We start from the raw sequence: 57,671 nt of genomic DNA, 5'->3' as shown, positions 1-57,671 counted from the left end.
GAAATACCCAGGATCATGAGCGCGGTTCTCAACGACATCCAGGCACAGACTTTCGCGCTTGCCCGTCAGCTCACGGGCTGCAAGAGCGTTTTGTATATCGGTCGCGGCACGAGCTACCCGTTGGCCATGGAAGGGGCGCTGAAACTCAAGGAAATTTCCTATATCCATGCCGAAGGTTATGCCGCCGGCGAACTGAAGCACGGGCCGATCGCCCTGATCGACGAACATATGCCGGTCATCGTGATTGCGCCCCACGACCAGTTCTTCGATAAGACGGTTTCGAACATGCAGGAAGCTGCCGCCCGCGGTGGCCGTATAATTCTCATCACGGACGAGGCCGGCGCTAAAGCATCCCCGATCATACCCGCCGCGCAGATCGTGCTTCCGAATGTCGATGAAATCATCGCGCCGATGATCTTTGCGCTGCCTGTTCAGATGCTGGCCTATCACACCGCCGTCATCATGGGAATGGACGTGGACCAGCCGCGCAATCTCGCAAAGTCCGTTACTGTCGAATGAGAGCTGGAAGGGAGAGTGGCGGCGGATTAGCGCATACGCCGTGTCGGCAGCGTCAGGCGACGTGCGAAGAATGTGGCGATCCTGCGAAGCGTATCCGGCCTGTTGGCCAGATACGCTACGGGTGGTATCAGCGCGCTGAGCGGTGAAAGCCTGAAGGCGAGCTTGAACAGATCGATGGCTTCGCGGTTGCGGCGCAGGAGATGCGAAATGCCAGACCAATAGGCGCGATTGGCTATGCCCCGGCGCGCAAGGCGTCGCAAGGCGCCGCTTCCTTTCATCTCCCCGCCTTCATGATCAAAGAAGCTCTGGACTGCAGCCGCCGTGTGCAGGATATGCTGTATCTGGTGCGCCCAGAGTTCGGTTGAGCGGTTGGCGTCGTGCGAGCGGATGCCGGCCTGGATGCAGTCGAGTTCGCCGATCGGTCCGTGCATTGCCAGCCGAAGCCATACCTCGTAATCGTCGCTGTGAGGCAATGCGGTGCGGTAGTGGCCGACCCGTTTCTGCACGCTCGTCCTGACTACGATGGATGGCCCAGGGATCTGGAATACTCCGAGCCGGCAGAACCGTTTGATGAAGTCCCGGCTCCGATGGAGGCGAAGCGGTGGCGGATCCGGTTGCTGCGCAACGGTTGGGATCGGCGCATTGCCCTTTACCGGTACGTCACGGCCATAGGTAAAGGCGATGGATCTGTCTGCCTCCATGGCATCGGTCGCTCGTTTCAGGGCACCGGGAACGAGGAAGTCGTCTGAAAACATCAGGAGAAAATAGTCGGCTTTGGCCCAATCGATACCCTCGTTAAAAGAGGCATGTGTGCCCAGGTTCTCGCTGCGTAGGACAAGTTCCACCCTGGGGTCACGGCTAAGCGATCGGGCGATTTCGGCGCTGTCGTCGCTTGAGGCATTGTCGATGATCAGGACTCGTATGGTGACCGCTTCCTGCTCCAGTATGCTTTCGACGCATGCCCTGAGGTATCGGCCATAATTGTAGTTCGGCACCACGACATCGACACTTGCCATTGCTTCAGGCTCCAGCCGCCATGAAATGTCGGCGCAGCCTGCCGGACGCACCCTTCATGAATTGCACGATAAGGTGGATCTCCGTCAGGAAGGGATGCTTCGTGACGACGAGGCCAATCAGCCACCCCCAGCCCGCACATAGGAGCGCAAGGCCGAACTCAAGCGGGCTCATGTTCATATCCTCCACGTCCGAGATCAGCAGCACCGTGGGACCGGCCAGCGCAAACAGCGTCACGACAAGGCTGGGGTAAACGGCAGATAGGAATTCGGCGATGGTGAAATTCAGATGTTTCCTGGCAAAATATATGGCGATCAGCATCTGCAGCGGCAGGGAGATGAACTGGCTGAGTGCCATTGCCAAAACGCCATATGTGCTTGCCGTGCAAAGTGCCACGCCTGCGACGCTACGAGACAGAAGGCTCGACAGGAAGGCGTCGCGATTTTGCTGCAATGCGAGCAGAAGCGGATTGGTGACGATCACAGCAAACCAGAAGACTGCCGCCAGTGCCATCAGCCGCACCAGAAGAATTGCCTCTTCCCATTGAGATCCCAGGACCAGATGGACGATGCGGTCGGCGGTCACCGCGATCATCAGTACGCCCGGCATATAGAGCACCGACAGGTAGCTCACCGTGTTTAGATATGCCCGCTTGATATCCTTTCCTTCCCGAACGCTGGCCGCAAGCGCCGGGAAAGCCATCGCATAAAATGCCGACATGATGATCCGGTCGGGAATACCGCAGACCGTATTGGCCCGGTTGTAAAGCCCAACGGACGTCATCGATATGACCTTGCCGAGAATGAGCTGCGGAACGTTTTCGTAGATCCGGTCGATTGCCTGGGATGCGCCCTTGAAACGTCCGAATTCGTATACTGCCCTCCATGAAACAAGGCTCGGCTTGCACATCGATGAGAAGGAGAAAGGCGTGAAGAGAATAGTCAGGATCGTGACCGTCACGGCGCTTGTGAGCATGCCCCATCCATAGCTGACATAACCGAAGCCGAGCATTCCAAGGCTGATCGTAACCAGCGCCGAGATCAGTAAGGCGGCAGTCCGGATATTGGCAAGCACGCCAAACGCCATATTGCGCCTGAGGATCGCGACGATCGGCAGCGAAATGACTTCGGCGAAGGCCGACAGCATGACGAGAAACAGAAACAGTGGAAGTTCGGGTGAACCATAGAATGTCGCAATTCTTGGCGAAAGCGCGGCAAGTCCCGCAGCGATCAGAGCGGTTATCAGAAATAGAAGCGTGAAGGATGTTCGCAGATCACAGCGATCGATCTCTCTTTTCGATATCAGGAATTCGGGGGTTACGAACTCCCTGAGCGAGAGCGCGATCGCCCCCAGTCCAATACCAGTCACCGCATGCCCTATCGCATCCGGGGTCAGCAGCCTTGCCATTGTCGCGACCACTGTGACATTGATGATCAAGGCCAGATACTGCTCAATCGATGACATGACGAAGGCGCGGCGAGGAGTGGTCATGCGGTGCTCCAAAGTCCGGTTGCCAAGAGGCTACCCACTATCGTTCGGTTGGGTATTTGCGAGGCTTTGGAGCTGGTAGGGAGTGGATACGCCAAACCCCGATCGCGCCGCGGCACGCATATTTTAGAGATATTTCCTGGTAAGCAGGCGTTCACGCAGAAGCAGCTGCTGTTCGAGGAGCTGATTTTTCCAGTCTTCGTTTACCTGTCTGATCTGCGGCTGGATCGCGATGCGGTTGTCGAGCAATTCATCAAACGTTGTCTTGAGCGCATCGACCGAGAATGTTTCGATGTGGAAACAGTATCGCTCCTGGTTGAAATCCCGCATGAGATCGTCGTTTTTCCGGGCATAGCCAAGCGATATGGTCGGCCGGTCCAGTTTCAGCGAGCAGACCAGATTGTGATACCGCGAAACGATGGCGATATCGACGGTGCTCATCAGGGTCATGATGTCGTGCAACGACCCCGCCAAGCCAATTTCGACGCGTGACAAATCTTCGGCACCGAGTGTTTTCGCAAGCCGCAGGCTGACGTCGTCCATCGCGCTGCGATCGGTCGTGTCTCCCATGGCAAGCCTGACCCGAAATCCTTTTCTCACGAGCCAGCAGACGAAGGTGGAGATTTTTCCGAGGTATTCCTGATAAATCGCTTCCGATTGCGGATCGTTCGCACGCCACCCCCGATAATTCATGATGCCTACGGCGACGGACAATCCGTTGGCCACGTGCTGGTCTTTTTCGGGGTAGGGCGTTGGAAGAGAAAACGCGATGTCCGGATACCGACGATCTTTCGAAACGTCTATGCCGAGCTTTCGCATGAAATCCAGCGAGTAGTCGTCCCGGTAGGACCGGTACGAAGCCATTTTCGCCGCGGAGCGCAGAAACCAGCGGCTCAGCCGGCCTTTAATGGGGCCGGCACCAATGCTGACGAAGGCGATCCTCGTCCCGCATAATCGCGCCACAAGGCACCAGCAGAAGATGACGAAAGGCCAGCCGAATGCCCGTTCCTGAAAGTCGTCGAGAATGCCGGTCCCAGGAATGATCATCACGTCGAAACTGTTGAGCTGCATGGCGGCAATGAAGAACAATGCGAGACGGCGTGGCAGCTTGAGAAGAATCCTGTCCACCGTTCTGGCCCAGCGCGACGAAAGCGGTGGGCCTCCAACGCTCATGGTTCGTATCTTGTAGCGCGTCGCGATCAGTGCGGGATTGGAGCAGATACACACGAGTTCCGCATCGGGCTGCAATCTTCGCAGATATATCAGCATGGCTTCAAGCGAGCCGTCATTGCCGGAATTGCCGGAACCGAATTGTCCAAGCAGACTGATTTTCATCTGATTACCGTGGCCCGAGGCTGTGCCGACCGCACCGCGTAACTGATATCAAACGGGCCGGAACCGGCCACAGCGCCATTCGACGGAAGCTCTAACCCAAATGGCTAGTCGGCCTCAGGTGTCATCCCCCCGAAGGATGCAGGTGGCTCACCCAGCGCTCGACTATCGCCCGATGGCCCGGCCCTTAATATCCAGAACATGAATCCGAACAAGCGCGTTCGCGCCGGGAGAGGTTTTGAACAATGAAGCTCGCCTATTTTGTCCTTCCCCATGTCGGCGGCACCTACTCGGTTTTCAAAAGCCTGCATACCGGCCTTGCGGAATATGGGATCGATGTCCGGTGGTTCGGCATTTGCAGGGACGGTTACGAGCTTCCCGCTGCCATGCAGCAGGAAATCTCGTTTGGGCATCTGCTGAAGATACCGGGCTCGCTGACGGAACGCGGCTGCGCCCAGAGAATGGCAGATGCAATCGGATACGGCGGTTTTGATGGCGTCTTCATCAATGTCCTGGGTGACCGGATGCAGACGAACATAGCGCGCTATCTGCCCGAACATATCCTGCGCATTGTCGTCGTTCACAATATCACCCCGGGAACCTACGCTGCAGCAAGATCGATCCGTGACTATGCCCACGCCACTATCGGCGTGTCTGAGCGCTGCCGTGTCGACCTGGTCGAAGGATATGGCTTCTCGCCGGATCATACCCACGTCATCGAGAATTCGGTGAACACGAACGCATTTTCGGTGAACGATCGTGGCCGTAAACGAGACGAGCCGAAGCTGCGAGCCCTTTTCGTGGGCCGGGTGGAAGACGCGTCGAAGGGCGTGCTGTGGCTTAGGGAAATTCTTGATGCTCTCCCTGAAACGGTGACGCTGACGGTTGCCGGAAGCGGTCCCGACATAGAAAAGCTGAAACGACGGCTCACTGCCCATTGGAATCGGGTGACATATCTCGGTTCCGTATCGCCGGAACGAATTCCGGCGATCATGGCCGAGCATGACGCACTGATCATGCCGTCGCGTTACGAAGGGTTGCCCATGACCTTGATCGAGGCAATGGCCGCAGGGTGCGTTCCGGTTGTTTCCCATATCAGAGCCGTTACCGATACGGTCGTCGACCACGAAATCACCGGGTTCCTGTTTCCCGTCGGCAATTACACCGCCGCGGCAAGCGCGCTTGCTCGCCTTCATGACGACCGGGACCTCCTGGCGCGTATGTCGATTGAGGCTCGAGGCGTCGTTCCCAAACGCTACGGCGTCGAGCGAATGGCCGGTCGCTACAATGATGTGATCCGTTCGATCGCAATGACGCGGCCGAAGCTATCGCCAATGCTCGATATGGATGCATGGGCGATACCGTCCGGACTTCGCCCTGGCCTGCGGACATATCTGCCACTTCCGCTCAAGAACTGGCTGCGGGTCATGCGTGAGCGGCTGTAGTTTCATGCAACTCCTTCCCCCCGATGACAGCCGTCGCCTTCGCGATATCTTGAAGGCATGCCGGGTGACGCGTATCTGCTTGAGCCTACTTTTCTGGCTTCTCGCAGGTTGCGCATCGCTGGCGCAGGACACAGTTTTTCCCTTGAGGGCTGAAGCCCAGCGCCACTATCTGCAGGATGGTCGAGGACGGCCGTTCCTGATGACGGGTGACAGCGCATGGTCGATGATCACCGACCTGTCGCTGGCCGATGCCGATCTCTATCTCGACACGCGCAAGCGGCAGGGTTTCAATACGATCCTGGTATCGTTGATAGAGCACAAGTTCGCACGCAATGCCCCGGCAAATTTCTACCAAGAGGCCCCGTTCCTCGGTGCCGCTTTCGAACAGCCGAACGACGATTATTTCAAACGGGTGGAAATCTTCATCGAAGCGGCCGCACGCCGCAACATGCTGGTTCTTCTTTGTCCGGCCTATCTCGGCGCCGCAGCTGGAGCGGAAGGTTGGTACGGGGAAATGTCGGCTGCCGGGGATGAGAGGCTTAAAGCCTATGGGCGTTATGTTGGCCGCCGCTTTGCGCGGTTCACGAACATCATCTGGGTACAAGGCGGCGACTATGATCCTCCCGACAGGGCGCTGGTGAATGCGGTAGCCGAGGGGATAGCGGAGGAGGCTCCGGATGCGCTGCAAACCGTTCACGCCAACCGGGACACCGTCACCAACGTTTTCTGGGATAAGGCGGGATGGCTGCGCGTGGATACGGTCTACACCTATGGCGACGTGCCTGCCGCCATTTTGGCGCGGCATCGATCGGGGCCGCCCCGGCCATTCTTCCTGATAGAAAGTAAATACGAGGGTGAACACGGCGTCGGCGAAAGCGACATACGCCTTATGGCGTATGGGGCGGTTTTGTCAGGCGCAGGTGGGCAGCTGTTCGGCAATAATCCCATATGGCATTTTTCGGCCGCCGGACTGTTTGATACGTCAGCGACCTGGCAACAGGCGCTTTCCAGCCCCGGCGCGCGCAGCATGAGTGCACTTGTAAACCTGTTTTCACAGCTTGAATGGTGGAAGCTCCTACCGGATCAAGGCGTATTGCTGAAGACCGCGAAGGCTGGCAATGGTCAGGCGTTTGCGGCGCGTGATGCGGATAGAATGTTCGCGGTCGTTTATGTCCGCGACATGCCCGGTATCGCTCTCGATTTCGATTTCCTCGCCGGCGGCGACATGGAGCTTCGATGGTATGACCCATCCAACGGTTCCTTCCAGGAAGATACAGTCCGCTTCAAGGAAGCAGGCGTCCAGGCCGTCGCGGTGCCCCTCCAAGCAAACGGCTCGGGCTCCCACGACTGGGTCGGGGTTCTCACCGAGAGGCAATGATGTGGTTTGGGGGCACGATTTGCAGGACCTGCCGCGCGGTATCTTGCCCGCTTGCCTACGCTTTCCGGTTTCGGATGCGCCATAGGAATGAGGTGGGTAGATCTGCCTACCCCTTCCTTCTCACGATGGTGGAGAACGCTGCTCCATTTGCGTGCATACCCGTGACCACCGAGGTTTCCTAGGATCTTTCCGGGGCTTGAAATCGCGTCGTTGCGATCGCCGATATTTCATTCATTTGTTCAGGGGAGCGGCCATGTCCGGATTGTTCATCAATGCCATCGCGACATTCGTGTTGAGCGTTGCCTTGGTTGTCGTTCTACGACGTCTGACGATTGCCTTTCAGCTTGTCGACCGCCCCGATTCCATCCGGAAACGGCACAAGGGCGCCGTTCCTCTTTGCGGCGGTATCGCCATTTTTGCCGCGTTCATCACTGTCTCCTTCGCGACACTAAAGCCGGAGATTCTTGGGCTTAATTTCTGGCTGGCATTGCTGGTCATTCTTCTCATGGGCGTGGTCGACGATCGCCGGCCTCTTCCGGCAGCCGGGCGCCTTGTCATGCAGCTCGTGATGGCCATTGCTCTCGTCGGTGGTGCCGATATCGGATCCCTGTCCATCGGCGCATTGTTCTCCCAGAATTCCGGGCTGTTTCTTCCCCTGTTCTTCGTCATCGGCGTGCTGTTCGTGACGGGGCTCGTCAATTCGTGGAACATGCTGGACGGTGTGGATGGGCTTGCCGGCGGCACGGCCCTTGTGACGCTGGTCTGGCTGATGTTCGTCGCGAGTTTTGCGGACATGACGCGGCTTGTCGCACCGCTCGAGGCATTGGCGACATGCCTTTGCGCATTCCTGGTTTTCAATATGCGGAGCCCCTGGCGCACGCGCGCAAGCATCTTTCTGGGCGATGCAGGAAGCACCGCTCTGGGTGCGACGATCGCCTATATCATCCTTCTTCTGGCAACAGGGAGCATGGCGGTCACGTTCCCCACATTGTTGTGGGTGGTAATCCTGCCGGTCACCGATACTTTGAGCCTGATCGTTCGGCGCCTTCTGGCATCTCGAAGCCCGATGTCTGCCGATCGCTGGCATCTCCACCATCTCCTTCAGGATCATGGTTTCAGCGCTTCCGCGACAACCAATACGCTGATTGTCGTCTCCGCTATCTGCGGTGGCATCGGCTACGCCGGAATCCGGGCGAATGTTCCGGGTGAGGTTATGGCGCTTGGGTTGATGGTGCCGATCTGCCTGCATACGATCTTCGTCCTGGCGGCAACCGGCAATCTGTCGAAATCGTGGTCACGCCGGGCGCGTTTCGAACTGTTCGCAAAAGGCACGAACGTGGTGAGCCCCAGCCCGGAAACAGCCTTCACATTACCTCTGCCATCTACACTCTTAAAAGATGAGTGAAGGACCGAATGGGCAAGCGTCAAGCCGTATCCCATCCATCTGTGGAGCCAGTCATGGCGAGAAGGCGGTCCCGATTTTCGAAATGGTACAGCGTCGCCTATGTTGCGAAACGTTCATTGACGTATGCGGCTGCGGTCATCCTGACGTTTGTCGGTCTCTACGGCCTGGTACTGGTCTCGGCCGAAGCCTTTCTCGTGGAGAGGGATCTGCCGGTCAATGCGGATATCATCGTCGTGCTCGGCGGTGATGCGCGGCCTCGAGCCGGGCAGGCGGCGGCATTGTGGCGTGAAGGCAAGGCCCCAGCCGTGCTTGCCACGGGATATGGTGATTGCGATTTCGCGCGGCAGACATTGATCGCTGCGGGAGTTGACCCACAGGCCGTCATCACGGAATGCCGTTCCCAAACCACATGGGACAATGCAGCCTTTTCGCAGCCGATCCTGGCGGACAGAGGGGTCAGTCGCGCGATATTGGTGACGAGCTGGTTTCATTCCAAACGCGCCGTAAAGCGGTTTCGCTCTTTCATGCCAGGCATTCAATGGATCTCCGTGCCTGCCGAACGAAGCAAGTCATTTTGGGAGATTGCCGGGGATGCGGATGGTCCGCAGGTCGTCAAGGAATATGCCAAGTCGATTTTCTATGATCTGCGCACAAGTGTCTCCGGCCCCGGGCCAACGCTGCCCCGCGGTATTGCGATGAAAACGAGCAGGCTGCCATGAGCACGCTGCTGGTTTCCTGCCTCACGGCGTGCACGCTCTTCTTGCTGGGATGGGGGATGCTGCGGCCGGAAAGGATCTACGAGTTTCCATTTTTGACGGGCGTCATCACCTTCAGTTTCATCCTGCCTCAGGTCCCCGGTCTGGCCACAGAGAGTTTTCTGCCCGCCGGCGCCTTTGCCAGGACAGCCGTTTTTATGATGCTTTGCCTGTTCATGTGCTGGTGGGGATGGAGCGGCAAGGCGAAGCCATTTTCCTTCTTCCGCATCGACTTCGACGAGGGGCGGCTGCTGATCGTTGCGGCCGTTCTTTCGGTTGCTGGCGCCTATTTCTATTTCAAGCTGAGCCGGCTTCCGGGAGAACTCACCATCGCGGTACAGATGACCGGGGTTCCGGTCATCTACATCTTCTTCTCCCGCCTGCTGAGTTATGGGATGGCGATTGCCGCGCTGTGCATCGTACGCCGATTTTCCTGGTGGACCCTGATTATCCTCGCCTTCGATCTCGTTTTTTATCTCGACCGTATCGTCGTCACCGGCAAGCGCGCGGAGGCGATCGAGCTCATCATGATCTTCGCGCTGGCCTGGTGGTTCTACAGGCGCCGCGCGATCCCGCGCACGCTGATCATCACGGCGATCTTTCTTGGCACGTTGTCGATGAACAGCATGGGTGATTACCGTGCCATCACCAAGGCCAATTCCGCGCCGGTATGGGACGACATCAGCCGCATCGATGTTGTCGGCAATCTTTCCAAGGTGTTGAGAGATGGCGGTGACGAGATGCGCAATGCCATTCTTCGCATCAACAACACGGCGACGACGCTGCAATTCGACTACGGCAAGTTTCACTGGAATCGCCTCGTCTTCAATTTCGTCCCGGCACAGCTTGTCGGCGCCAATGTAAAACAGTCCTTCATGCTTCCCGTTCCCACGATGGCGCGGGACTACGATCCGATCGTCGGGACGACAGAGACCGGCATGGCGGACGCCTTTCAATCCTTCTGGTATCTGGGCGCCTTCAAGTTCTTCATCCTTGCCTATCTCGTTCGCCGGATCTGGGTCACCGCCAACCAGGGAGAGTTCTCGGCGCAGTTTACCTATGTGCTGTCCATCATTCCCTCGATGCACGCCATTTCCCACCAGACCGACTGGGTCCTGATGATCTGGGTGCATATGCTGATGTTTGCAGCACCGGCTCTGTTCTTTGCAGCCATTCCGGCCCGAAGCGGTGTCCGGCACCGATCAGGTCCCATCTCTCTTGCGGCAGGCGGTTAGCAATGTATTCAAGATACGACGATCCGACGTTCAGGCATTCCACGACACCGCTTCCCCGGTTCGGCGGCCCGACATTCGCCGCACGGTTTCGCATCAAGCGGTTGCTCTGGATGATTGTGTGGCGTCTTCTCGCGGCCTGGACGCCGCCGCCCTTCAGGCGCTGGCGCAATTTGCTTCTGCGGCTGTTCGGGGCAGACATCCACCTAAGCGCGACAGTACATGCCAAGGCCTTGATCTGGTGGCCGGGTCATCTTGCGATGGGGCGTTATGCGTCAATCGGGCCGGGGGTGATCTGCTACAGCGTCGACAGGATCACGATCGGTGACTTCGCCTCCGTGTCGCAACGGGCGCATCTCTGCACCGGTTCGCACGACATCCAGGACAGCGCATTTCCGCTGGTAACGAAACCGATCGTCATCGAGGCGAATGCCTGGATCGCGGCAGAAGCGTTTATCGGGCCAGGTGTCGTCGTCGGGGAGGGCGCGGTGCTGGGCGCGCGCGGCGTGACCGCGAAATCCTTGAAACCCTGGACGATCTATGTCGGCAATCCAGCCAGGGCGATAGGACCGCGCCGGCAGGAGGCTGCCGCCTCTTACGCGCTGAGGCGATAGCCGCGCAGGGTGGCATCCGCGATTGCCGGCCAGGTAAATTGCTCAAGGACCATCCTGCGTCCATTCAGGCCCATGGATCGGGCCCGCACCGCGTCGCTCAGAATGACCGCCAATGCCTTGGCGACCTCGACCGGATCGACAGGGACGATAAGGCCGGCATTCGCTTCGCCGACCTCGGGAAAGTGGCACTGGTCGGTAATGACCACGGGCGTGCCGCAGGCAAGGGCTTCCGTGATGGCCATGCTGAACCCTTCCTGCCGGCTCGGCAGGCAGAAACAGTCGGCATCGACCATCGCCTCTATCTTCAACTCACCGTAGACGGGGCCAACCAGATGAACCCTGTGGTCGATATCGAATTTCTCGACGAGAGACATGAAGTCGTCTTGAGCCCCGCCATCCGGCCCGGCCACGACCAGATCGACGTCCGGATACATCTCGCTGATCGCCGCAAAAGCCATGGCGAGAATATCCGTTCCCTTCTTGATATGCAGGCGGGAGAGAAAAAGGATGTAGCGCCTGTTCAGCGGAAGGGACATCTTCTGCTTGAAGAGCCCGCTGTCTGGAAGCGGATCGAATTCTTCGGTGAAGACGCCGTTGGGAATGACAAGCTTGGCGGATCGGAAGCGAAGTGGCTCGATCGCGGCGACCTCATCGGTATTCAGCACATGCAGGAATGCCGCATCGTCGAGCATCCGCCTGTAGCAGAGCCGCAGGGCCAGCTTCTTTTTCCAGGATTTCTGCTGCAGGCTCCAGTGGTCGAGCATTCCCGCGGGGCAGACGCAGTAGGGAATTCCGACCGATTTCGCCAGTTTCGACGCATGTACCAGAAACGGTTCCCACACGCCGTGGATATGGAGGAAGGAAGCCTGTTTCAGGACCTTGCGCAGAAGGCGGCGGCCTTTGAAGCATAAGAGCTTCTCGACCCCATCCGGCTCCGGCAGCAGATGCCACCGTATGCTGGCGAAATTGGGTATGATCGCGCCGATTTCCCGGACCTGCGCCTGTACGGCAGGGCTTCCATAACTGACAACGTGAACTTCAAGCCCCAGGCCGCATTGAGCCGCGGCAATACGCATGGCGACGGCTTGAAGGCCGCCGTTCTTGGGATCAATCGAAGCGATGACGTGAACGATTTTCATCAGCAGGCCTGCCTGTCCTGCAGAGGGGCCAGGTCTTCACGACTGTCGGATCGGTGCGGACCGGAAACCGGCAATGCTGCCAGAAGCCGCTTTCCGTAGGCGTCGACCGTAAAATCCTGGGCGCGGCGCAGGGCATTGGCCGACATCAAGGTGCGCAGGCCATCATTGGCGCCGAGTTGTTCGATGGCCAGCGCGATTGCCGGCGCATCGCAAACCGGCACGACGAAGCCCTCTATACCGTCGCGGACGACACTTCCGGTATTCTCGGTGGTGATGACCGGCAGGCCGGCGGCGAGTGCCTCGTAAACCGCGGTTGCCGATCCTTCGCAGATCGAAGGCAAAAGGAAAACGTCCGCCCAGCGGAACTCGTCGGCGACCTGCGATCTGGGTACGCTTCCCCTCAATTCCACCCATTGCGAAATCCGTTGAGCAATCTCGCCGGGTATCGCCGGCCGCCCGACCATCCGGAACCTCGCAGCGCCGCCGACAAGCCGCGCAGCCTCGGCAACATAAGGGGATCCCTTTCGAAGCCCGACCTCACCCACGGTCAGAACTCTCAATGGGCCCGGCATTCGCGGAGTCCGGTCGATCTTGAAGCTCGGATTGACGCCATAAGGCACCAGGACGCAGCGATCGGCAGCGCCACCTTCTGCAATGACGTTCTTCCGGACGAATTCCGAGGGGCAGACGATGACGTCGGCCAGTGCCCATTCGGCCTTTTCCCGGTCTGCAAATATTTCTGCGTGATGGTTATGTGGCGATGTGGCCGCCCAGTCGGGAAACCGCTCTTTCTCCCGCGCCACCAGTGTTTCGACCACATTGCGCGGCGCGATCATCTGTTCGAGGGCCGTCCACATGCCCCGCTGTTTGGCGGCCTGCATCTGTTCCAGGGCATCGCCGCTGAAGGCGTAGAGACCCGCCGCGCCATGAAATCCATTGCGGGCAACCATCTGCGAGAAAAGCGAGCCGGCCCAGATCGCGTGCGAGGTCTCCTCGATCACATTTTTCGCCTGCATGTGCCGCACCACGGAGCGCAATCCGAAGCTGGAAAAGACGGTCGTAAGATTGGTTGGAACGCCGTTGGGCCGGCGGCCGGCCAGGCGCTTGACGGGGGCCGGAAACATGGCGGTCGGGAACGACGTGACGAGCCGCGGCCATCCCTTTGTCGCGCAGATGTCGGTATAGAAATGGGCCAGTCTTCCTTCCGATGCGAAAATCCTCGGGACTGCATAGTGCATTCGGGCACCCAGCTGACTGACGACGACCTTGCCGTTCATGGTGAAATCTCCTGCGCGATGGAAGTTTTGAGCTGGTGTGCATTCTGAAGCCGCCATATCAGCGCGCACCAGGCGTCTGCCGCCTGATCGCGAGAGTATTCGGCGACCATGAGCCGCCTGGCCGCTTCACCCATTCTCGTGCAGGTGTGGGGATTGTCCCGCAACTCTTCGATGAGTGTGGCGAGGGCGCCGTCGGCGCCGATCATGATGCTTTGGCCACAGGCATGGGCGGCAAGGGCACGGGGGACTTCGCCGTCCGGATCGCCGATAAAAATGCTTGGGCGCCCGGCTGCGAGAATGCCGTAGAATTTGCTCGGGATGATGCAATGTTCGAGCTCCGGCCGGAGCGAGATGAGATGCACATCCGCCACGCACAGACTTTCTGCAAGATCCGAAACCGGCTGTAGCGGTTTAAAGATGACATTATCGAGATCTCGGCTGCGGGCGCTTTCCATGACGGCAGCATGTTGATGGCCGCCGCCGATCAGCAGAAAACGGATGTCGCTGCGATGTTTCAGTCGTTCCGCCGCGCCGATGATCGTCGAAAATTCATGAGCCCGTCCGAAGTTGCCGGAATATCCGATGACGAACGTGTCTCTCAGGCCCCATCTGGCACGTAGGCTATTGATGTCGGCTGAGACTGGGTAAATTTCCTCCGCATCCGAACAATGGTGCATGACCGCAAGCCGGTTTCGCGGCACGCCCTGATGGCGGAGATATTCCGCCATTCTGCCCGTCGGGCAGACCGTGATACCCGGAGAGCCGAGCGACCGGTCACGAAGCCTTGCCACCCATTGCCCCATCCATGGCCAACGCTTGAAGAAACCGAGCTCGATCGCCGTTTCGGGAAACAGATCCATGATCCAGTTCACCATGACGGCTTTCCTGAGCCTGATGGCGATGCTGCTGGTGACGGACAGAAGAGGGGGGTCGGTGCAGACGACAGCGATATCCGCTGCCGAAACATTGCGGAGCAGCCACAGGAACGCGAGAACGTGAAAAAGAACATAGTCGGCGCTGCGGCGGACCAGACCTCGCCGCCCGTGCCTGGCGCTCGCAAGGCGCTTCACCTGTACGCCGTTGATGGTTTCATCGGCTGACAGATAGCTGCCCGGTTGGTTGTGGATTTCGCGGCTCGCCACCGCGACGACCTGAAAACCCCGTTGCGCCAGAGAGAAGGCAATGGATGAAATGACCCGGCTCGTCGCGGACTGGTCGGGGAAGAAATAACGGTTGACCAGGACGATCTTCATCTCTTGTCCCTCCAAGCTTGGCCTGCACATGGCGTCACTCTTGGCGAGACGTCATGGGACAACAAGCTGGCTATAAGGATGAAGGCCGGGGGACAAACCCAATTCAAATCCGGCCGATCCGTTTTGGGCTCTAAATTCGGCTATCGGTATTCATTCGATTGGCGGCTGTCGGCAGATGTTTTTGGAGGCTAGCTGCCGTCATCGACATGCCCCGCATGTCAGTCAAGTTTTACAGGCTGCGCCTGTCGCGAGCCGTCGGTGGGGCCGTGGCAGCCTACGTCATCTGATGGATCCTGTCGCAAGCAATCTAAGCCTTACCGATTGACGACGATGGCAACGGATCTCACGCTAAGCAATTGGTGCTGACCTTGGATGAACATGCCAAGCTCAGCGCATCGGATCTCCTCATCACCCGACGTTGCATCTTGATTAGCCTTTTTTGTTCAGGCTGGCCTCAGCCTACAGCGCCTTCTTTTCCGCCTTTAAGCCGTCTGGTAATGGCGGCAAGAGCGCGTAGGTTGACCGGTATTGGCGTTGTCTTCCGGACTAGTCAGCGCCACCGATGGGCTTGCACGCTAGAGAGGCTGTGCGGGCCTGGCTGGTTCTTGGTCCGCTGAGCAAACTCTCTGTAACCAAAGATAATTCGATCCGCTCGCTGCCCGAAACCTTTTAGATCTCTCTGGTGCCAAGCATATCTGCGTGGCCTCACTGCTTCAATCGAGTGGTTCGATATCTCAACCCATCAGGTACGTCACTCCGTAGATGATCGCAGCCCATACCAAAAGGGAGATAGCGGTCGCTGACGTGAGACTGATTATTCGGAAGATCATGACCCAGCTTCGCTGACATCTAGCGTCGGCGCACCTTGCACCTTTGTCGTAGTCGGATCGGCAAAAAGTGTATCTGTACCGTATGGATCTATGGTGCAGGCTTCTCTCCGCTTGTTACGTCTTTTGGCGGAATTGCTTCTCTGTTGAGCTTGGCGTTCAATCGCCAAGAGGCCAGCGTCTGTGCCTCAGCCCGCAATCATGGTGGCGGGCGGCCCCTCGCGGAGACAGTGCGCGAGGGGCATTTTCATATTCGGCGGCACTTGCTTATATTTTTGTGAATGAGGTTTTCGTTGATTCATCCAAGGATCGGCCTTCGATTGCCTGAGGTGAGATTCGCGCCTTTCACCTTTGATGTAGAAGCATTGAAAATCGTGGGAGAGTGCGTTCGGTTAGGAGCTGTTTGCGCATTCATCAGCAACGTGTCTAGGCTGGGTGCAATAGAGGTAGATGGGTTCAGAGCCCATTGAAACAGCGGCCTCCCAGCGGCCGGCGGATAGAGTTGACAATTGTTTCCCGAGTTTATCTTCATCTCGTAACGGAAAGCCTAGACATATCTTTACTGGTCGTAAAATTTCGGACGCGGAATGTCGCCATCGGTCGGGGCGCATTTAAGCTCTTAGCAAAGACAGTCGCGGGAATTTTCCTAGCCATATCCCCCATATAATAAACGAAAACAGGCACATAATATCGAAGTTTTTGCGTCCGGATTTGTAGTGGCGGGTGGTGGGTTCGTACCCCTTCAATAGCAATGCGATAGGGATTGACGACATGTATCTTGGATCCAAGCAGCATAGAGCCGTATTCGCGTATTTCCTGTCTTCGAACGCGAGAATGAATTCAATGTTCATTGGCCATGGGCAGCCAATCGGCTAGAGGTGGCTTTCTTCAAGCCATGCATCAAAAAATGGCTGACGTGCGAAATCCTGATGGACTTCCTGCAGCAGTGCGCTGTGGCAGAGTGTCTGAGCGCGCCAATAAGCTGTTCCTTGCTTGAACTTAAATCGATACCGCATCCATCTGATCGCGTCGGCCGGTCCTTCAATAGTTGTATCGAGCCTCTCTGCATCACCCACATAAACAGGCCTTGCCCAGGTCAGATTAAATGATACCGAAATGATTTTCCCCATCACTCAGTTTGCCAAACAGGTCGTATTTTTAGCCGGCGCTTAAGATCGCGAAGCTTTACAAGGAGAATGGCCAACGCGGATTGGTGAATCGGAAGAATTGACATGCAGCCGCCTTTCGTGCGCAGGCGGGAGCTGTGCTCTCAGTCATTAGCGCCTACGAGTGACCGGCTAATGATGATGCAAGATACGCCAGTAGATTAGGGGAGTCTATTTTATTCGATTCTATGATTGGGTGCCTCGCAAGCCGGACCAATGGTGGCCTGCAACCTAATGTCAGCCAAAGCTTTTAGGATGGGCTGGGCCGGGTCCCGACGGACGACCAAAGGCTCGCCTGCTTAAACCACGGGTTTTCGCTTCGGTAGAGAATTGGCGTAGCCGGCTGCCTCACCGGAATATGGGAAATCATCGCCAAGTTGAACGCTGCCATCATAGACTTTGAACACAGGTCCCTCGACTTCAACGATCTTATAACCATTCACGTATTCGATCTTTGGTGTTTTCCATGCCATCTTCGGATTTCCTAATTACGCCTGAACAGGCAGCTCGTCCGTGTTCACTTCAAAATGCTTAAGTTTCGCAGGCCCGAAAGCCGTGGTTAGCGCAACATCCGTGGCGTCCCGCCCGGTTGCCATCAGGATGCGACCGATACGTGGCTTATTGTGACGGGCATCAACTGTATGCCAGCGGCCGCCCAGGTAGACTTGGAACCAGGCACTGAAATCCATCGGGTTGACATCTTTCGGCACGCCGATGTCGCCGAGATATCCCGTGCAGTACCGGGCTGGAATGTTCATGCAACGGCAAAGAGTGATGGCTAGATGTGCAAAATCCCGGCACACGCCGGTGCGATCCGTGAAACCACCGAACGCCGTCCTGAGCGGATCGGCATTCTGATAGTTGAAATTGATGCGCTGGTGCGCGAAGTCGAGGATCGATTTTACTCTTGGCCAGCCAAGTGGCGTCGTGGAAAATGTTCTCCAGGCAAAATCTGCCAGGCGGTCCGTATCGCAGTAGCGGCTACCGAGCAAAAACACGAGCACCTCGTCCGGCAGGTCCTTGATCTCATGCTGCCAAGCGTGTTCCGGAAGCGGATCCGGCAATCCGTCGTCGTAAATGTCAAACTCGGTGGAGATCGTCGTCAAACCCGCCGGAGCAACGATGCGGCTGCAGGCGTTTCCGAAGGCGTCGATATAACCCCATGCCTCGATCGGTCGATCAAAACCAATCACCTGTTCGGTGAGAAGATCAGCGCGCCGGGAAGGGTGGATGTTGAGGGCAAGCAGCATTGCCGTCTCATGCTCGCATTCGTAACCCAGGCGAAACCCGGCGCGTATCTTCATGATCTATGCCTTGTGTGGGAAACAGTCTCGCCGGAATGGCGCTGTCTCGCAACGTGTGAGTGGCACCAGGGTTCCGATCACCCATGGAGTTCGGTGCTGGTGTCGCTTGTTGTGACATTGACCTGTACCGACATGTCGTCGAAGTCGCATGCCTCACCATCATAGCTGCCGGAGAGCGGAACGGCCTGTTTTGGATCTCGCGCTACGCCCACTCTGATCAGGTCGCGATTGCCGACGATGCCATTGGTAGGGTCGAACTCTACCCAGCCGGCGCCGGGAAGATAGATCTGGCACCAGGCGTGGGTTGATCCGCCACCGAGAACGCTCGATCCATCACGGTCAGGGACGTAAATGTAGCCAGTGACAAATCGGGCTGCCAAGCCGAGAGAACGAGCCGCCTCCATCATCAAAAGCGCAAAATCGCGACACGTGCCGCGCCGAAGTTGCAGCGTCTCGAGCGGCGACTGCGTTCCATGTTCCAGGCGCCTGGCGTAGATGAAGCTCTCGTGTATCGCATAGCATAGGGTCATCAGGAGATGACCGGTTTCGGTCGGCTGCCCTATCCGAACGAACTGTCGCGTCCATTTACCGACCTCGTCGCCGGCGTCGGGGTAATGCCGATGGATCGTCCGCTCCAGGTCGAAGCCCTCGTCAGTGTCGTATGCAAAGGGATAGGTCAGCGCTTCTTCATTGATCTGCAGATCCATGGCGACCTGCTGCGTATGTTCGAGACGGATATTGGTCTCGAAACGAAGTTCGCGAGCGAAACCGGTAAAGCCGACCCGCGCGACGCAGTTTCCGAATACGTCGTGAATCCAGCGCACGTATTCCGGCTTTGGATAGATATCCAGATCGGAACTCAAAAGCGTCTGGTCGAAGCTATCCCGCGGCCGGAACATCAACCTGTGCTCTCCGAATTCGACCGGTCTGTGATATCGATAGGCAGTGATATGTCGGACGGAAAATATCGTCATCGAGTCCGCACGTGAAAACTGCGACGCAGGAAACACGCATCGCGTGTTAAACCAATATCCGTCGCTCCGTAGATAAATGAATATGCCGACCAGCGTCACGTGGCCAGTGGATGGTTTGCACGTTTCTGATTGCGTTCGTGCCTCTCGGCAAGTTTGCGCTCGCGCTGCCTCAATATCTGTCTGTCACGGACAGCTTGAAGTTTAGCAGCATCGGATCCCGGCTCGGCATCCGGTCTCCTGAACATGTTTTTCGCAATGGTCATGGCCCTGGCCATATCGGGTATCCTCGCGTTGATTGCGAATGGGCGTTTCGCTGTCAGACATTGCCAAGCCGCTAGAGCGCCCGCAAATCCAGAACGATCAAATTTTGGCGGGTCGCCTTGTAGGCTTTTTCGGCAGCCTTTTGAATGTCGGGGCGCAAAGCATCGAAGGCCTTTAGATGGTCGCCGGGGCTCGCAGTCCTATAAGGTTGGTCGCCAGCCAGCATCTCGACTGGCACAAGAAACCGGACCTCGAACATGCCATCATGACCCAAAAAGCGAATACGCCGGTTCACTTCGTCATAGCTGCGCGCCTGGTTTGGGAAAGAGAGGGCCATTAGTTAATCCTCTCGGACCACCGGTCGGGACAAATATCCTTGCAGCCGTTATCGGCTACCGCTTCAGCGGTTGCTCCACGTTCCGGAGTCTTGTCACGCCACGACACGGGACCGAGGGCGGAACCCATGCAATGCTCTGAGATGTTGGAAGACATGTCGCCCTCCTTTGTTGGGGCGAGAGCGTGGGCCCTCAGCGGCGGCGCCCTTGAAGCGAGACGCCAATATTGATCAAGATAGTGCGGCATAATTTATTTGCAAGTGCGATCTAAAATTCTGAAATCGATTGTAAAATCAGAAATGGAGGACGACAATCGAACTAATATTTCTGCAGAAAAAATATTATCACATATATTGACATTGAAATATTCAGATTGAGGCCAATGTTATCATGAAATATTTGAATTGAATTTTCGCATGAAAACATTTTACGGCTGAAATATCAGTTATTTCAGATTTCACAGACGGAAAGCGCTGCGAATTTCAGGCGAGGGATCGACGCCTCGTGTGAAAACCATTCCGATCTCGGATCACCCTGATCTTAGCGGCTCAGATCAGGAGGCACGCATGTCATTCGAACGGACAACAGCCAGGGTCATATTCAAACCTTGGGGCCGTTACGATTTAGGCCCCTGGAATGGGGATGGTTACCAAGGAGCTGTCGGCGAACTTTTGTTCGAGCGGACGGACCCCCAAACCCCAGATCCCTCATTGCTTCTCAAGCTGCTCTTCACCAGGCAGGATTTGTCGATACAGGTTCATCCCGACGATGATTGCGCCAAAAAAATGGGGATGGCCAACGGCAAGACCGAGGCGTGGTATGTCCTTGCTGCGGATGAGGATGCTCGTGTCGGGATCGGCCTTGGCAGGCCGCTGACCAAAACCGAACTCAAGAATTCTATAGCAGATGGATCGATTGCAGATCTTGTGGATTGGCGCATTGCAGGCGCGGGTGACGCCTTCTTCGTCAAGGCGGGAACAATTCATGGGATCGGTGCCGGTCTCGTCATTGCCGAAATACAGCAAAGAAGCGACACGACATTCCGCCTTTTCGACCACGGTCGTTCGCGAGACCTTCATGCCGATCAGGCGGTGGTGGTCGCCGACCTCGCGCTGACGAAACCGGACGCGATCCCGATCAACTTGACTGTCGAGCGAATAAAGCTCGTATCCTGCCCATTCTTTGTATTCGAGCGGGTTGATCTTCCCCCAAAGACGGCCTGGGAAATTCAGGTCGAATGCGAGACATGGGCACTCGTCATAGGCGGTGAGGCGACCATAGGCTTCATGCGTGCCCGTGTAGGCGACGCCTTTTACGCTGACGAAGGCAAGACTGCGGTTGCCGTCGGCGGCAACGGCGTCACGATCCTCTTGGCTTATGCTGCCAGCATTCCCTACCCCAACCTGCTGCGTGAACTCGATGATGAAGTGACAAAGCCTCGAGCTATCGATCAGGCGAAGTCGGTCGTCCTGCCATTCGGTTCAACGGAGATACGCCTGTGACCCATCCCCCAAAAATTGCCTTTATCGGTAACTCGCTGCCCCGGCGCTGCGGTATCGCGACATTCACAACGGATCTCCAGCAGGCCGTTGCAGGATCAGCCGCCAACGTTCAAACTGTCATCGTGGCGATGACCGACCACGGCCATTCCTATGAATACCCTGCAACCGTCCTGCATCAGATCTCCGATGGCAGCCTTGAAGATTACATCCACACGGCGGACATTCTGAACGCAAGTCGGTTCGATGTTGTCTGCTTGCAGCACGAGTTTGGGATATTTGGCGGTGATGCCGGAAGCCATATCCTGTCGCTTCTGTCTCGGTTGACGATGCCGGTCGTGACCACACTCCATACCGTGCTCGCAGAACCCGATGCTGTGCAACGCCGCGTCTTCTCGCGGATCATCGAAATATCGGCAAAAGTGGTGGTAATGGCGGAAAAAGGCCGGACGCTGCTGCGTCAGGTTTACGGCGTGCCAGAGAACAAGATCGAGGTGATCGCACACGGCATTCCCGACATCGCTTTCTCCTCGCCCGACGAGGCGAAGCGGAAACTCGGCTTCGAGGACCGCTCCATCATCCTGACATTCGGTCTTTTGTCGCCGAACAAAGGCATCGAGGTCATGATTGATGCAATGCCGCAGATCCTGAAGAGCCAACCCGACGCGGTCTACGTCGTTCTTGGCGCTACTCATCCCAATCTCGTCCGCAGTGAAGGCGAGGCCTATCGCGAAGCACTTGTTGCCCGCGCGCTTAGCCTGGGGATCGAAAGCAGTGTTGTGTTCCTCAATCAGTTTGTTGATCAATCAACACTGCTGAATTTCATTTCCATGTGCGACGTCTATGCCACGCCGTATTTGACCGAGGCCCAAATGACATCGGGCACGCTTGCCTACAGTTTTGGTCTTGGAAAGGCTGTCGTCTCGACACCCTACTGGCATGCAGGCGAACTTCTGGCAGAAGGGCGGGGCGTTCTCGTTCCTTTCAGCGATGCCAAGTCCATTGGAACGGAGATCGCCAACCTGCTGACCGACGACGTTCGGCGTAACGATTTGCGTAGACGCGCATATGCGGAGAGCCGATCAATGACGTGGGAGAGAACAGCGGAACGATATCTCGCGCTCTTCGACGATGCGATGCAACTTAGACCTCGTGCCAAACCGCTTGTGTCGGGCGGAGGAGTGTTGCTGCGCAGACCTTTTGCATCACCCGAGCCGCAGTTCGCGTATTTTCTGTCCATGTGCGACGACACTGGATTGTTCCAGCACGCGGTCTATTCCGTACCAGATCGCTCGCACGGGTATTGCGTTGATGACAACGCTCGCGCTCTGCTGCTGTCGGTTGCGCTGAATACGACGGGTGAAGAACGTCTGCCCGAGCCATTGGCGATGCGCTTCGCCTCCTTTGTTCAGCATGCCTGGAATCGCGACGAGAAGCATTTCCGCAATTTCATGGGTTTTGACAGGCGCTGGCTTGAAGATAAGGGGTCGGAAGACAGTCACGGCAGAACTTTGTGGGCGCTAGGAGAATGCGCGCAGAAGGATATCAGTCCTTCACGTCGGCAATGGGCTGCTGCCTTGTTTGCTGATGCCTTGCCGACCACCGAAGGCTTTCAGTCTCCGCGGGCGTGGGCTTTTACGCTGCTTGGGCTCGATGGATATTGCGCGGTGCGCGCCGATGACTTTTCCGCCAAGCGGCTCAGGCTAATTCTGGCGGCTCGCCTCCTGGACCTGCTGACGCGCGTCGAGACGCCCGACTGGATCTGGTTCGAAGAAGGGCTTTCCTACGATAATGCGCGACTGTCACAAGCATTGGTGTTGACCGGCCTCGCGACGGGTACGCCTGCCTATGTCGCGGGTGGCATCAGGAGCTTACACTGGCTGATTGCCAAGCAGACCGCCCCCCTTGGACATTTTCGGCCAATCGGGACGGATGGCTTTAGTGATAGGCGCGCGCAACCTCGCGGGTTCGACCAGCAGCCTCTTGAGGCGACAGCAACCATTGCCGCCTGTCATGCAGCATGGCGTGTCGATCGGGATCCCGAATGGAAGCGCGAAGCGGATCGCGCCTTCGCCTGGTTCCTGGGTGAAAACGATCTCTCCATACCACTCGTGGATATCGAGACAGGAAGCTGCCGAGATGGCCTTCATCCCAAGCGGGTCAATGAAAACAGGGGCGGAGAATCCGTAGTCTCCTATCTGCTCGGGCTTGTGGAGCTTCGTAAGCTTTCTCGGGCAATCGGCCAACCATCAACGTTCACACCGTTTCATGCCCTGAGTGCATAAGCGCTCCGACACATCCAGACAGATCGAGATCATCTTGTCCCAATCCACTTTTCTGAACCGCCAGGCGCTTTTCCTGCGTCCCGATCCGTCGCGGGTTGTCGTGCGCCCGTTCAAACCGGCAACAGAGCCGCGCGATCTCAATCCGACGGACAAGACACGCGCCAATCACATCGTCGATCGGGTTCTGGCGCTGGATCTGCAGACGGCCGAAAGCATGCTCGCGGATATCCTGGAAAATTTCGAAGGTCGCCACCGCAACTTGCTGGCAACATTCGAATGCCGGGCAGAGGACATGGAGGATGCGTTTACGCCGCATACGGAGTTCACCAAGGTTCAACGCCAGCTTGTCGGTGCTTACTTCCTGCATGAATATTCTTTCGAGGCTTCGGCGCTGTTCAACCCGAGCATCGTCGCGCATCCGGATCAATCGGGTGTCTCGCCCGGAAGCCGGCGCTTCATCCTGAGCCTGCGAGCCGTCGGCGAGGGACATGTCTCCTCGCTGACATTTCGAACCGGATTGATTAAAGCGGACGGAAGCGTGGAAATCGAGCCTACCGCGCGTCTTGCCTCGACACCTAAAATACAAACGCCGCGATCCGTAACCGGTGACGAGCCGGTGAAGCTGAGTTTCTCCGCTCAGCAACATATTAGTGAAAGGGTGATCTTTCCGATTACGCCTGCGCAGTCGAACGGTATCGAAGATGCACGGTTTGTGGCTTTCGAAGACAGCGGGCAAACAAAATTCTACGCCACCTATACCGCCTATAGCGGCAAGGCCATCCGCTCGGAACTGCTGGAGACCGACGATTTCATCTCGTTCCGGATGACGCCGCTTCGAGGATCAGCGGCAAGGAACAAGGGAATGGGATTGTTTCCCCGCAAGGTCGACGCCCAGTATGCGATGATCGGCCGGCAGGATAACGAAAATCTCTATCTCATCTATTCCGATGATCTCTACACCTGGGATGGAGGGCAACTCATCCTCAGTCCCAAATTTCCATGGGAATTCGTTCAAATGGGAAATTGCGGCTCGCCGATAGAGTTGGACGAGGGGTGGCTCTTGTTGACCCATGGTGTCGGTCCTGTGCGCAAATATGCGATCGGCGCAGCGCTGCTCGACAAAAGCGATCCGTCCAAGGTCCTCGCCCGCTCCAGAGAACCGCTTGTCAGGCCGGAGCCATCGGAACGGGAGGGATATGTCCCGAACGTCGTCTACACTTGCGGCGCCATGCGCCATAATGACCAGATTATCCTGCCCTACGCGGTCTGCGACACGTTCTCGAATTTCTCGACAATCAAGATCGTCGATCTTCTGCTTACCCTTGACGGTTAACGATCCACTCGCCTGAACGGAGAAGAACTCGCATGTCTTCGATTATAACGGTTGGTTTTCGTCTGGAATGGGAACACCCGGTGATCATCAGACACGACCACTATCAGGACAGGGCAATCCAGTCTCCGCGCGAAGCGTTGAAGTATCTCACTACAGGCTTCACCATCCGGAGTGGGCAACCGTATTGGAGTGCTGTGAGTGCCTGCAATGCCGCACTTCGGCATAAGGGAGATCTCGAATTGTCTCGGGAGACTTTTGTCGCTGCTTATGCAGAATATCTTGTAAAAATCTATCCGAACCGGTGAGATGTTCTGTCTAAGTGCCTTAGTTCATCTACTTTCAGTCCGAACGCATGCTGTATTATGCCTATGTGCTTTATTGTCTGGTGAAATGAGGGCCACTCCGTCGTCGGTTCGATTTCCTTCGAGAGCAAGCGGATGGAGCAAAATATAAATGCGGAAATAATTTCCGCATTCGATGAAGGGCGCGGGTTCACATCCCATCAAGACCAGAGAAATTTGCAAGTCTCGCTGCGTTCAGGCCCCCGCAACCAAAACCTACGCTACAGCTCTATCGTGCGCAAAGGATCGCCACCCGCATGGTCCGAAACCCGGCCTCGGGGAGGGGGCGGGGCGTCAGCTTAGAGCTTGACCTGCTATAGCGCGGCGCACACCTCTTCGAAAAACTCTATTTTCGTGTACTCCGGATACCCAAATATCACCTCTCACAAAGAGGCCTTGCAATACTCTTTATGAATGCGCCATTATGTGAACCATGGGTTCACTGAAAGAAGATAAGCTAAAGACAGTTCTCCAAGCCGTCCCGGCCGGCTTTGTCGTGGATGCGACATGGCTGGAAAAACACGGCGTCAGCCGGTTCCTGACCCGCAAATACATAGACAGCGGCTGGCTGGAGCGCCTTGAGCGCGGGGTTTTCCGCCGTCCGGCCCCGCAGCCGGCCCCGCTCGACTGGCGGACCTGCCTGCTTTCACTCCAGCATATCATGAACTATCCGGTCCATGCCGGTGGCAGCACCGCGCTCAGCCTGCTGGGCCACATCCATTACCTATCTCTCGGTACGTCCCGGCCCGCATGGCTCTACGGCGATACCATACCGACATGGCTGGCACGCCTTAAGCTCGACACGCCGTTAACGATGCGCAGCCTTTCCCTGTTCAGTGAAGCCGATCTCGGCCTCATCGAAAACAAGTCGGAGAGCGCGACCACGTTGCCCTGGGGCTGGGCCATGCGGATATCCTCCCCGGAACGCGCGATCCTCGAAGCCCTCGACGAACTGCCGGAACAGGAGAGCTTCCATAATCTCGATATGGTGTTCGAAGGGCTCGCCACGCTCAGCCCGCGCCGCCTCGCAGCACTCCTCAACAGCTGCCGCAAGATCAAGGTCCGCCGTCTGTTCTTCGTTTTCGCTGACCGCCACAATCATTCCTGGCGCAAACGTCTCAAGGCAGAGGACTTTGACCTCGGCACCGGCGACCGCGCGCTGGTGAAGGGCGGCCGAATACATTCCCGATACCGGATCATGGTCCCTCCGGAATTCGTACAGGCAACAGAAGAAACCGATGGCCCGTGAACCTTACGCCGCGGAGGTATCCTTGCTGGTGCGCCTCCTGCCGTTCATTGCGCAGGAGAAGGCTTTTGCCCTCAAAGGCGGTACGGCCATCAACCTGTTCTACCGCGAAATGCCGCGCCTTTCGGTCGACATCGACCTGACCTACCTGCCGGTGCGAGACCGCGCCGAGAGCCTTGCCGACATCAACGAAACGCTTGACCGGATCATGACCGCCGCCAGCCGTGGCATCGCCGACCTTGATGCCCGCCGCATCGACGGCGGCGGCGGCGGCGCAACCCGCATCCGCGCCCGCCTCCGCGGCGCCGAGGTCAAAATCGAAACTTCGCCCGTCACAAGGGGCGTCGTCCACGATCCAGAGGATCGCGCCGTATCCGCCGCCGTGGAAGATGAGTTCGGCTATGCCGCCGTGCAGGTGGTGTCTTTCGAAGACCTGTTCGGCGGGAAGCTCCATGCTGCCATGGACCGCCAGCACCCGCGCGACCTGTTCGACGTCAAGCTCCTCTATGAGAACGAAGGGCTCACCGACGAACTTTTCCGCACGTTCCTCGTCTACGTCGCCAGCTCACCGCGACCGGCGCACGAACTGCTCCGGCCGTCACGCAGCAATCTCGATGAGCCCTATGCGCGCGAATTCGTCGGCATGACGACCATCCCCGTCAAGCTCGACGACCTCATCGCCACGAGGGAACACCTGATCGCCGATATCGGTGCGCGCCTCGACGCGAATGCGCAAAGGTTCCTGATCACGCTACACGACGGCGAACCGGACTTCGAAGCCATCGGCTTGCCGCAGGCGGCAGAACTTCCCGCTGTGCGCTGGAAGCTGCTGAACCTGAAGAAGCTCGGCGCCGAGAACCCTGACAAGCACAAGGCACACGGGGACGAGCTCAACAAGCTCTTCACCTGACGGAGAACCAGATAATGAAAATGGAGCCTTCCTAGCGTTTTGATACGCCCAGCCCAATGCCTTTAGAAGCAGTGCGCGGGTTCGAAACGCTGATCTGCGAGGTTGCGGCACAGGGCAACGGCTGGAGCCTACTCGAACATTTCAAGAGCCACTTCGGCGGGTCGGGCAGCAGCTCTTCGGGGAGCTGGGCGGAGTTCGATCTGAATCGTCTCTTAGGTCACGCTGCTGAGAACGCACCGCTTTTCATCGAAGCCTTCTCCCCTCATCAAAAAAGCTCTGGCGGAACCTGAATTCGCCCGACGGTCCCAACGTCTCGTGGTGCCGACATCGAACCCTCGATGTGTTCGATGCCGGGTATATTTATTGGACGATACCGAGCCGTTTACCGACGCTCGGGGGCGTTCGAGTACCTGCTTCCTTTGTCATGCCAACGATGGCGTCTTTCCCCAGGCCGTGAATTTCGAGGCTGCCAAATTCTTGATGGACGCCGCCAAGCCACAAGCCGCAAGCGTCGGCTTCTGGATCAGGAAACGCCTCCAGAAAGAAGGTCCGCAGGGGAGGGGCATATCCGATGATTACTTCCCGGTCCGTCTGGGTTGGCACTGTCACGGTAACGTTGTGACGGCTCATATCGCGTCCTCCTTGTCATTATGCTCAAAAACTCTGAGCAGCGTTGATTGAGGAGACAAAGCGCTTCGTCCGTCCGTTGGTGGGCGAGCGAAAAATCTCTGCCGGTGAGCCCGTCTCGACCACAGAGCCAGCTTCCAAGAATACGACGCGACCGGCAATCTGCGAGGCTAGACGAAGATCGTGTGTCGCCATCACCATCGTGGTGCCGTCACGGGCCAGCCGCGCGAGGACGTCTACGACTTCAGCAGCAAGCTCCGGATCGAGAGCGGATGTCGGCTCGTCACAGAGCAGAACCTGTGGGGAGGGGGCGAGAGCCCTGGCGATGGCAACCCGCTGTTGCTGGCCCCCGGACAGGTTGGAAGGCCAAGCATCCGCCTTATGGTCCATCCCGACCTTCGTGAGTAGTTCCAGCGCGCGATCACGGGCCTTTTGCCTCGACCACTTTTGAACCACTATCAGACCCTCCATCACGTTCTCGATGGCCGTACGGTGAGGGAAAAGTTGGAAGTTCTGAAACACCATACCGGTCTGTTGGCGGATCTTCTGGATATCGCGCCAACGCGGCTTCTCGCCGGGCCGGAAGTCGATACGGTCGTTCCCGATTTGGACGGCCCCGCTGTACGGTTGTTCGAGGAGATTGACGCAGCGTAGGAGCGTGCTTTTCCCTCCGCCGGACGGTCCAACCAAAGCCGTGACCGTACCTTCTGGAAGACTGAGGGAAATGTCCTTCAGGATCACGGCGTCGCCGAAGCGCTTCTCGATGTTCTGCAAAGTGATCATCGGTTGGCCTCCAGGCTCCCACCATACCTAGAGAACCTGACCTCCATCCGAGACTGCAGCGCTGAAAGGACGGAACTCAGGATGAGATAGATGATTGCTGCCTCGATATACAAAATCAGCGGTTCGTACGTGGTAGCTACAACTCGCTGAGCTGCTTGAAACAGTTCTGGTACCGTAATCGCAGCGGCGAGGGAGGTGTCTTTGACGAGAGAGATGAATGTGTTTGAGAGAGGCGGGATCGACACTCTGGTGGCTTGGGGCAAGATGGTCTTCCGCATCGCCTGCGACCAATTCATGCCGGTCGAATAAGCAGCTTCCCATTGACCTTTCGGAACCGAAGAGATCGCAGCACGGATGATCTCAGATGTGTATGCTCCGATATTCAGCGTGAACCCTATAAGCGCGGCGGGGAAGGCATCCAGCAGAATACCCACGCTAGGGAGTCCATAAAAAATCACGAACAGCTGAACCAACAGGGGCGTGCCACGGATGATCCAAACGTAAAAACGTGCGACGGCCGCAAATGGCCAAGCGCCGAAGAGCCTCGCCACAGCCGTCAGCAGGCCGAGAACCAAACCCATGGCAAAGGACATTATCGTCAGGGGAACGGTGAACTTTACGCCCGCCCAGAGTAGAGTGGGCAGGGCGCTCATCATGACTTCAAGCCAGTGTGACACTTTGATCCTCTAAAAAGAATGCGTCCGGCGTTGGCAGCCGGACGCTTCAAAAGTCCCTTTGACAGGTCGATAGGCCTCTATTTCGAGACGTCCTGTCCGAAATATTTGTCAGAGATCGCCTTGTAGGTGCCGTCAGTCTTGATGTCGGCAAGAGCGTTATTGATCGCCGCTACCAGATCGTCATCGCCCTTGCGGACGATGATACCAGAGTAGTCAGCGTCTGCTTGCTCGGCAACAATCTTCACCGGGGCCTTCGGCTGATGCTTCTTGAAGTCTAGGAACGAGAGGCTGTCGTTGATCGTCGCTTCCGCTCGGCCTGTGAGGACAAGCTGGATCGACTGATCGAAACCGTCTGTACCAACAATCTCTGCCCCAGACGCCTCAGCGAGCTTGCCGAAATTGCTGGTAAGGGACTGCGCAGACTTTTTGCCTTTCAGATCGCTGAAGCCTTTGATGTCGGAATTCCCCTCCTTGACGATCAGGACCGCTTTTGACGCGATGTAAGGGTCGGAGAAATTGAATTTCTGTTTCCGGGCGTCGGTGATGCCGACCTGATTGATGACGGCGTCATAGCGTTTGGCGTCAAGACCGGCGATTAGGCCGTCCCATTTGCCCTCGATAAATTCGGCCTTCACGCCGAGCTTTTTGGCGACGGCTTCTCCGATTTCGACATCGAACCCGACCAGTTTGTTGCTGGAATCGTGGAAGGTGAAGGGAGCGTACGTGCCTTCGGTCCCGATTTTGAAAACGCCAGCGCTCTTGATCTGGTCAAGATTCTCGCCCGCATGAACCGGGGCAACCAAGGCCGCTTGCAAGGCACCTGCCACAACTAATAGTGAGAGCAACTTCATTTCACGTCCCTTTTGAGATCGATAGTCGACTGCTTCCTAATGCAGGATGTTGCGCGTGTTGTAAGGAGATAGCTTCGCATCAAAAAGCGGCAAGTGGGAATAATTTACTCATTTTCGGATGACGTTGGCGGCAACTAGCGTCCAGAGACACGAGTGCACCGGGTCTATACCATCTGAACCGTACCGGGTATGCCGGAGGCCATTTGGTTTGAGTTATGCGGCCTTACCCAGGTCGAGAGCATTTAGGGGGAGAGCGGGATCGCGACCGCGTCCGCCCGAATAGCTGGCAATACGCGATGTACGAAGACTACCGCGGGGCTACAGTGACATGAACCCTGCAAGACCAAGGCCGACATCATGCTCGGTGAAGCGCGAGGGCGAGGGACAGCAGGCCCATGCTCAGGAAATATAGTCCGACGACCATGGGAAGGCTCGGCACGGCTTTCACGGCTACCCGGGCGACCGCCCGGCGGCGGCGCGGATATGACGAAGTTGCGGTCATCGTTGAGCCTCCTTCGCATTGGAAACCGGGGCGCGTTGCGTTTCCCTCCGTGTCGCCTTGGGAGCGGTCCCGCGCCCGATCTGGCGCGCGGCAGGTCCCTTGTTGTCCCGCGGGATCGATCCGGTGACGGCATGTTCAGGTTTCGCCATCGGAACTGGAGCGGTTTCCGGGAACACCAGATCGGGGATCCACGTCGCGGATGCCTCTGCCGTCGGGGCGGTCGCCGCGATGAATGCTGCCACCGCGGAGATGACGAGGAGACGTCGGGTCTGCTTGCTTGTGTCGGGCATTCGCATTTCCTCTCTGTTGTGACGACGACGTCGAATTCGTCATGAGGGAAGGATAGGGAACCGAGCGACGACGCGGTATTCTATACAGGTCTCGTTCGGGTAACCCCTTGGTATGAGCTGCGTAACCCACTTCGCACCGCGTCCGTGGGATGACGGACGCCAAGGTCATTTTCCGTGCGTGTCCGCCGTCGACAGCTGCGTTAGCGCATGTGCTTTTCTCGCGCGGACGACCGGGGGGCCTACACCAACGGTGGCAGAAGGTTCATCAGCAGCACCATCACGAGGCCGACCACCGAAACGATCGACTGGATGACGGATATTGTCTTTGTGGCCTCGCCCATCGTCATGCCGAAGGACTCTTTCACCAGCCAGAACCCCGCATGGTTCGCGTAATTGAAGAAGAGCGACCCGCACCCGATCGCCAGTGCGAGGAGGGGAGTGTTGACGGGTTCCGCCATCGCAAGTGGGGCCAGGAGCCCGGCCGCGCCGACGATGCCGACAGTCGCCGAGCCGGTGGATACGGACAGCAGCATCGAGATCAGCCAGCCGAGGATCAGCGGCGAGAACGCGAACTGCTGGCTGAGGTGGACGATGGCATCACCGACTTTCGCGTCGGTGAGCACGTGCTGGAACGCGCCGCCGCCCGCTATGATCACCAGCACGTTGGCGATCGGCTTGAGGCTGGCAGACATTGCGTCTCGTAGGCTCTCAGCATCCCCCGACTTGGTGTAGACGAAAACCGACGCCGCAAACACCACGCCGAAAAGCATCGCGATCACCGGGTCGCCGACGAATGCCGCGAGGCGGGTCACGGGGGACGACGGAGGAAGGGCAAGTTCCGCGACCGCGTTGAACAGCATGAGAATGGCGGGCAGCAGGGCCACCAGAACACTCGTCCCCAGCCCCGGCCGCCACTGTCCACCGATCGGTACAGCCACTTCGGGGCGCGAGAACTGTCCGACAAGAGACGCATCCGGTTTGACAGCAAGCCGCGGGGCGATGAACGCGCCGTAAACCGGACCTCCAAGCACGATCGCCGGGATCGCCGCCACGAAACCGTAGAGCATCGTCGCCCCGACGTTCGTCTTGAGGGACGCGATCGCCGTCAGCGGACCCGGATGCGGCGGCACCATTCCGTGCATGGAAGCCAGTGCGGCGATAACCGGGACGCCGACGTAGACATAGGCCGATCCGCGTATGGCGGAGCCCTGCTCGAGCTTCCTCGCGACGGTGAACACGAGGGGAAGCAGCACGACGAGACCGACTTCGAAGAACATCGGGATGCCGACGACGAACGCGACACCCGACATTGCCCATGGCAGCATGGGGACCGACGTCCGCTTTATGATCGTGTCCGCGATGCCGTCCGTAACACCGTTCTCCGCCATGATCTTGCCGAGCATCGCGCCGAGGGCCACTACGAGCCCGACAGCGCCAAGGGTGTTGCCCGCGCCGACTTCGATCGACTTGACGACCTTGTCCACGGGCAATCCGGCAAGCAGGCCGACCAGGACCGACGTCAGTAAAAGCGCCAGCAGCGGGTGCATCCTGATGCGCGACACGATCAGCGCCACCAGAAGGACGACACCTCCGGTGGCGATGGCGAGGAGTTGTATATCGAAATCGCTCATTTCTCTTTCCTGAGACGCTTGCGGAACGGCTGACGGCCGTTCGGTATCGCGAATGGTCTGGGGAAAGACCGTGACTGAAAAGGCGATGGGTTTCTTGTACCAACGCGGCGCTCTGATTGCGCCGTCCCTCCATCGCATCCTCTCGCATTCCGTGCCCACCGAACGGATGTTTACTCACCAGCTGAGTTAAATTTTCCGCGGCGGGGTGGGAGGGCGGGATAATACAATCTAAAACGCAGCCCCCGGGCGAATTTTCCTCCGCCAAGCCGCCGAGCCTGTCGCGTCGATCACCCGCTTCGACAGCATGCTCGCGGTGGCGTGTCCAATGACATCCGAAACGGAAGGAAACACCCATGAAGGCCAGATTTTTGTTGGCTCTCGGCATTGCCGCGCTGATGAGCGGAACGGCTTTAGCCGAGACCATCCCCGGAGCAAACGAACCGATCGTCAGAGGTAACCCCGTGCAAAAGAGCTATGGCGTCTATATCGATCAGATGATCGCCGACTTCATCGAAAAGAACCAGCTCCCCGGACTGACGCTGGCCATCGTCCAGGCACCCTACATCCCGCGCTCGAGCGGCTACGGCAAGACGAGCATCGACAGGGACGAGCTGGCCTCGACAAAGACGATGTGGAATGTCGGGCCGATTACCCAGGCCTTCACCGCAGTGGCAGTCATGCAGCTCAAGGAGCAGGGCAAGCTCAACCTCGACGACAAGGTCTCGAAATATGTCGTCAACCTTCCGGCCGCCTGGAAGGACGTTACGCTGCTCGAATTGCTGCAGCACAGCTCGGGCATTCCGGACTACCGCGAGAAGCTCGACGACGCCAAGCGCTACTCGCCCAAGGAACTGGTTGCTCTGGTCGGCGACAAGCCGCTGCTCTTCGAAAGCGGCACGAATGTCCGGCAGAGCGCTACGAATTCGACACTGCTCGCCCTGGCGATCGAAAGCGCGAGTGGCATGAGCTACCACGATTTCGTCTGGAAATACCAGATCGAGGCCTCACGGCTGACAAGCACGATGTTCCCCGAAGACATGAAAACCATGGCCCGGACCGACAGGCCCGAAACCATGCCGGCGCACGATAACCAGCACTCGCACTTCAAGGCAGAGGTCGATTACATCAGCCCCGTCGAGCCTGCGACCGGTTATCGCGAGGTGGATGGGCATATGGTGCCGGTTCCGGCGGACATCTCGGAAAACCTGTTCGGATTTGGCAACATCTGGTCTTCGGCCGAGGACATCAGCAAATGGGATATCGCGCTGGCGGGCTCCGTGCTGATCAAGGACATCGCCGACCGGGACGTCATCTACATGCCGACGAAGCTCGCTAACGGCACCGTCGTTCCGGCGATGGCAGGCTGGGAATTCACCAAACATCCGGGATTTATGGAGGTGAAGGGCAACTCGCCCGGCTTCAGCTCCTACCTTAGCCGCTTCACGGCTTCCTACGAGCTGGTCTGCGTCACTCTCCTCACCGACAAGGAAGGCGTTGACCTAACGGTTCTCGCCCGGAATATCGCGGCCGCATACCGGGCCGATCTCGGACCGGCAGTCGATCCGCAGAATATCGTCGCGCAGGAAAGCAAGTTCGGCGCGGCCGAGACCGTCGCCCGGATCAAGGACGACCTGGCCTCCAAGAAGGTCCCGGTGTTCGCGACTTTCGACCATGCCGAGAACGCGACGTCCGTCGGCGAAAAGCTGCGTCCCACGACCGTGCTTGTTTTCGGCAATCCCAAGATCGGCACCAAGCTGATGCAGGCTGACCAGTCCATCGGCATCGACCTGCCGCTTCGTGTCCTGGTCTGGGAAGACGAGTACGGCCGCACGTGGGTCGGCTATCCGAACGTCGCCAACCTTGTCGACGGCTACGGCATCAAGGACCAAGCGACGGTCGGCACGATGACCAAGTTCCTCGACGGCGTGGTCGGCCGCGCCGCGAACGTCTACAGCTACTGACAGGAGACGACAGATGTTCGGACTCGATAAGCCCACCTCCCGTCGGTTCGCCCTCGGCGCGCTCGGCGCTTCCGCGGTGGCTGCCGTCACCGTGGGAGCGTCCCCGGTATCCGCGAAGGAGAAGACTGCGTACCCGGCCACCTCGCAGGGCGGCCGGAAGCTCCGGAACCTTTCGGCCAAGCTGGCAAAAGCGCCGCGCCGCCGCGACTTCACCTCCGTGCCTTTCATGGCCGACCGCAAGGATCTTTGGGATCACGAGGCGTCCGCCGTCCTTCTCGGATACGATGGTGGACCGCGGCAGGCGTGGGAGGCGTCGGAGATTTCCGCCGCCTGGCTCAACCTCATGCGGGAGTCGATGAACGGCCAGGTCTTCGCCCACGGAAACGAGGACTTCCTCGCGGTCGCGGCCGTGCACGGCACCGCGCATCACAGCCTTTTCAGCCAGACGATGTGGGACAAATACGGCCTTGCCGAGATGGCCGGTTCGAAGAGCAAACGCAACGACTTCATCGTCGGGAAATCCGGCGCGACTGAGAAGGACGACCACCAGGACGTCAACGGCTTCTACGGCCCGGCGAACAACAACATCTCATCGCTCCAGAAGCGGGGCGCAGTGTTCGTGGCCTGCCATGACTCCATCCACGCTATCGCCCGCGCGATCGCGTCCAAGGAAAGCAATTCGGGAATGCCGGCGGACGCGGTCGCCGCCGATCTGACGAACAACCTCATCCCCGGAGTGGTTCTCGTCCCCAGCGTCGTTGCATATCTCGCTGAGCTGCAGGACGCGCGGTTCACCTACGCCAAAGGCGCGTGAAAACCAGAAGTCGGTGCGGGGAGAGCGCCCCGCACCGACGAAATTGACAGCTTTTTCGTTTGTCGATCTGCTGTGGGCCGACCGCTCAGTCGCCTGGATCGCGGTCCGTCATCGCTCCGACAAAACGCACCACCGATAAATGATGGCAACTTTGTGTGTGGGATTGCATCCATTCAATCTCTGAAAGGAATCGGTCAATGACGAGCGATTGGGTAGACTGGTTCCCGATAGTCTTCTTCCCGCTGAAGATAATCGTGTTGGGCGTCGGCATGTTCTACGCCATCAAATGGCATCGCGATCAGGAAAAGAAGAAGTAGCCGCGACGCCAGCGGGCGATTCCCGGACTGCCACGGTTATCCCGACGGGAAGCTCGACGGCCAGGCCCGACAGGGTCCGCATGCCCGATATGGGTGGGATCGTGCAAGAAACTTAGTTCCGAGCACGCTGTAGTCGCATAAAATCAACGGAGCGTATGACCATGCACAGCAGACTTGAGCAACTGAACGAACAGGTCAGAGACGGCGCGGAAACCATGCCCGAGTTCGCCGATGTCACACTCGAACCTCTTCCGACGCCAAGATCGAAGCCGGACGAGCTTCTCGACGAGGCGCTGATGGAATCGTTTCCCGCCAGCGACCCGATGGCGTCGGGCCGGATGGACTGAGCCAAAGCGCGTAGCCATATCCCGGCTCACCCGCCACATTAAGGAAGGCGCTCGGGGCTTGAAGGTGCGGAACTGTCTTCTACCTCGAGCTAGGGTCCCGCTTGACGGCGAGGCTCTCCGGGGACGCGGCACGACACGCGATTTGCGCGGACATCATGCCGCGCCTCTCGGTGCTCCATTGAAGCGGTCTTGGCGGCAATCCGATTGCCTGCTCCGTCCGGCTGGTCTTCAACGGCAATCTCTCACGCAGGAGCCAAGCTTTTCATGGCAAAGCAGACTATAGCCGAAATGATCGTGGACACGCTGGAGGCCGCTGGCGTGAAACGCGTTTACGGTGTGACCGGAGACTCCCTGAACGGCTTGAGCGACGCCCTCAGACGCAAGGGAACGATAGAATGGGTCCACATGCGCCACGAGGAGGCTGCCGCCTTCGCGGCCGGTGCTGAAGCCCAGATCACCGGAGAACTGGCGGTCTGCGCGGGCAGCTGCGGCCCAGGAAACCTCCATCTCATCAACGGCCTCTACGATTGCCATCGCAGCGGGGCGAGGGTGCTCGCCATCGCCGCCCAGATTCCGAGCGTCGAGATCGGCAGCGGATATTTCCAGGAAACCCACCCCGACAAGATTTTCGCGGAATGCAGCCACTACACGGAGCTGGTCTCAACGCCGCAGGTCATGCCGCGTGTGCTTGATATCGCGATAAGGCAGGCGGTTTCCAAGCGCGGCGTTTCGGTGATCGTTATCCCTGGCGACGTCGCGATGGAAAAGGTGGACGCCGTCGCACCGGGACGCTGGGTCGTGCCGTCCGATCCGGTGGTCGTGCCGCGGGCAGACGACATCGACCAAGCGGTGTCTCTGCTCGATGCAGCGGATCGGGTGACCATCCTTGCCGGAGCGGGCTGCTCCGGCGCTCACGACCAGGTGGTCAGGCTGGCGGAAATCCTGAAAGCGCCCGTCGTTCACGCGCTCCGGGGCAAGGAGCATGTCGAATGGGACAACCCGTATGACGTCGGGATGACCGGGCTGATCGGTTTTGCTTCCGGCTACCACGCCATGAAGCAGTGCGACACGCTTCTCATGCTGGGCACGGACTTTCCATATCGGCAGTTCTATCCAAGTGATGCCAAGATCATCCAGATCGATATCGACGGCTCGAGGCTCGGGCGAAGGACGACGCTCGATCTCGGCATGACCGGAGACGTCGGTGCGACCATAGAAGCGATGATCCCCAAGCTCCGGCCCAAGGAGGACGACGATCACCTGCAGAACGCGCTGGACAACTATGCCGAAGCCCGCAAAGGGCTCGACGATCTGGCCACTGCCGGGAAACAGGGGCAGCCGATCCATCCGCAATATGTCGCCAGGCTTGTAAGCGAGATCGCCGAGGACGACGCGGTCTTCACCTGCGACGTCGGCACTCCGACAGTCTGGGCCGCGCGTTACCTCAAGATGAACGGCAAGCGACGCCTGCTCGGCTCCTTCGTCCACGGTTCGATGGCAAATGCCATGGTGCAGGCAATCGGGGCGCAAGCGGCGTTTCCAGGGCGGCAGACCATAAGCCTGTCCGGCGATGGCGGATTCGCGATGCTGATGGGGGACCTTCTCACGCTGCGCCAGCTCGATCTGCCCGTAAAGATCGTCATCATCAACAACGGCGTGCTCGGTTTCGTCGACATGGAGATGAAGGCCGCCGGGTTCCTGCCGTCTAACGTGGAGCTCAAGAACCCGAACTTTGCCGCGATGGCACAGGCGGGCGGCATCATGGGCATCAGGGTGGAACAGGGCGCGGATCTCGACCACGCGCTGAGGGACGCCTTCGCACACCCGGGGCCGGCGGTCGTCGACGTCGTGACCAACAGTGACGAACTCGCGATGCCTCCCAAGGTGACGCTCGAGCAAATCGGAGGTTTCAGCCTGTGGATGGCGAAAGCCGTCCTCAGTGGAAGAGGGGACTCAGTGCTTGATCTTGCGAAATCGAACATTCGCTGGTGATACCGGACGTGCGGAAGCCAGCCGGCGTTCGTCACGGACGTATTTCTCTTCAGGCACCTCTGGCCAGCACTGCCTTTTAACGCGGTTCACGCGTCGTGTGGTCCACCATCCGCACAGGGCCGACTGAAGCCATAACACCGTCCTCGCAGTCCGGGACATCATCGGCTTCCTGCCGGTGCGAACCTGTCCTTGCCCTGCTGGCTAAGGCACTGACGAGAGCGCTGCATCCTACAAGAAACGAGCCGCCAGTCGGGTTTTTGTCTTTCCAGCAAAGGAGAGACGACATGACCGAAGCAGCATCGAAGACGTCAACGAAATTCGCCGAACTCGAAGACCGGAAGATCGCCTACAGGCGGTTTGGCAAGGGCACGCCGCTCGTACTGAACATCCGCTTCCGCGGAACCATGGATTCCTGGGATCCGCTGTTCCTGGACGAGCTGGCAAAGAATTTCGAGGTCGTCATTTACGACTACACGGGGCTGGGAGCCTCGACCGGGAACCCGAGCTACGACCGGGCATCGCTGGTCAAGGACGCCAAGGACCTTATCGGTTTCCTCGGTTTCGATAAGGTCGTCATCGGCGGATGGTCGCTCGGCGGTGTCGTCGCCCAGAAATTCACGGCAACCCATCCGGAACTGGTCTCCCACACGGTGCTGATCGGCACGGCCCCTCCGGGCAAACCGGAAGTGAGCGGCGAGCGGCTGTTCATGGAAACGGCGATGCATCCGAACAACGGTCTGGAAGACCAGACCATCCTCTTCTTCGAGCCGGCCTCCGAAGCAAGCCGGGAAGCGGCAAAGCGCTCGCTCGAGCGCATCGAAAGCCGGAATGCCGATCGTTCCCCTCAGATTCCAGAGGCGGTCTTCATGAAGCTTCTCAGTGAGGCAAAGGACCGCTCCACGATCTATCCCGATCCGGAAGGTTCGGAAATGGCAGCTCTGGCCGCGGGTCCCAACCCGGTACTCGTCAGCGGCGATCACGACATTGCGTGCCCGATCGAAAACTGGCTCCCGCTCACGAAGATGTGGAAGTCCCTCCACCTCCTGACGGTTCCCCAGGCCGGACATGGGCCCCACCACCAGGAACCGGAATTCTGCGCGGAAACCATCACGTCCTTCGTCAAGAACGTCCGCTGACGAAAGAAGCCGCCGGGGCCAGTGCCCCGGCGGCTACTCATTTGAAATACCTCACGACCTTAAAAACCTTCGAGCACGATCTTGCCCTTGGCCGTGCCGCTTTCCAGCGTCGCGTGGGCCTTCCTGAGGTTCTCGGCGTTGATCGGCCGCAGGACTTCGGTGACAGTGGTCTTGATCGCCCCGCTGTCGATCAGTTCGGCGACCTTCGTCAGGAGCTTTCCCTGTTCTCCCATGTCGGCCGTGCCATACATCGAACGCGTAAACATGAATTCCTGGTGCACGGACACAGACTTCCGCTTGAAGCCCATAATATCGAGGCTATCCGGGTCGTCTATGAGACCGAGCCTGCCCTGCGGGGCAATCAGTTCGACGATTTCGGAAAGCTGCGACTTGGTCTCGTTCGTGGAAAACACGAACGCCGGCGCTCCGAATCCCAACGCCTTCACCTGTTCGGCCAACGGCTTCCTGTGGTCGATAACGTGGTGAGCCCCCAGCTGTTTGACCCATTCGACGGTTTCGGGCCGCGATGCGGTCGCGATGACGGTCAAGTCCGTGAGAGCGCGGGCAAGCTGGATCGTGATGGAGCCGACACCGCCCGCGCCGCCGATGACGAGAATGGCGTTGGCAGCCCCCGGCACGACCCTCCGGACGTCAAGCCGATCGAACATCATCTCCCACGCGGTGATTGCCGTGAGCGGCAACGCGGCCGCCTCGACGTCCGAGACCGTTGTCGGCTTTCTCCCGACGATGCGTTCGTCGACCAGGTGGTACTCGACGTTCGCGCCCTGCCTGACAAGCGATCCGGCATAAAACACGGCGTCCCCGACCTTGAAATCCTCCACGCCGTCCCCGACCGCCTCGATCGTTCCGGAGGCGTCCCAGCCAAGCACCTTCCATGAGCCCTCCGGTGGCGACATGCTTTTCCTGATCTTTCAGTCCACGGGGTTCGCCGAAACTGCCTCGACCTTGACGAGAATGTCTCGTCCAGTCGGTGCGGGCTTATCCAGCTCGATGTCGACTAGGGAGTCGGCACGATCCAGCGCGCCTGCCTGTTTGTATCCGATGGCCTTCATGAAGCTCTCTCTCTATTGGTCATAAGGATGCAGTTCAGACTGCGGGGCGATCGGTAGGATCAGACGGGGGGAGCGTATTGTACAAAAAGGTCCCGGAGGAACTCGACGCGATATGCGGCGGGAGCGGCACGTGACCCCGGACGCGTCCTTCGAGGCCGTATCGTACAATCTCCGCCGGCGCTTTGGCCCGACGTTGCCCAGCAGCGGACCCTACATGTCGCTTCCCTTGAGGGCAGCGGGGTCTCGCTTGCAAAAGGTCATCAAATGTCTCACGAAACCCGCAAAGGTCACGGAAAACGCATCGCCGTGGCGGGCGCTACCGGGCGAATTGGCGCGGCACTTATCGCGGGACTTGTCGACGACGACGTCGATCTGGTGCCGCTTTCCCGCAACACGTCGCGTGAACACATCCTCGGGGGACTAGCGGCGACGGTTGTCGATTTCGAAAAACCTCATACCCTGGCAAAGGCGCTCGAGGGTGCGGACAAGCTGTTCATCGCGCACGGTACCAGCGCGCGCCAAGTCGAAAACGAGATCGCCCTGATCGATGCCGCCGTCGCATCCGGGGTCTCACATATCGTGAAGGTCTCGGTCATGGGGCCGCCGCTTCGCCTGCATCCGTTCGACTGGCACCGGGAGATCGAAGCCCACCTCGCCACGTGTGACATCGGCTATACCTTGCTGCGTCCGACAACGTTCGTTGACACCCTGGCGCGTGCCTCTTCTCCGGTGGCGCAAGGTTCTTGGGGTGGGTCGGCAGGCCACGGCCGCGTCAATCTGATCGATACACGAGATGTCGCTGACGTCGCGCGGGTGGCGCTCCTGGAAAACGACGACGTCCACGCACAACGTGCCCATCACCTGTCGGGGCCGGCGGCCGTTACGATGGCCGAGGTCGCGGCCGAACTCTCGAGACAGCTCGGCCGCGAGGTCGTCTATCAACATCGTCACCCGGTCGCCCAGCGCGATCTTCTGATCGGCTCGGGCCTGACCGGGATGGTCGCCGATCTCCTCCTCGGCATTGAACTCCTTATCGAGCGGTCCGCGCAGGCGGAGACGACCGCTACGGTCACTGAACTGACCGGGAAACCTCCCCGCCCGTTTTCCTTGTGGATCAGGGAGAACATCGCGGATTTCCAGCAGCCACTCCGGAGCGTTCGATGATTGACTATCCGCCATTGCCGCCGATCAGAACTGGCCTGAGAGGCCTCTGCCCCCGTTGCGGACAGGGCCACCTGTTCGATGGATTTCTCACGCTCAAGAAGAAATGCGAGGTTTGCGACCTGGATTACTCGTTCGCGGATCCGGCTGACGGTCCCGCGTTCTTTGTCATATGCTTTACATGCGTTCCTGCCGTGGCTTTCGCATGCTGGCTGGAGGTCGAATTCAACCCTCCGATCTGGGTCCATGCGGTCTTGTCACTTCCGGTCGTACTGCTGGCCTGCATTCTGCCGCTGCGCCCCCTGAAAGGGTGGCTCGTGAACAGCCAATTTTTCTACAAGGCGGAACAGGGCCGTATCGACCGGGGATACAAGGCTGAAACACGCAAGTAACAGCGGAAAAATACCGACTTCAGCGACAGGCGAAACGCAAGGACTGCGGCCGCGATCCGTGACGTCTCGTCTAGGATGTAGGGCGAGCCGAGTTCAGGCAGCGCCGACATCGCGCCACCACCTCGCATCTGGTTCGTGAGCCTATCCGATCTTTAGAAACCCTTGACTGATTTCAGGCATATTCGCCACAGAGGCGACCTTTCGTTCACTAGATTGGTTGGAGACCACCCTAGTGAGCCGGGACGACATCACCCAGCTCCGGCCGGTCATCGACCGAAACCTCGGGCGGGCTTCTTGGAATAAACGAGCAGCCTTTCGGAAACGCCGGGATGACGCTTGACTACGCCTCCATCCACTTTTGCAACGCGCTACTCAACGCGAATTATGCCGCTATTCTCTTCTTCCTGTGGTTTCGGAGACGTGAGGACTGTCTGCTCCTCTGGGGCAGCAGTTTCCTGACACTTGCATTGTCCACGGCGATGATGTCGGTCGTAGACCACTCCCTGGCGATCGCTCTCCTGTTCGGATGCATTTCCGCCAATGTCTCCCTCCTGTGGGCGGGCACGCGAGCATTCGATGGAGGGAGACCTTTCGTCTGGGAGATGGCCGCAGTTCCGGCCAGCATTTCCGTTCTCCACGCGGCGCTGGCTGCGACGGCGTCGCTCCAGACGGCGAACGCCGTCGCAACGGCATTGCTGGCTGTCAATGTCGCATTCGCCGCCCATCATTTCTTCACCGGTCACGGTGGGCAATCCAATCCCGGTCGCCGCATCTCCGCCTGGGCTCTGTTGGCCTACCTGCCGATCTACGCGGCCTCAACTGTTCTTTCGTTGTCCGGCACCGACAACCACGCTTCCGCGATCGTCATCCTTGTCAGCGACCTCGTGCTCAACAACGCGTTCATGGTGGGGCTGGTGGCGATGATGGAGGGCAAGGCGCGACAGGCACTGACGGTTCTCGCGGACACAGACCCGCTGACCGGCGCGCTTAACCGAAGCGGTTTCTTCAAGCGTTGCGAAGAAAGATCGCCCGACGCCGTTCTCGTCGTCGACCTCGACCATTTCAAGGACGTCAACGACACATTTGGTCATGCCGCCGGAGACGCTGTTCTCAGGGCGTTCCATGAACGGATACGGACCGCGATCGGCGAAGGAGAGTACATCGGTCGGATCGGTGGCGAGGAGTCCGCCATCGTGCTGACGTCGTCAGGCTCGCTCGACGTCGGCGGGCGTGCCGAGAAAATCCGGAACCTGGTGTGCGACACACCCGTGTTTTTCGAGGGTCATTCCATCAGGGTAACCGCCAGCATCGGGGTTGCGACCGCTTCGAAGGTAGAGCCGATCGCCGAGACGCTACGCCGCGCCGACGAAGCCATGTACAGGGCAAAGAGAACCGGCCGCAATAAAGTGGCGGCTTGATTAAGGTACAGAACCTCTGTCAGCGTCCTCGACCACGCGAACGGAGAGATTCGGGTTGCAGGCCCCGGCGTTGCTGCCTACAGCACCTTGATCTCCTAGATGGTTCGCCGGGCCCCGCCTCTAACTGCAGAGGCCCGGCATTCAGCCTCAACGGGCGTTGGCGGCGTCTTCGATCACCTTGGCGACGCGGTCGGGATGGGAGACCATAACGACGTGGGACGAGCCTTCGACCTCGACGGTTTCCTTGGCGTTCGCCCGCTTGGCCATCCACTTCATGGCTTCCGGCGGAATGTTCTTGTCGGCGGAGCCGAAGATCGACCACGAAGGAATGTCCTTCCATCCGGCGTTGGTGGCGGCTTCGCCGAGGGCGACATCGGTTACAGGACGCTGCGAAGCGGCCATGGCGGCAGCTGCCTTCTCGGAAACGTCCGCGGCGAACTGCTTGTGGAACTTGTCCTGCTGGATGTAGAGGTCCTTCGTGCCGTTCTCCAACTCGACAGGCTTGTCGAGCGTCGGGGAGAGCGTGCTTCCGGGAAACTTGCCGCTGAGCTCGAGGGCGGACTCGCCGATCTCAGGAGCGAAAGCTGAGACGTAGACGAGCGACTTGATCTTTTCGCCCTTGGTCGCGGCTTCCGAGATGACCGCGCCGCCGTATGAGTGGCCGACAAGAACGACGGGCGTATCGAGGTTTGCGATGATCCGCTTGAGGTACGCGCTGTCGCCCTTGACGCTGCGCAACGGGTTGGCAACGGCCACCACCCGATATCCGTCGGCCTCGAGCTTCCCGATGACGCCAGTCCAACTGGAGGCGTCGGCGAAAGCGCCATGGACCAGCACGATGGTCGGCTTCGTGTCGGCTGCAAAGGCCGGGACACTCGCCAGCGAAGTGGCGAACAATGCGGATGCGAACAGTTTCTTGAACATGGGGGATATCCTGGTTCGATTTTCGACTGCTCGAGAAGGCACCAATTTCGTGCTTAGTTATTGTACATTCGGTCCCAAAGGCACGCAGGGATGGAATGTCGTACCGCGTTTGCGGCGGGCTGCCTCAAGCTTCCTGAGCCTCCGAGGCGAGAAATTTCAAAGCCGCCTCCGCCGTCTTCATGTCGCCTTTGACCGGAGAACAAGAAAAAAGCCCCAGTGTCCGTTCAACCCTTTCGCGGTCTGCTTCCAGAGTTTGATGGCTTCCGTGCTTCGCGAGGCTGTTGGCGCATTTGAGTTGCCATGTCAGAGCCGACTGCCCCTCGGCGATCCGGTAAGCGTCGAGAAGCAAACCCCTCCCGCTGCGATCGCCGCGGTCGAGCAGGATTTCGCCTTTTAGCCTGACTAACTCCGCCTGGCACCAACCCGCTTCGCCCGCGAGAGCCAGCTCTATCAGGTCTAACCCGGCCGGCTTTCCGGCAACCGCCACGATGTTTTCGAGACGCGGTCCGTTTCCGCCATGCCGGAGGCAAGCGATCGCGGCCTCATGATCGACGTTCCCCGCTCCGAGGGCATATTCGTACCCCTCGACCCATTCCTGCCAACGATAAAGGGAGTTCCTCGTCGAGATATCACGAAGGATGCCCAGAAAGCGGTATCCGAGCTCCAGTTCACCGAGCCCGAAGTAGATCGGGCAGGCTCCGACGGCGAGGCCAAGGCACGTCGATATCGGATGGTCAACGAGTAGTATGTCCGACGTGAGTTCATCCAGGTGTTCCAGTGACATCTCTATCTGCCCCCTGATGAAGGCCGTTTTGGCCATTACCATCAAAGACAGCGTCTTTTGACCGAAGTTCGCGCCGCTTGTCAGCGTCCCCCGGACCGCCTGACCGTTAGCCCGCAGCGCACGCGCGGCATACTCGTATGCGTCATCGTGTGCGCCTAGATAATGGCTGTTGTGGGCGAGGATGCGGTTCACCGCGGGCTCGGCGGCTTCGCCCAGATCCCGTTGCAGCTCCAAGGCGACCTGGTTCGCGTCGCGATAGCGGCCTTGGGTGGTCAAAAGCGCGCAAACACCGCTGCCCGCCCGCAGGAGCCTCGTCGCGTCATTCAACGATCGCGCCGACCGCGCCGCCAGTTCAAACTGTCGCCGGGCTTCCGCGTCACCATCGACGCTATGTACGTTGTAAGCGATCGAGCCGTATGCCGACCGTAACTGCGTTTCCAGCAAGGCGTCGGTCGACGGTTCGAGGTCAAACGAGCGCACGGCTTTCTCGATATGCCGCAATTGTTCGTTCATCAGTCCCAGTTGGGTCCAGAGCGTCACGGAGCTGGCCAAAAGCTCGTGGTAAAGGCGCGTCTGGCCTGCCTCCTCGCAGAAAGTCAGAGCGAGGCGGAGGTCATGGATCAGTATCCCGTAGCCGCTCATCCATTGCGCTGTCTGCAGCTTGTCCCATTGGAACTCGGCTTCGCGCATCCGGATGAGGAGGAGCGATGCATGGGCCAAACGTACTTCACCCTGACGTCCGGCCGCCGCCAGTTTGATCGCCGCATACTCTCTCGTGGTCTCGAGAAGACGCAAAGCTCTTCCGGATTCCGATCGCGCGAGAAGTGACTTGGACTGCAGGCCCCAAATCGCGTCTTCGGCTTCTTCCTTGCCGACAGCCATTTCACACACGGCGAGCGCGCCCTCGCGTGAAAACGAGTATGCGAAAACGGACAGGGCCTGCAGAACGGATTTTTCGTTTTCCGTGAGGAAGCCGTAGCTCCAGTCGAGTGTCGCCTGGAGGGTTTGCTGGCGACGAGGAGCCGTGCGGCGGCCCCTTCTCAGGACGGTCAACGGTTGGTCCAGCGATGCCAAAAGCTGCTCCAGTCCGAGATCGACAACGCGCGTGGCGGCGAATTCGATGGCGAGGGGAATGCCCTCCAGTTTCCTGACGATGCCCGTCACGACGTCCATCTGCTCGCGTCGCAGGGGAGTTCCCATTTCGAACGATTGCTCCATCCGGTCGATGAAGAGAGCCACGGCCGAGCGTTGCATCGCCTGTGCCGACACCTCGCCTTCCTCTGGCACATCAAGTGAACCGAGGCGTCTGATGGTTTCGGCCTGGATTGAGAGAGGTTCTCTACTGGTGGCGAGCACCTTTACATCCGGGCACGTTCGGACGATGCGCTCGATGATCTGTGCCGCCTCAGCGATCACGTGTTCGCAGTTGTCGAATACCAGCAAGACGTTCTGCCGTGCCAAGGCAGAGACGATGCCCGGCAGCGGATCTTCGCCGTAAACCGAAAGCCCGAGCAAGGAAGCGAGGGTGGGCGCGATAGCGCCCGTCGAACCGAGGGCGGCCAGATCCAGGAAATAGACGGCTTCGTGATCTTCCTTGAGCAGGTGCGCGACTTCCAGCGCGACGGTGGTCTTTCCGATCCCTCCGGTGCCTACGATCGTCATGACACGCGAATGGCGGAGCTCCAGGCACCTTGCGACGAAGCTTTCCCTTCCGATGACGCCCGTTGACTTACCCGGCAGGTTGCCTTTGTTCTGTCCCAGCGGTCGGACCGTCTCGACGGCCGGCTGGGTTACCCGCACGGTCGCCGACAGAATGTATCCGCGGCCTGCGACGCTCTGAACGAGAGAACCAGCGTCAGCGACCGCCAGCGCCTTTCTGAGCGCGACGAGATGGACTCTAAGAGAGTTTTCCGCGGAAACGCTATCGGGCCATACCGCACCAAGAATTTCGCTCGACGACACGACCTCGCCGGACCGCGAAGCCAACACGGCGAGGATGTCCATAGCCCGAGACCCGATCTTCACGGGCTCACCGCGATGCTCCAGCAGCCTGCGGGATACGTCCAGTTCGAAATCAAGAAATCGGATAGTAGACATCAGGGTGTCCCGGAACCCTCTCGAACAACCCGCAGACGAGGGGCAAGCAATCGACCGCAATTCGGCAGAATTACCTTACCGCTTCAATTTGCCCGGACATACCTAGCCATAGAGTCAGGTTGAAGAGACGTCCCGGAGCGGAATAACTGAATCAGCCAAAACGGGGGTGATACATGCGGGTCGGAAGCGCGGAGGTTTTACGGATCGAGGAGTACCATGGCCTCGGGTTTCCTCCGAAAGCGTTCCTGCCTGATTGGGATGACCAATTGGTCGAAAAGCACCTGCACTGGATGGTGCCGGACCACTACGCGCCGGATGAAGGCAGACTTGTAGGTTCGATACACAGCTGGCTGATCAAATTGCCCAACTTGACTGTCCTCGTCGATACATGCAGCGGAAACCACAAGAACCGTCCCGACAGCCCGTTCTTCGCCATGATGAATTCGAGGTATCTCGAGAATCTCGCGGCTGCCGGAGTAGACCCCGACGACATAGATTACGTGTTCTGCACGCATCTCCACATCGATCACGCAGGCTGGAACACGCGTCTCCTCAACGGACAATGGGTTCCGACATTCCGCAACTCGAAGTACGTCGTGTCCCGGACCGAGTTCGAGCGCTTGGTCGGGGAGGGATCTCCGTCGGGCGACGATCTAAATTTGATCGCAGACACGATCCAGCCGATCATCGACAGCGGACAGTGGCTGCCGATAGACGCCCCGTTTCATCTCTGTGACGAGCTTCTCATAAAAGCCAGTCCCGGCCACACGCACGGACACTGCCATCTTACCCTTTCCTCCGGTGACGGGAGAGCGGTATTCTCCGGCGACATCGTCCATCACCCGATTCAGGTCCATATTCCAAGCTGGAACTCATCGGCATGTTCGGCGACGGACGCGGCCATACCAACGCGGATCAGAATACTTGAGGAATTGAGCGAGACGGGCACCTGGCTCATGCCCGTACATTTCGCGAAACCGTTTTGCTGCAGGGTCGGAAAAGCCCAGGATCAGGGTTTTATCTGCGTCATGGAGTAGAGACATGCGCATCGGCAAAGGTCGGGCAAAAGTGTGTTCTCTTGAAAGGCAATCCGTCCGCATCCCCCTCTTTAGAGGCTTAACATTCCCGCGAAGGGATGCTCGGTTGTTCCGATCTAAGCGGCGATAAAGGACTTCATGCGAAGATATGACTCGAGACGGCTTGGTGGCTCGCGAGGGGAGCCGATTGAGTGTGGCGTCTACATGTGGGACGCGGCCGCGGACGCGTTCAGGATGGACGCGACCCTGTGTCGATACCTCGGGCTGCCCGAAGAAGTCGGCGTCGAGGGGATCGCCCTCCGCCGTGTCGTCGATCTGATCCACACGGCCGATAGTACCGAATTTTCGAACGCGATCAAAAATTCCGCGCGGACCGGATCGTCTTTCAGACAATCGTTCCGGCTAGGGGCGACGAGCGAGCGGGCGGAGAGGCTGCAAGCTATCGGCCACTCTTTCTTCGGCGCGCAACACACGCCGGGTGTTTGCACCGGGATGGTCTTCCGGACAGCCAGAGGCGCGAAGTCTGCTGAGGCAGAACTGACTGACCATTGCATCGCGGCTTACGAATTCGCACGAAAAAGCAACTCCGCCATGGTGCAGTATCTCATTTCCATGGCGCTGATCGAACTCGGTTACCAGATCGCCGGGTTCGAACCGGGAAGAGTTCAGTAGCGCAGCCTACAGTCATCGCGGACACACCGGCGCATCCGGTATGTCCGCGATGGCGTTGTGTCGTCAGCCCTTCACGAAGGCGAGGAGATCCGGATTGATGACGTCCGCGTGGGTCGTCAGCATACCGTGCGGGTAGCCCGGATATACCTTGAGGGTGCCGTTCTTGAGGAGCTTGACGGACAGGCGAGCCGCATCGTCGATCGGGACGATCTGGTCGTCGTCGCCGTGCATAACCAGCGTCGGCACGGTGATCTTCTTGAGGTCTTCGGTCTGATCGGTCTCGGAGAAAGCCTTGATGCCGTCGTAGTGGGCCTTTGCGCCGCCCATCATGCCCTGTCGCCACCAATTCTTAATGGTACCCTGGGAAATCGTGGCACCCGGGCGGTTGAAGCCGTAGAACGGGCCGGTCGGCAGGTCGAGGAAGAACTGGGCGCGGTTGGCGGCGAGAGCGTTGCGGAGGCCGTCGAAGACTTCGACCGGGAGGCCGCCGGGGTTCGTTTCGGTCTTGAGCATCAGCGGCGGAATGGCGCTGACGAGGACCGCCTTGGCGACGCGCTTCTGCGGCTCGCCGTATTTCGCGACGTAGCGCGCGACCTCACCACCACCGGTGGAATGTCCGATGTGGACAGCGTTCTTGAGGTTCAGGTGCTCGTAGACGGCGTTGGCGTCCGCAGCGTACTGCTCGATCGTGTGGCCGTCGGCGACCTGCGAGGAGCGGCCGTGACCGCGACGGTCATGGGCGACGACGCGGTAGCCTTTGGCAAGGAAGAACAGCATCTGGGTGTCCCAGTCGTCCGAAGACAGCGGCCAGCCGTGGTGGAAGACGATCGGCTGGGCGTCCTTGGGACCCCAGTCCTTGTAGTACAGCTCCACGCCTTCCTTGGTCTTCACGAATGCTTCGGTCATTTCGAATTCTCCTTTGAGATCTTCTTTGCGTTTCTGGTCGGCTGCTTCGGCTACCGGGACAAACATAGAAAAAGAGACGGCTGCCCCTGCAATGAGTGTCTGTCGGCGGGAAAGGTCGTAGGTCACAAGTCGCTCCATCGTTCGTGCCGGGTCTCGGCATGCAGCGAACTTAGGGAGGGACCCGGACGGATTATTGTAGATTCGGGTACAAACGATTCCCGCGGACAGGTCACCGACATGGCGGTCGGCGCTCGGCCGTTATTCCGTGGGCTCGATCGAATGTCTTGTCCCCGAGGAATACGGATGGGGAAAAAGGGGACTGATGTCGGCCGCTGCGATTGACGTGGACGAAGCGGAAGCGCGGTCGCTTCTTTCGTGGTTTAAGTAGCTGTGGGCGGCTACACCCATCACGACCGCGCCATAAACCGCGATGATCGGCCAAGCCTGGGGATGAGAGGCGCGATAACGGGTATCCGATTCCATTGTCCGATCTCCTTCAAGGTCGGGATTGGAATAGGACAGCAGGCCGCCGCGATCTTGTAAGATGTCGGCGCAGGCTCACGCTTGCGGATTGCCCTCCCTGAGCCTGAACTCCGGATTCCTTTCCTGTCGTAAAAACCTCTTCCTTCGTTGTGGCGTACGGCATCGCGGTCGCCCGACCACCGATATCCCCGAGGCAGGATCGTTCAATAAGGACCCGCCGGGCACAGCTAGGTTCCTCGCGGGCCAGTCAATCCGACCTCATGGCCAACAGATTTTTCAGGTCACGCCAGCCAAGGCGGGTGACCAGACTAACCGAAAAGGCATGTGTTCGTGGGAGTTGCCCCTTCTGAGCTGGCGAAAGACGAGGCACGGTCCGATGTCCAGACCGCCCGGCAGCATTTCTATCACGATGACGAAAGCTTCGACTATCCGGAGGGCCAAAGGCCCGCATTGCCGGGGTCTCCGGGGTTCCCCGACCACCCGGCCGGCCGTCGTGCCATATACGGTTTAACGGCCGTCATCATCGGGATTACCGGAGCTCTGGGAAACGCGATCGTTGCCGCCAACCTCCCCTATATCCAGGGATCGCTGGGGCTTGATCTCAGTGAGGTGGCCTGGCTCCCCGCAGCCTATTTCGTAACGAACGCGATCACTGGCTGCATTCTCGTCAAATACCGCCAGCAGTTCGGGGTAAGGTCGTTCTGCATGGTGTTCCTGGCCCTGCAGGCCGTCCTGATCACGTCGCATCTATTCGTCAATGGGTTGGCCGGAGCCATACTTGTGCGAGCGGCGAGCGGGGTATCGGCTTCAGCGCTTACCACACTCGGCGTCTTCTACATGATGCAGGCCTTTCCCGCCGCTCACAGGCTAAGGGCCGTCTGTCTCGGCGTCGGAACACCGCAGCTTTCGTTGCCTCTCGCCTGGCTCGTTCCAAAGGACTTCCTGGCCTTGGGAAACTGGAACGGGCTTTACCTCTTCGAACTGGGTCTCTCACTCGCCGCGCTTGGTATCGTCTCGATCGTTCGTCTTCCGCCCGGGGTGCGGTCGAAAGCGTTCGAACCGTTGGATGCCCTTAGCTTCAGCCTATACGCGGTCGGTTTCGTCATGTTCGGCTCGGCGATGGGCCTCGGGAGCTACCTCTGGTGGACCAACGTCGCCTGGATCGGCTGGTTCTTCGCCGCATGCCTCCCGTGCTTCGCGCTGTTTTTCTTCATCGAGGCCCGCAGGGCGAAGCCGCTCATCGACGTGAAATGGCTTTCGGCCGGGACGTTTGTCGGCTGGGCGCTGATCGCCGTCCTATGCAGGTTCGTCCAGTCCGAGCAAACGATCGGAATCCTGACGATGCTGCGCGACTTCGGCTTGACGAACGACGATACCAGACCCCTGACCGGCGCAATTTTCGTCGGTGCGGTCGTGGGCCTGGTCGCCGCGGCGCTGATCGTCGCGCCGCCGCGTCTACCGCTTATGGTTTTCGGCGCGTTGGCGCTCGTCGCCGTGGCGACCTACATCGACACCGGATCGAGCGTGTCGACCCGGGTTCCCCAGTTGCTGGTCAGCCAGCCGCTTATCGCCTTCGCTGGCACCCTCTTTATAGGTCCGGTCTTCATCTTCGGGCTCGGGCGGGTCCTGGCCGATGGCGGGGTGCGGATGACGAGCTTCATCGCGCTGTTCAACGTCACGCAGTCGGTGGGGACATTGACGGGCAACGCGTTCACCCAGACATATCTCTTCCACGCACAGCAGTATCACCTCGGAGCCTACGCCGCCCAGGCGACACGGTCCGATCCCGAAGTGGCGGCGCTTCTGTCCACCCTTGCCGCCCGATACGCTCCGGTCATCACGGATCCGGCGACGCGATCCGCCGAGGGCGTCGCGGCCCTTTCCCAACAGGTCACCCAATACGCGCGGGTCGCCGCGTACATCGACGTCTTCACGGCAATATCGCTGGCGGCATCAGCAGGCGCAGTTGCCCTGCTGGCGTTCATCGCGGTCAGCCTCTTCAAACAATATCGGAGTAAGCCATCATGAACGCGGTCTCCCCAATCATCACTGCGCAGGCCGACAGAGCAGCTGATGCGCCAACCGCGCCACCACGACAATGGCAGCCCAAGATCAGCAGCCTTCTGACAAAGGCCTTCGCGTTGTTAGTGGTAGGCGCAGGCATGGCTGCCATACTCGTGGCCTGGCAGTTGCCCCCGTTTTCGACTTCCGTCGTCAAGACCGACAACGCCTACGTGCGGGGGCGGACCACGATAATCAGCCCGCAGGTGACGGGATACATTTCCGAGATCGCCGTACGGGACTACTCGGCGATCAATCGGGGCGACGTCGTGCTTCGGATAGATGACCGGGTTTACAAGGCTCAAGTTGCGGCCGCCCGCGCAGACCTCGATATCGCAGTCTCGAATCTCGCAAACAACCAGCAAGCGATCGCCCAGAGGCGGCTCGACATCGCGACCGCGGAAGCAAAGATCTCGAGCGCGGGCGCTCAACTCGTCAAGGCTGACGCGGACTTCAAACGTGCGTCCCAGCTCGCGGACAAGGGGTCTGGCTCCATCAGTACGGAAGACGCCGCCCGGGCGGCGCTTGGTGTCGCTACGGCCGCTCTCCAAGAGGCTGACGCGGGACGGGGCAGCGCGGAACAGGCACTCAAGGCCGCCGAGGTGAACAAAGCGGCGCTCGGGGCCAACGTGGAAAGCGCGAGGGCCAGGCTCCAGCTAGCAGAAATCAACCTTGGCTACACGACCGTCACGGCACCCGAAGACGGGAGGCTAAGCGACGTAACCGCCCACTTGGGGCAATATGTCACCAACGGCAGCCAGCTCACTTTCCTCGTTCCCAAAGCCCGGTGGGTAGTCGCCAACTTCAAAGAAGCCCAGTCGGGTGCGGTCCGGCCTGGACAACGGGCGTGGTTCTTTGTCGACGCGCTGGCCGGGTCTCGCTTCGAAGGCACCGTTGAAGACATATCTCCGGCGGCCGGGTCCGAGTTTTCCGTCCTGCGCACGGACAACGCCATCGGCAACTTCACCAAGATCCCGCAACGTATCGCGGTCCGCATCAAGATCGATCCGAACCAGCCTGGAATCGAGAGGCTGGGACCGGGAATGTCCGTCGAAGCCCACGTCGATACCGCCTCTCTAAACACCGACCAAAAGAGCCATTGAGGAGACCATCATGAACGTTATGCTCAACGATCCGTCGGACCCATGGCGACGCGAAGCGCAGACTTACCCGGTCCTTCCTCAGGACACGATCGACCGGGTTCGGCCTTATGGTGAGCATCAGGTCGTGCACGAAGACAGCATCGCCTTCACACGAGGCGATCGGGCGCTGGACCTGTATTTGATTCTGAACGGCGAATTGGAGGTGCATGCCGAGCATCCAATCGAGGGACGACAGTATCTCTACAGCTATCGCGCCGGCCAGTTCAGCGGCGAGCACAACATGTTCAATGATCGCAACACTCTCCTGTCCGGCAAACTGATCGCGGGTACTCAGTTCATCCGGGTTCCCCACGACATGTTCCGCGCCCTGATAACGGGCGAGCCCGATATCGGCGAGATGATCATGCGAGCCTATATCCTGCGCAGGGCAGGACTTGTCCGCCATCTCAAGGGCGGCGGTGTACTCGTCGGCCACCGTGACAGCTCGGAACTGCTCCGCATACAGCGCTTCCTCACCCGAAACCTTTATCCCGTCGAAGTGCTGGACGTCGTGGTAGATCCGGGGGCGGCGAACGCGATGCAGGAGCTTTCCATCCCGCTTTCGGCGCTTCCGGCGCTGGTCAAGCCGGATCGGCAGGTGTTGTCGAAGCCTTCCGATGAAAGGCTCGCCGAGGAGCTGGGACTCTTCGAGCCACCGGAGGAGGGTGTCGTCTACGATGTCGCAGTCCTTGGGGCCGGCCCGTCGGGTCTCGCTTCCGCGGTCTATGCGGCCTCGGAGGGGCTGAGGACGATCGTCGTGGAAACGCTCGCGCCAGGCGGGCAGGCGGGAACGTCGTCGAAAATCGAAAACTATCTCGGGTTCCCGACCGGAATATCAGGTGAAGCCCTGGCCGGGCGGGCGCATATCCAGGCGCAGAAGTTCGGCGCGCGCATCTGCGTCTCGCGAAGCACGGTCTCGCTCGACTGCTCGAAGAAGCCGTTCGAGATCGGTCTGTCCGATGGCTGCACCGTGCGGGCGAAAGCGGTGGTCGTCGCGACGGGCGCTCGTTACAGGACACTCGATCTGCCAAATTACGAACGTTTCGAGGGGCAGGGCATCCACTATGCCGCGACCGCGATGGAGGGCAACCTTTGCTCGGCGCAGGAAGTCGTTATCGTCGGGGGTGGAAACTCGGCCGGGCAAGCGGCGGTGTTCCTGTCTCGCACCGCGAGGCACGTGAACATGGTCATGCGCAGCGGCATTTCCTCCACCATGTCGGACTATCTCGTTCAGAGAATAAGAAATTCACAACACATCACTCTCCACGAGACGTCGGACATCACCGGGCTTCACGGTGAAAACGGTCTCCAGGGCGTGAGCTGGAGCAACAGGAAAACCGGACAGTCTTTCGAGCGCCCGGCGACCAACTTGTTCGTGATGATCGGCGCATCGCCGAATACCGAGTGGCTGGCGGGATGCGTGGAACTCGATCGGAGCGGTTTCGTGGAGACCGGGTTTCCGGACGAGGGAGAACTGGCCACGCCTTCCACGCCTTTCCGCACGAGCAAGCCCGGGGTCTTTGCCGTCGGGGACGTCCGCTCGGGATCCATCAAGAGGGTCGCCTCCGCCGTGGGGGAGGGGTCGGTGGTCGTCGCCGCGATCCACCAGTTTCTAGCCAAAGCCTGGTAGATGCGCCAGGTTTCTGCAGGATGGAACCGCGAACGGCTCGTCTCAATAATATCGGGGTATCGGGCCGAGCCGGGGCGACTGATCGGGGAGCTCAACAAACTCTTCATCGATGTAGCACCAGCCCCAGCCTTCCGGCGGATCGTAGCCCTCGATCACTGCATGTCCAGTGTGGTGGAAATGCGCTGTCGCGTGCCTGCCCTGCGATTGGTCGCAGCAGCCGACGTGTCCGCATTCGCGGCACACGCGGAGATGGAACCACGTCATACCCTCCGCGAGGCACTCTTCGCATCCCAGCGTCTTGGGCCGTACGCTCCTGATCGATCGGCTATGCGTGCACATGGTGTGATCCTTCATTTTCAGCACGTGATAAGGCGGCCTTCAGGCGGCCTCGGACGCTGAGCGTGTCTCAGGGATAGAATGACGGGAATGATCTGATATAGCCGGAAAGCATGCTGGAGATCATGTAAAAGGTCGCGCCCGAGATCGCCATGAGAGCGAGGATAGGACCGACATCGGCAAGTGACGGGGTATCGTCAGCAGGGGTCGCCTCGACGGTACGGACGCGGAAAACGTTGTCGTTCGCGGCCCGCATGCGACGTGCCGCGGAACGGGATCTCATCCGTCCGAGCGGGGACTGTCTGAAAATGCAGGAGGTTTCTGAAAGCTTGAGAGCCATGTCGTTACCTGTGGGTTCGAGTTGATCGTCCCTCTTGGGTACGGATATCGCGAGGCTTTGCTGGTCTATAGTACGATCGGTCTCTCACGAGTATCCAGACGAGATACGGTCCTCGGAACACGCATAACCGATCCCGCTATCAGACGTTCAGACACCGCGGTGGGAAGAAAATGTCGAACACTATCTGCCCTCGACCGCCGCAAACGTTCCCCGCGGCAGCAGCTCTTCGTGCGCTTCCGAGACCATGCCGTGCCTGCCGTTCAGTCTGGCGATGGCACGCGTCGAATTTTTTCGGGTGTCTGAGGCTTGTTGAGAAGTGAGGTACACTTTCACCGGGCTTCCGGTTTGGAACCACAAAAGCCGATGGCTCGCGTCTGCAGGCCGTCGGCTTTGTCTTGTCGCCGCGCTCGGGGTTAGGAAAGCGAAACGTCCATCGGAATCGGATTCCTCATCGAGTTCGCCACAGGAGAGAAGTAGTTGGCCTGCCTGACGATCTCCTCCAGCTCCTCTCTCGTCGCGTCGCCTTCGAGGTCTACCGACACCCTGATAGCCTGGAAGCCCATCTGGAAGGGTTCGCGTGGCGCGCCACCAGCGCCCCAGGCTGCGGTGTTTCCGACGTCGCCTTCGATACGGAGTTCGAGGCGAGAGAGCCGGACGTTCCTGAATGTCGCAACCGCGGTGATTCCCACTGCAAGGCATCCGCCCAAGCCAGAAAGCGCTATCTCACCCGGTGCCGGCGCGGTATCTTGCCCGAACAGATGCAGGGGCTCGTCAACGACGACCGGGTCGTGATCGCCGACATAGCTCAGTGTGCGATACTGACCTTCGCAGACGGTATGTACGACGTTCGTGCCCTGTCGATCAGGATTGTCGCGTCCTCGCTTGGCGAAGGCAAGAAGCCCGTCGCGATCGATAGGGCGAAGATAGGCTGTGATCGTTGTCGGCTGTTCATCCTGTGACATGAACTTCTCCACGTTTTCTTGATTCCTACGGTCTCGGTAGCCCGGATCGAAATGTCGTGGGCAGCCGTTAGGGAAGCTCGCTCGGAGGGTGAAACGGAAGCGATCACGCTTTTCCCCGGATACCGGAAAGCGCGGTCGCTGTTCCCGTTCCATGCCGACCTACTATCGATCGCTTCCGATCCGAATGCGGCTGGTTATGACCAGAGACCGGTCGGGCTGGATCATGTACGTCTCGGTGTAGCGCTGGCCGTTGGAATAGAAGGTGTTGTCGAAAGTGCTTCCGACGGGAGCCTTCTGCAGGCGGTGGGCCGGCTGGCCACCGTACGTAACGCTACCGGGAATGGGGTCCAGAGCGAATGCGGAAGACGCGAAAAGTGCGGTCACGCCGAGTGCGGCAAGTGCGAGTTTCATTGTTTTAACCTCAGATTGACGACATGGGACCATTCCCTGTCTGAGGCGAATATGTGCGTCGTCTGACCGAGCTTATTGTAGGATAGCGCCCTTGGGGCCCCGGTCAGGCGATCGCACGATCCGACAATCCCGATCGAACGCCATGTCCAATCTTCACTGCACAGATCCGGCGATGGATGCACCGAAATTGCCGCCGGGCGGTTGGAGATAGCGAGATGAAGAGCGTGCTTCCGGATATCGGCAACATTTCCTACGTGGAAATAGACGACGTGAATGTTCGCATTGCTACGGGCGGGCGGTCCGACGGAATCCCTGTAGTCATCACCAGCCCCTGGCCCGAAAGCATTTACGCTTTTAGGGGGATTCTGGCGTCAATCGGCAGCTTGGCCCCCTATGTTGCCATCGACTTGCCGGGCTTCGGGATGTCGCAGGGACGGTCCGACCTGATGTCACCGACGGGGATGGCTCGATTTATCGCGCGGGCCGCCTGGAAACTCGGGATTACCCGGATGCACGGCGTCGGGCCCGACGTAGGCGCACTCGCGATGCTCTTCGCGGCTGCCGATCGCCCCGATCTCTTCG

General features: G+C 59.0%; 52 protein-coding genes and 1 pseudogene (2 of these 53 running past the window's edge). 27 read left to right on the top strand and 26 right to left on the bottom strand.

Annotated elements, in window-relative coordinates; all coding sequences use genetic code 11:
* Window positions 1-519 carry the 3' end of a glutamine--fructose-6-phosphate transaminase (isomerizing) gene (glmS, locus tag FHW37_RS26585; protein ID WP_145641868.1) on the top strand. 1,308 nt of this gene lie to the left of the window's left edge, so only the last 519 of its 1,827 coding nucleotides appear in the window; its start codon lies off the left edge, out of view; the stop codon is at window positions 517-519.
* 26 nt (window positions 520-545) lie between these two features.
* Here the strand turns inward: glmS and FHW37_RS26580 are convergent, their stop codons facing one another.
* From FHW37_RS26580 to FHW37_RS26570, 3 genes are all read right to left on the bottom strand, one after another.
* Window positions 546-1,535, bottom strand: coding sequence for a glycosyltransferase family 2 protein (locus FHW37_RS26580; protein WP_145641866.1), 990 nt, complete (start codon window positions 1,533-1,535; stop codon window positions 546-548).
* Window positions 1,536-1,539: 4 nt separating this feature from the next.
* Window positions 1,540-3,024 carry an oligosaccharide flippase family protein gene (locus FHW37_RS26575; protein ID WP_145641864.1) on the bottom strand — a complete coding sequence of 495 codons (1,485 nt, stop codon included), beginning with the start codon at window positions 3,022-3,024 and terminating at the stop codon, window positions 1,540-1,542.
* 123 nt (window positions 3,025-3,147) lie between these two features.
* The gene (locus FHW37_RS26570) at window positions 3,148-4,356 is read right to left on the bottom strand and encodes a polysaccharide pyruvyl transferase family protein (protein ID WP_145641862.1); all 1,209 of its coding nucleotides are present in this window, start codon (window positions 4,354-4,356) and stop codon (window positions 3,148-3,150) included.
* Between the two features lie 242 nt (window positions 4,357-4,598).
* On the opposite strand from FHW37_RS26570, the gene FHW37_RS26565 reads away from it, so the two are divergent.
* From FHW37_RS26565 to FHW37_RS26540, 6 genes are all read left to right on the top strand, one after another.
* Window positions 4,599-5,798, top strand: coding sequence for a glycosyltransferase family 4 protein (locus tag FHW37_RS26565; protein WP_145641860.1), 1,200 nt, complete (start codon window positions 4,599-4,601; stop codon window positions 5,796-5,798).
* A gap of 4 nt (window positions 5,799-5,802) precedes the next feature.
* Window positions 5,803-7,176: a DUF4038 domain-containing protein gene (locus FHW37_RS26560; RefSeq protein WP_145641858.1), complete on the top strand. Its 1,374-nt coding sequence runs from the start codon at window positions 5,803-5,805 to the stop codon at window positions 7,174-7,176.
* Between the two features lie 253 nt (window positions 7,177-7,429).
* On the top strand, window positions 7,430-8,581 hold the full coding sequence (locus FHW37_RS26555) for an MraY family glycosyltransferase (RefSeq protein ID WP_145641856.1): 1,152 nt from the start codon (window positions 7,430-7,432) through the stop codon (window positions 8,579-8,581).
* 8 nt (window positions 8,582-8,589) lie between these two features.
* Window positions 8,590-9,300, top strand: coding sequence for a YdcF family protein (locus FHW37_RS26550; protein ID WP_145641854.1), 711 nt, complete (start codon window positions 8,590-8,592; stop codon window positions 9,298-9,300).
* Window positions 9,297-10,571: a hypothetical protein gene (locus FHW37_RS26545; RefSeq protein ID WP_186458409.1), complete on the top strand. Its 1,275-nt coding sequence runs from the start codon at window positions 9,297-9,299 to the stop codon at window positions 10,569-10,571. The genes FHW37_RS26550 and FHW37_RS26545 overlap by 4 nt, the downstream gene beginning before the upstream one ends.
* Before the next feature lie 2 nt (window positions 10,572-10,573).
* The gene (locus FHW37_RS26540) at window positions 10,574-11,182 is read left to right on the top strand and encodes a putative colanic acid biosynthesis acetyltransferase (RefSeq protein WP_145641852.1); all 609 of its coding nucleotides are present in this window, start codon (window positions 10,574-10,576) and stop codon (window positions 11,180-11,182) included.
* Here FHW37_RS26540 and FHW37_RS26535 read toward each other — a convergent pair.
* From FHW37_RS26535 to FHW37_RS26500, 8 genes are all read right to left on the bottom strand, one after another.
* On the bottom strand, window positions 11,164-12,321 hold the full coding sequence (locus tag FHW37_RS26535) for a glycosyltransferase (protein WP_145641850.1): 1,158 nt from the start codon (window positions 12,319-12,321) through the stop codon (window positions 11,164-11,166). The two genes, FHW37_RS26540 and FHW37_RS26535, sit on opposite strands and share 19 nt — an antisense overlap.
* Window positions 12,321-13,598, bottom strand: coding sequence for a glycosyltransferase family 4 protein (locus tag FHW37_RS26530; RefSeq protein WP_145641848.1), 1,278 nt, complete (start codon window positions 13,596-13,598; stop codon window positions 12,321-12,323). Before FHW37_RS26530 ends, FHW37_RS26535 begins: the two co-directional genes overlap by 1 nt.
* Window positions 13,595-14,851: a glycosyltransferase family 4 protein gene (locus tag FHW37_RS26525; protein WP_186458408.1), complete on the bottom strand. Its 1,257-nt coding sequence runs from the start codon at window positions 14,849-14,851 to the stop codon at window positions 13,595-13,597. Before FHW37_RS26525 ends, FHW37_RS26530 begins: the two co-directional genes overlap by 4 nt.
* 1,699 nt (window positions 14,852-16,550) lie before the next feature.
* On the bottom strand, window positions 16,551-16,808 hold the full coding sequence (locus tag FHW37_RS26520) for a DUF982 domain-containing protein (RefSeq protein ID WP_246690926.1): 258 nt from the start codon (window positions 16,806-16,808) through the stop codon (window positions 16,551-16,553).
* Between the two features lie 335 nt (window positions 16,809-17,143).
* Window positions 17,144-17,317, bottom strand: coding sequence for a hypothetical protein (locus FHW37_RS33725; protein ID WP_186458407.1), 174 nt, complete (start codon window positions 17,315-17,317; stop codon window positions 17,144-17,146).
* A 15-nt stretch (window positions 17,318-17,332) separates the two neighbouring features.
* Window positions 17,333-18,148, bottom strand: a complete 816-nt coding sequence (locus FHW37_RS26515) for a transglutaminase-like domain-containing protein (RefSeq protein WP_145641844.1) — start codon at window positions 18,146-18,148, stop codon at window positions 17,333-17,335.
* A 77-nt stretch (window positions 18,149-18,225) separates the two neighbouring features.
* Entirely contained in the window at window positions 18,226-19,122 is an 897-nt protein-coding gene (locus FHW37_RS26510; protein ID WP_145641842.1) for a transglutaminase family protein, read from the bottom strand.
* 334 nt (window positions 19,123-19,456) lie between these two features.
* Window positions 19,457-19,720: a DUF1488 domain-containing protein gene (locus FHW37_RS26500; protein ID WP_145641838.1), complete on the bottom strand. Its 264-nt coding sequence runs from the start codon at window positions 19,718-19,720 to the stop codon at window positions 19,457-19,459.
* Window positions 19,721-20,284: 564 nt separating this feature from the next.
* On the opposite strand from FHW37_RS26500, the gene FHW37_RS26495 reads away from it, so the two are divergent.
* The 6 genes from FHW37_RS26495 to FHW37_RS26470 all read left to right on the top strand — a co-directional run bounded on the left by FHW37_RS26495 (window position 20,285) and on the right by FHW37_RS26470 (window position 27,332).
* Window positions 20,285-21,220 (top strand): class I mannose-6-phosphate isomerase, encoded by a 936-nt coding sequence (locus tag FHW37_RS26495; protein ID WP_186458406.1) that lies wholly within the window; start codon window positions 20,285-20,287, stop codon window positions 21,218-21,220.
* Window positions 21,217-23,502 carry a glycosyltransferase family 4 protein gene (locus tag FHW37_RS26490; protein WP_145641837.1) on the top strand — a complete coding sequence of 762 codons (2,286 nt, stop codon included), beginning with the start codon at window positions 21,217-21,219 and terminating at the stop codon, window positions 23,500-23,502. The genes FHW37_RS26495 and FHW37_RS26490 overlap by 4 nt, the downstream gene beginning before the upstream one ends.
* Before the next feature lie 34 nt (window positions 23,503-23,536).
* The gene (locus FHW37_RS26485; protein ID WP_145641836.1) at window positions 23,537-24,835 is read left to right on the top strand and encodes a glycoside hydrolase family 130 protein; all 1,299 of its coding nucleotides are present in this window, start codon (window positions 23,537-23,539) and stop codon (window positions 24,833-24,835) included.
* 32 nt (window positions 24,836-24,867) lie between these two features.
* Window positions 24,868-25,140 carry a DUF982 domain-containing protein gene (locus FHW37_RS26480; RefSeq protein ID WP_145641835.1) on the top strand — a complete coding sequence of 91 codons (273 nt, stop codon included), beginning with the start codon at window positions 24,868-24,870 and terminating at the stop codon, window positions 25,138-25,140.
* 469 nt (window positions 25,141-25,609) lie between these two features.
* A complete protein-coding gene (locus FHW37_RS26475) occupies window positions 25,610-26,425 on the top strand; it encodes a type IV toxin-antitoxin system AbiEi family antitoxin domain-containing protein (protein ID WP_145641834.1) in 816 nt (271 codons plus the stop codon).
* The gene (locus FHW37_RS26470) at window positions 26,415-27,332 is read left to right on the top strand and encodes a nucleotidyl transferase AbiEii/AbiGii toxin family protein (protein ID WP_145641833.1); all 918 of its coding nucleotides are present in this window, start codon (window positions 26,415-26,417) and stop codon (window positions 27,330-27,332) included. The genes FHW37_RS26475 and FHW37_RS26470 overlap by 11 nt, the downstream gene beginning before the upstream one ends.
* A 360-nt stretch (window positions 27,333-27,692) precedes the next feature.
* On the opposite strand, the gene FHW37_RS26465 is transcribed toward FHW37_RS26470, so the two are convergent.
* The 6 genes from FHW37_RS26465 to FHW37_RS26440 form a co-directional block, all read right to left on the bottom strand.
* Window positions 27,693-27,962 (bottom strand): hypothetical protein, encoded by a 270-nt coding sequence (locus tag FHW37_RS26465; protein WP_145641832.1) that lies wholly within the window; start codon window positions 27,960-27,962, stop codon window positions 27,693-27,695.
* Between the two features lie 24 nt (window positions 27,963-27,986).
* A complete protein-coding gene (locus tag FHW37_RS26460) occupies window positions 27,987-28,742 on the bottom strand; it encodes an amino acid ABC transporter ATP-binding protein (protein WP_145641831.1) in 756 nt (251 codons plus the stop codon).
* The gene (locus FHW37_RS26455) at window positions 28,739-29,419 is read right to left on the bottom strand and encodes an amino acid ABC transporter permease (protein WP_145641830.1); all 681 of its coding nucleotides are present in this window, start codon (window positions 29,417-29,419) and stop codon (window positions 28,739-28,741) included. The genes FHW37_RS26460 and FHW37_RS26455 overlap by 4 nt, the downstream gene beginning before the upstream one ends.
* Before the next feature lie 77 nt (window positions 29,420-29,496).
* Window positions 29,497-30,270 carry an amino acid ABC transporter substrate-binding protein gene (locus tag FHW37_RS26450; protein ID WP_145641829.1) on the bottom strand — a complete coding sequence of 258 codons (774 nt, stop codon included), beginning with the start codon at window positions 30,268-30,270 and terminating at the stop codon, window positions 29,497-29,499.
* Window positions 30,271-30,768: 498 nt separating this feature from the next.
* On the bottom strand, window positions 30,769-31,062 hold the full coding sequence (locus FHW37_RS26445) for a hypothetical protein (protein WP_145641828.1): 294 nt from the start codon (window positions 31,060-31,062) through the stop codon (window positions 30,769-30,771).
* Window positions 31,063-31,301: 239 nt separating this feature from the next.
* Window positions 31,302-32,693 carry a GntP family permease gene (locus FHW37_RS26440; RefSeq protein ID WP_145641827.1) on the bottom strand — a complete coding sequence of 464 codons (1,392 nt, stop codon included), beginning with the start codon at window positions 32,691-32,693 and terminating at the stop codon, window positions 31,302-31,304.
* 353 nt (window positions 32,694-33,046) lie between these two features.
* On the opposite strand from FHW37_RS26440, the gene FHW37_RS26435 reads away from it, so the two are divergent.
* The 5 genes from FHW37_RS26435 to FHW37_RS26415 all read left to right on the top strand — a co-directional run bounded on the left by FHW37_RS26435 (window position 33,047) and on the right by FHW37_RS26415 (window position 39,260).
* On the top strand, window positions 33,047-34,654 hold the full coding sequence (locus FHW37_RS26435) for a serine hydrolase (protein WP_210249327.1): 1,608 nt from the start codon (window positions 33,047-33,049) through the stop codon (window positions 34,652-34,654).
* A 13-nt stretch (window positions 34,655-34,667) separates the two neighbouring features.
* Window positions 34,668-35,468: a transcriptional initiation protein Tat gene (locus FHW37_RS26430; protein WP_145641826.1), complete on the top strand. Its 801-nt coding sequence runs from the start codon at window positions 34,668-34,670 to the stop codon at window positions 35,466-35,468.
* A gap of 478 nt (window positions 35,469-35,946) precedes the next feature.
* Window positions 35,947-36,132 (top strand): hypothetical protein, encoded by a 186-nt coding sequence (locus tag FHW37_RS26425; protein WP_145641825.1) that lies wholly within the window; start codon window positions 35,947-35,949, stop codon window positions 36,130-36,132.
* Window positions 36,133-36,396: 264 nt separating this feature from the next.
* Complete coding sequence (poxB, locus tag FHW37_RS26420) at window positions 36,397-38,124, top strand: ubiquinone-dependent pyruvate dehydrogenase (RefSeq protein WP_145641824.1); 1,728 nt, start codon at window positions 36,397-36,399, stop codon at window positions 38,122-38,124.
* Window positions 38,125-38,408: 284 nt separating this feature from the next.
* Window positions 38,409-39,260 (top strand): alpha/beta fold hydrolase, encoded by an 852-nt coding sequence (locus FHW37_RS26415; protein WP_145641823.1) that lies wholly within the window; start codon window positions 38,409-38,411, stop codon window positions 39,258-39,260.
* A 59-nt stretch (window positions 39,261-39,319) separates the two neighbouring features.
* Here the strand turns inward: FHW37_RS26415 and FHW37_RS26410 are convergent.
* Window positions 39,320-40,333: pseudogene (locus FHW37_RS26410) on the bottom strand (zinc-binding alcohol dehydrogenase family protein).
* Between the two features lie 264 nt (window positions 40,334-40,597).
* Here FHW37_RS26410 and FHW37_RS26405 point away from each other — a divergent pair.
* The 3 genes from FHW37_RS26405 (at window position 40,598) to FHW37_RS26395 (ending at window position 43,304) form a co-directional block, all read left to right on the top strand.
* On the top strand, window positions 40,598-41,497 hold the full coding sequence (locus tag FHW37_RS26405; protein WP_145641822.1) for an NAD(P)H-binding protein: 900 nt from the start codon (window positions 40,598-40,600) through the stop codon (window positions 41,495-41,497).
* Window positions 41,494-41,886: a DUF983 domain-containing protein gene (locus FHW37_RS26400; protein ID WP_145641820.1), complete on the top strand. Its 393-nt coding sequence runs from the start codon at window positions 41,494-41,496 to the stop codon at window positions 41,884-41,886. Before FHW37_RS26405 ends, FHW37_RS26400 begins: the two co-directional genes overlap by 4 nt.
* A 329-nt stretch (window positions 41,887-42,215) precedes the next feature.
* On the top strand, window positions 42,216-43,304 hold the full coding sequence (locus FHW37_RS26395; RefSeq protein ID WP_145641818.1) for a GGDEF domain-containing protein: 1,089 nt from the start codon (window positions 42,216-42,218) through the stop codon (window positions 43,302-43,304).
* 147 nt (window positions 43,305-43,451) lie between these two features.
* Here FHW37_RS26395 and FHW37_RS26390 read toward each other — a convergent pair whose 3' ends face one another.
* Together FHW37_RS26390 and FHW37_RS26385 are read right to left on the bottom strand one after the other, a co-directional pair.
* Window positions 43,452-44,228 carry an alpha/beta fold hydrolase gene (locus tag FHW37_RS26390; RefSeq protein WP_145641816.1) on the bottom strand — a complete coding sequence of 259 codons (777 nt, stop codon included), beginning with the start codon at window positions 44,226-44,228 and terminating at the stop codon, window positions 43,452-43,454.
* 124 nt (window positions 44,229-44,352) lie between these two features.
* Window positions 44,353-47,109, bottom strand: a complete 2,757-nt coding sequence (locus FHW37_RS26385; protein WP_145641814.1) for an ATP-binding protein — start codon at window positions 47,107-47,109, stop codon at window positions 44,353-44,355.
* A gap of 173 nt (window positions 47,110-47,282) precedes the next feature.
* Here FHW37_RS26385 and FHW37_RS26380 point away from each other — a divergent pair, with 173 nt between their 5' ends.
* Window positions 47,283-48,146 carry an MBL fold metallo-hydrolase gene (locus tag FHW37_RS26380; protein WP_145641812.1) on the top strand — a complete coding sequence of 288 codons (864 nt, stop codon included), beginning with the start codon at window positions 47,283-47,285 and terminating at the stop codon, window positions 48,144-48,146.
* Between the two features lie 234 nt (window positions 48,147-48,380).
* Window positions 48,381-48,818, top strand: a complete 438-nt coding sequence (locus FHW37_RS26375; RefSeq protein ID WP_145641810.1) for a hypothetical protein — start codon at window positions 48,381-48,383, stop codon at window positions 48,816-48,818.
* A 63-nt stretch (window positions 48,819-48,881) separates the two neighbouring features.
* On the opposite strand, the gene FHW37_RS26370 is transcribed toward FHW37_RS26375, so the two are convergent.
* Complete coding sequence (locus tag FHW37_RS26370) at window positions 48,882-49,724, bottom strand: alpha/beta fold hydrolase (RefSeq protein ID WP_432442900.1); 843 nt, start codon at window positions 49,722-49,724, stop codon at window positions 48,882-48,884.
* Window positions 49,725-49,982: 258 nt separating this feature from the next.
* The gene (locus tag FHW37_RS26365) at window positions 49,983-50,207 is read right to left on the bottom strand and encodes a hypothetical protein (protein WP_145641806.1); all 225 of its coding nucleotides are present in this window, start codon (window positions 50,205-50,207) and stop codon (window positions 49,983-49,985) included.
* A gap of 324 nt (window positions 50,208-50,531) precedes the next feature.
* Here FHW37_RS26365 and FHW37_RS26360 point away from each other — a divergent pair, with 324 nt between their 5' ends.
* The 3 genes from FHW37_RS26360 to FHW37_RS26350 are packed head-to-tail and all read left to right on the top strand — an operon-like array spanning window position 50,532 to window position 55,040.
* A complete protein-coding gene (locus tag FHW37_RS26360) occupies window positions 50,532-52,235 on the top strand; it encodes an MFS transporter (protein WP_145641804.1) in 1,704 nt (567 codons plus the stop codon).
* A complete protein-coding gene (locus FHW37_RS26355; RefSeq protein WP_145641802.1) occupies window positions 52,232-53,371 on the top strand; it encodes an HlyD family secretion protein in 1,140 nt (379 codons plus the stop codon). The genes FHW37_RS26360 and FHW37_RS26355 overlap by 4 nt, the downstream gene beginning before the upstream one ends.
* Window positions 53,372-53,381: 10 nt before the next feature.
* Window positions 53,382-55,040: an FAD-dependent oxidoreductase gene (locus FHW37_RS26350; protein WP_145641800.1), complete on the top strand. Its 1,659-nt coding sequence runs from the start codon at window positions 53,382-53,384 to the stop codon at window positions 55,038-55,040.
* 42 nt (window positions 55,041-55,082) lie between these two features.
* Here FHW37_RS26350 and FHW37_RS26345 read toward each other — a convergent pair whose 3' ends face one another.
* From FHW37_RS26345 to FHW37_RS26330, 4 genes are all read right to left on the bottom strand, one after another.
* Entirely contained in the window at window positions 55,083-55,379 is a 297-nt protein-coding gene (locus tag FHW37_RS26345) for a UBP-type zinc finger domain-containing protein (protein ID WP_432442899.1), read from the bottom strand.
* 67 nt (window positions 55,380-55,446) lie between these two features.
* On the bottom strand, window positions 55,447-55,632 hold the full coding sequence (locus FHW37_RS26340; RefSeq protein WP_145641797.1) for a hypothetical protein: 186 nt from the start codon (window positions 55,630-55,632) through the stop codon (window positions 55,447-55,449).
* Window positions 55,633-56,129: 497 nt separating this feature from the next.
* Window positions 56,130-56,678, bottom strand: coding sequence for an OsmC family protein (locus FHW37_RS26335; protein ID WP_145641795.1), 549 nt, complete (start codon window positions 56,676-56,678; stop codon window positions 56,130-56,132).
* Window positions 56,679-56,840: 162 nt separating this feature from the next.
* Window positions 56,841-57,089 carry a hypothetical protein gene (locus FHW37_RS26330; RefSeq protein WP_145641793.1) on the bottom strand — a complete coding sequence of 83 codons (249 nt, stop codon included), beginning with the start codon at window positions 57,087-57,089 and terminating at the stop codon, window positions 56,841-56,843.
* A 215-nt stretch (window positions 57,090-57,304) separates the two neighbouring features.
* Between FHW37_RS26330 and FHW37_RS26325 the strand changes: the two genes are divergently transcribed.
* Window positions 57,305-57,671 carry the beginning of an alpha/beta fold hydrolase gene (locus FHW37_RS26325; RefSeq protein WP_186458405.1) on the top strand. The gene runs 491 nt beyond the window's last position, so the window shows 367 of its 858 coding nt (coding positions 1-367); its start codon is at window positions 57,305-57,307; its stop codon lies beyond the right edge, outside the window.

The organism is Neorhizobium alkalisoli (assembly GCF_007829835.1).
GTDB lineage: Bacteria > Pseudomonadota > Alphaproteobacteria > Rhizobiales > Rhizobiaceae > Neorhizobium.
Note: the sequence above shows the minus strand (reverse complement) of the source record. Positions and strands in the feature narration are given on the sequence as shown.

Coding starts and splice junctions, on each gene's coding strand:
- FHW37_RS26580 (WP_145641866.1), bottom strand. CDS start 1,535: ATGGCAAGTGTCGATGTCGTGGTGCCGAACTACAATTATGGCCGATAC.
- FHW37_RS26575 (WP_145641864.1), bottom strand. CDS start 3,024: ATGACCACTCCTCGCCGCGCCTTCGTCATGTCATCGATTGAGCAGTAT.
- FHW37_RS26570 (WP_145641862.1), bottom strand. CDS start 4,356: ATGAAAATCAGTCTGCTTGGACAATTCGGTTCCGGCAATTCCGGCAAT.
- FHW37_RS26565 (WP_145641860.1), top strand. CDS start 4,599: ATGAAGCTCGCCTATTTTGTCCTTCCCCATGTCGGCGGCACCTACTCG.
- FHW37_RS26560 (WP_145641858.1), top strand. CDS start 5,803: ATGCAACTCCTTCCCCCCGATGACAGCCGTCGCCTTCGCGATATCTTG.
- FHW37_RS26555 (WP_145641856.1), top strand. CDS start 7,430: ATGTCCGGATTGTTCATCAATGCCATCGCGACATTCGTGTTGAGCGTT.
- FHW37_RS26550 (WP_145641854.1), top strand. CDS start 8,590: ATGGGCAAGCGTCAAGCCGTATCCCATCCATCTGTGGAGCCAGTCATG.
- FHW37_RS26545 (WP_186458409.1), top strand. CDS start 9,297: ATGAGCACGCTGCTGGTTTCCTGCCTCACGGCGTGCACGCTCTTCTTG.
- FHW37_RS26540 (WP_145641852.1), top strand. CDS start 10,574: ATGTATTCAAGATACGACGATCCGACGTTCAGGCATTCCACGACACCG.
- FHW37_RS26535 (WP_145641850.1), bottom strand. CDS start 12,321: ATGAAAATCGTTCACGTCATCGCTTCGATTGATCCCAAGAACGGCGGC.
- FHW37_RS26530 (WP_145641848.1), bottom strand. CDS start 13,598: ATGAACGGCAAGGTCGTCGTCAGTCAGCTGGGTGCCCGAATGCACTAT.
- FHW37_RS26525 (WP_186458408.1), bottom strand. CDS start 14,851: ATGAAGATCGTCCTGGTCAACCGTTATTTCTTCCCCGACCAGTCCGCG.
- FHW37_RS26520 (WP_246690926.1), bottom strand. CDS start 16,808: ATGGGGAAAATCATTTCGGTATCATTTAATCTGACCTGGGCAAGGCCT.
- FHW37_RS33725 (WP_186458407.1), bottom strand. CDS start 17,317: ATGGCATGGAAAACACCAAAGATCGAATACGTGAATGGTTATAAGATC.
- FHW37_RS26515 (WP_145641844.1), bottom strand. CDS start 18,148: ATGAAGATACGCGCCGGGTTTCGCCTGGGTTACGAATGCGAGCATGAG.
- FHW37_RS26510 (WP_145641842.1), bottom strand. CDS start 19,122: ATGACGATATTTTCCGTCCGACATATCACTGCCTATCGATATCACAGA.
- FHW37_RS26500 (WP_145641838.1), bottom strand. CDS start 19,720: ATGGCCCTCTCTTTCCCAAACCAGGCGCGCAGCTATGACGAAGTGAAC.
- FHW37_RS26495 (WP_186458406.1), top strand. CDS start 20,285: ATGTCATTCGAACGGACAACAGCCAGGGTCATATTCAAACCTTGGGGC.
- FHW37_RS26480 (WP_145641835.1), top strand. CDS start 24,868: ATGTCTTCGATTATAACGGTTGGTTTTCGTCTGGAATGGGAACACCCG.
- FHW37_RS26475 (WP_145641834.1), top strand. CDS start 25,610: ATGGGTTCACTGAAAGAAGATAAGCTAAAGACAGTTCTCCAAGCCGTC.
- FHW37_RS26470 (WP_145641833.1), top strand. CDS start 26,415: ATGGCCCGTGAACCTTACGCCGCGGAGGTATCCTTGCTGGTGCGCCTC.
- FHW37_RS26465 (WP_145641832.1), bottom strand. CDS start 27,962: ATGAGCCGTCACAACGTTACCGTGACAGTGCCAACCCAGACGGACCGG.
- FHW37_RS26460 (WP_145641831.1), bottom strand. CDS start 28,742: ATGATCACTTTGCAGAACATCGAGAAGCGCTTCGGCGACGCCGTGATC.
- FHW37_RS26450 (WP_145641829.1), bottom strand. CDS start 30,270: ATGAAGTTGCTCTCACTATTAGTTGTGGCAGGTGCCTTGCAAGCGGCC.
- FHW37_RS26445 (WP_145641828.1), bottom strand. CDS start 31,062: ATGCCCGACACAAGCAAGCAGACCCGACGTCTCCTCGTCATCTCCGCG.
- FHW37_RS26440 (WP_145641827.1), bottom strand. CDS start 32,693: ATGAGCGATTTCGATATACAACTCCTCGCCATCGCCACCGGAGGTGTC.
- FHW37_RS26435 (WP_210249327.1), top strand. CDS start 33,047: ATGAAGGCCAGATTTTTGTTGGCTCTCGGCATTGCCGCGCTGATGAGC.
- FHW37_RS26430 (WP_145641826.1), top strand. CDS start 34,668: ATGTTCGGACTCGATAAGCCCACCTCCCGTCGGTTCGCCCTCGGCGCG.
- FHW37_RS26425 (WP_145641825.1), top strand. CDS start 35,947: ATGCACAGCAGACTTGAGCAACTGAACGAACAGGTCAGAGACGGCGCG.
- poxB (WP_145641824.1), top strand. CDS start 36,397: ATGGCAAAGCAGACTATAGCCGAAATGATCGTGGACACGCTGGAGGCC.
- FHW37_RS26415 (WP_145641823.1), top strand. CDS start 38,409: ATGACCGAAGCAGCATCGAAGACGTCAACGAAATTCGCCGAACTCGAA.
- FHW37_RS26405 (WP_145641822.1), top strand. CDS start 40,598: ATGTCTCACGAAACCCGCAAAGGTCACGGAAAACGCATCGCCGTGGCG.
- FHW37_RS26400 (WP_145641820.1), top strand. CDS start 41,494: ATGATTGACTATCCGCCATTGCCGCCGATCAGAACTGGCCTGAGAGGC.
- FHW37_RS26395 (WP_145641818.1), top strand. CDS start 42,216: ATGACGCTTGACTACGCCTCCATCCACTTTTGCAACGCGCTACTCAAC.
- FHW37_RS26390 (WP_145641816.1), bottom strand. CDS start 44,228: ATGTTCAAGAAACTGTTCGCATCCGCATTGTTCGCCACTTCGCTGGCG.
- FHW37_RS26385 (WP_145641814.1), bottom strand. CDS start 47,109: ATGTCTACTATCCGATTTCTTGATTTCGAACTGGACGTATCCCGCAGG.
- FHW37_RS26380 (WP_145641812.1), top strand. CDS start 47,283: ATGCGGGTCGGAAGCGCGGAGGTTTTACGGATCGAGGAGTACCATGGC.
- FHW37_RS26375 (WP_145641810.1), top strand. CDS start 48,381: ATGGACGCGACCCTGTGTCGATACCTCGGGCTGCCCGAAGAAGTCGGC.
- FHW37_RS26370 (WP_432442900.1), bottom strand. CDS start 49,724: ATGACCGAAGCATTCGTGAAGACCAAGGAAGGCGTGGAGCTGTACTAC.
- FHW37_RS26365 (WP_145641806.1), bottom strand. CDS start 50,207: ATGGAATCGGATACCCGTTATCGCGCCTCTCATCCCCAGGCTTGGCCG.
- FHW37_RS26355 (WP_145641802.1), top strand. CDS start 52,232: ATGAACGCGGTCTCCCCAATCATCACTGCGCAGGCCGACAGAGCAGCT.
- FHW37_RS26350 (WP_145641800.1), top strand. CDS start 53,382: ATGAACGTTATGCTCAACGATCCGTCGGACCCATGGCGACGCGAAGCG.
- FHW37_RS26345 (WP_432442899.1), bottom strand. CDS start 55,379: ATGTGCACGCATAGCCGATCGATCAGGAGCGTACGGCCCAAGACGCTG.
- FHW37_RS26340 (WP_145641797.1), bottom strand. CDS start 55,632: ATGCGGGCCGCGAACGACAACGTTTTCCGCGTCCGTACCGTCGAGGCG.
- FHW37_RS26335 (WP_145641795.1), bottom strand. CDS start 56,678: ATGTCACAGGATGAACAGCCGACAACGATCACAGCCTATCTTCGCCCT.
- FHW37_RS26330 (WP_145641793.1), bottom strand. CDS start 57,089: ATGAAACTCGCACTTGCCGCACTCGGCGTGACCGCACTTTTCGCGTCT.